The following is a 43,910-nucleotide window of genomic DNA, read 5'->3' as shown; positions in this document are numbered from 1 at the left end:
GCCCTGAACGCCGGCCAGGACCTGGCCGTCATCTCCAGCCGAATCACCGCAGGCGAAAACGCCAACCTCTCCGCAGGCGAAAACCTCAGCCTCCTGGCCGCACAGGACAGTGACTACTACCTCTACGACAAGAAGAGCAAAGGCAGCTGGGGCAAAAAGAAAACCAAACGGGATGAAGTGACCGACATCCGCAATGTCGGCAGCGAAATCACATCAGGTGGCGACCTGACTCTGGAGAGCGGTGGCGACCAGTTGTACCAGGTGGCCAAGCTTACCAGTGGCAATGACCTGACCATTGAAAGCGGTGGTGGTATCACCTTTGAGGGGGTGAAGGACTTTCATGATGAAAGCCATACCAAGAGCAAAAGCAGCCTTGCCTGGAACTCGATGAAAGGGAAGGGCCGAACCGATGAAACCTTGCGTCAGACCGAGATGGCGGCCAAGGGCGAATTGACAATCCAGGCCGTGGAAGGCCTGAGGATCGATATCAAGCAGGTGGATCAACAAACCGTCAGTCAGACCATTGACGCCATGGTCCAGGCCGATCCGCAACTGGCCTGGCTCAAAGAGGCCGAAAAGCGTGGTGATGTGGATTGGCGGCAGGTCAAGGAAATCCACGAAAGTTTCAAATACAGCCATTCCAGTCTGGGTGGAGCCGCACAGATGATCATTGCGATCATCGTGGCTTATTTCACGGCGGGTGCTGCAAGTGGTTTGATCGGAGCGGGCGCTGTGTCAGGCTCTGGCACTGCAATGGCAGCAGCGACGACTTCTCAGGCAATGGCTGCTGGTGCCTCCTACGTTAGTGCCGGTTGGGCTAACGTGGCCCTCACGGCAGTGGCTACCAGTGCTGCAAGTGGCGCAGCAGTCAGTACCATCAATAACCGTGGAAACCTTGGTGCGGTGCTCAAGGATGTGACCTCTGCTGACGCTCTGCGTGGCTATGTGGTTTCTGGTGTTACAGCCGGGCTGACAGCGGGTGTCTACGACAAACTGACGAGCACTCAGACAGGCACCTCGGGTGTCTTGCAGAACAGCGGAAAAGTTATCAGCAGTGGTGGGCTGTCCTCTTGGGGAGGGGTAGGAAGCTTTGCTGCTAATCAGCTTCTACAGAACACTACTTCGACATTGATTGATCGTGCATTGGGAGGTGATAGCCAGTTCGGTGATGCCCTGAGCAGCAGCTTGGTCAATACCTTTGCGGCAGCTGGCTTCAACTGGGTGGGTGGCTTCAGCAAAACTAATCAACTGGCCGACGGTAGTCTGGCCAAGATTGGCCTTCATGCGGTCATGGGAGGTCTGGCAGCAGAAGCGGCTGGTGGTGACTTCAAGACCGGTGCACTGGCTGCGGGTGTGAATGAGGCGTTGGTTGATACTCTGGCCAAGCAATACGCCGATATGCCCAAGGAGCAAAGGGACAAGCTTCTGGTCATGAACTCCCAGGTTATTGGTGTGCTTACTGCCTCAGTCCAGGAAGGTGATGCGAAGAGTTTGCAAACAGGGTCATGGGTGGCGGCAAATGCCACGTCCTATAACCGGTTGTTGCATTCCACAGAACGAAAGGCCTTGAACGAGGAAGCCAATGAGCTTGAAAAGCGTCTGGGTAAGCCTTCATCCAGTATATCTTGGGAAGATTTCCTGCTTTTGGCGTCCAGTGCCGAACTGGATGCTGCTGAAAGTGCACGATTGCAGGCCGTATTAGCCAGTTTCAAAGCAGGTAACCCTGAGCAGTCGCGTTTCAAGGAGGAACTCTCGACTGCCATGGAGAGCATTCAGCGCCTGGCATCTCAAAACACGGTGCTGATGTGGAGCGATGGAAACCCTATTGTCGCCAACGGTGCCCCGGTCTATGCATTCCAGGCGACAGATAGGCAGTTCAGGGATTCCGGGCTATTCAGTACGGATTCAGGGAAGCAGACCAATTCAGCGGACAGTATTGTTGATGTCGTTCCCGTTGCCTTGATACAACAGTTTGGCGAGAAAAATGCGACAGCATACTGGACAGAGCTTTCCAAGGTTTCAACCAGCCCCGGAGAGCTTGATGATCTGGTGGGCAGAGTCTCAAATGTTCTGATCGGTGGTATTGACCGGGTTACGTGGGATCTTGATCTTGCTCTTGCTTTGACTGGTGGGCCTGCCGTATTAAGGGCTTTGTTGGCTAAGCGTGTTGCAACGGTGGGAAGTTTTTCTAAAGGAGTATTTACTAATCCTAATGAGGCGTTTTTCTGGTCTGGTCGAACCGATGGTATTGGTGGCGCTGATGTAGCAGAGCAAATCGCTAAGCAACATGGAGGGACAACTCTAGAGGCATTGCTAGTTCAGCGCGGCATAGAAATGCCTCAATGGGATGCTGCAAATCCCATCGCTGTAAAAGCATGGCAAGATATATCTGCTCAGTATGCAAGTGGTGCTTCAGGGACTGTGCGCGCAGTGATTGGTCAGAACCTGCGTCCCGGAAACGTTTGGGAGACCGCCGAGTTACCTGCGTTGATAAAAAATCCTAATGTAGATAAGATTGTTACTATTGATCCTGTAACAATGGTTCAGAAAGTTATTTATGTGAGAGGTGAGTTGTGATTTCCGAGGTCTCTAGGGGGCATATTAGAGTTGTAGTGGGTGGGAAGTCTTTTATTGTTCAGGGTGAGATGTTTTTTCCTGGTGACGATAAAATGGGGTTTGTATTGTACCGGAAAACTATGAAGATTTTGGGGGCTGGTTTGGATAGTCTTTCTATGTCTGCTGAGGATGTTTGCATGGTTGTTGCGGATATTCAGGCTGACTTTGATAAGGGTGGTCATACTTTGGTGATTGAAGATTGATGTGCTAAATGTGTGGATTTTTCGACGGCTAGAAATATATATGGTGGGGGTGTTTGGTTGGGGGCGTGTAAGGGGGTATATGTTTGCGTGGTTTTGTAGTGAAGTGTATAGACTGCTTGTGAAATGTCGATAAGGCGTTTTATTGGGTTCGTTGGTGGAGATGGAGTGGGTAGATTTTTTATTATGTGTGATGCGCTGCTTTAGAAAATATCTATCCTTCTTCATGAAGAAGTTCATCATATGTCTAAAATTCAAACTTGTCTTTACTACAACCCCACCTTATAAACAACCTGCCCCCGCTCCAACGGATCCGGATGACACTCAAACCCCAACGCCCGCGCCAGCCCAAACATCCTTGCATTCCTAACCGAATCTATCGAAAACATCCGGTAAAACCCGTTCAGCCGCGCAGCATTCATAAGGTGCTGCATCAACAACCTGCCCAACCCAAGACCTTGCCATTTCTCGGCCACAACCACGGCACATTCGCAGCAGTAATCACCCTCTGTCGCGGCGTAGCGGCTGAGGCCTATTTCGGTCAGTTGGTTGTTGCCTTCCATGATCAGGGCGACGTAGGTCATGCGCTGTTGATAGTCGGCGTCCATGATCTGGTCGATGGCTAGTGGGTCTGGTTCGTTGTTGGGGGAGAGGAAGCGGAAGTGTTGTGTCTGTGGCGACAGGCGTGTGATGAATTCGAATGCTCGTTGCCGGTCGTCTTCCTGGATCGGTCTGATCAGCAGGTGGGTGCCGTCGCTCAGTTCTTCGATCCAGTGGATGAAGCGCAGCTCAGGGGCGTAGAGGTCGTCGCTGATCGAGTCGCTGGTGACGGTGTTCATGTCTATCCCCTGGGGGCCGTGCGTCGATTGAGCAGGCGGTTTACCTATCTTTTACGCTTCGGCACCTTCAGGCCATGATCCAGATCAATACTTCTGTTTGCCCTGTCTGCGTGTAGACTGCCTGCCGTTTGTTCATCGCAGTCTTTGCCTGATGGACGTTTCCACTTCATTGATTCAAGGCGTGCATATGGATCTGCGGCAACTCGAAGCTTTTGCGGCTGTCATGTCGGCGGGCAGTGTGACGGCGGCGGGGAAGATGCTGGGGCGCTCGCAGCCTTCGGTGACTCGTGCCATCCAGGAGTTGGAGCAGGAGCTGGGTTTTGCCTTGTTCGAGCGCAGTGGGCCGAAGGTCACGCCTTCGCAGAAAGCGTTCATGATGTATGCCGAGGTGGAGAGTGCGTTGCTCGGGATTCGCAATATTCGCCAGCGCGCGCAGCACATTGCGCTGGACGAGAACCGGCAGATCAAGCTGGTGGCGATACCGGCGCTGGCGGCGGGTTTGTTGCCGCTGGCCTTGTCCCGTTTACCGCAGGATCTGCGCCCGCAGCATATCCAGTTGCACAGCATGTCCCCGGAAAACGTCGTGCAGGCGGTGCTTTCCAAGACCATGGACCTGGGCGCGGTCAGTCTGCCGCTGGAGCATCGCGGGCTGGATATTCACTGGATCGGTGAATCCCCTTGCGTGGCTGTGCTGGCTGCGGATTCGCCGCTGGCCCGTTTTGATGTATTGCCGATGCAGGTTCTGGCCAGCCAGACGCTGATCACCATGTCGAACCCTTATCGGTTTCGGCGTCGTATCGACAAGGCTTTTCAGGATGCTGGCGGTGCTGTGCCGCACATGCTCGATACCAATACTTCGCTGATCGCCATGCAGATGGCCCGAGTCGGGCTGGGTGTGGCGCTGGTGGATCCTTTCACTGCGCTGGGCGTGCCGGTGGATGGGGTGGTGGTGCGGCCGGTCGAGTTCAATATTCCGTTCTTCTTCGGTCTGGTTTCGGCGTTCGCCAGCCCGTTGTCCGATGTGGCGCAAGCGCTAGTGACGGAGCTTGCTGCTTCGGCTCAGGCCTTGCTGCCTTCAGTGATCATGCATGCTCCCAGCGAGCATGATGCCCTGTTGCAGAGCATTTACGCCGGTTGAGGCTCTGCAGCAAAAGTCAGCCTTATCCTCTTTTCTGATTTCTTATCGTTTTAAGCTATATCAATATTCATTTTTTGCCGTTGTAGTAATAAATATCAGCTTTTAGTATTCGTTTTTTGAATTCATGGGCCTTTTGAATTCATAAAATGCGAGTTTGGAGCGTTTTTTGGATGCATTCGCTCTATCCATGATCGTTATCACGAGTACTGAAAATGTCCGATACAAACGCACCGATTGGGCTTGCCGCCTTGCAGGCCCGTCTCAAGCAGGATCTGGAGTGGCTGGATCTGCCAGCCTCACCCTGGGTCAAGCCGCGTTTGCATGAAGACGCTCCGGTACTGGATGTCGCGATCATCGGTGGCGGCATGGCAGGTCTGGCATTGGCGGCGGAGTTGCGTCATCTGGGTGTGGTGACGACGATTTTCGATCAGTCCCCGACCGGTTTCGAAGGCCCGTGGGCGACCACGGCGCGCATGGAAACTCTCCGTTCGCCCAAGCAACTGACCGGCCCGGCGCTGGGTTTGCCTGCCCTGACATTCCGTGCCTGGTTCGAGGCGCAATTCGGGCTGGAGGCCTGGAATGCGCTGGACAAGATCCCGCGTCTGCAATGGGCCGATTACCTGCGCTGGTATCGCAAGGTGCTGGATCTGGATGTGCGCAATGAGCATCGGGTTAGCCGGGTTCAGCCTCGTGCCGATGGTCTGGTCGAGCTGGATATCGTCAGCCCTGGCCACAATCAGCGCTATGTGGCCCGGCATGTGGTGCTGGCGACCGGGCGTGATGGCCTGGGCGGGCCTTGGGTGCCGGATTATGCCCATGAGCTGCCGCGTCATGTCTGGGCGCACTCGGCGGATGGTTTGCAGGATGACTGGTTTGTCGGCAAGCGGGTGGCGGTGATCGGTGGCGGTGCTTCGGCCATGGACAGTGCCGCTACGGCCCTGGAAGCGGGCGCGCAGAAGGTCGACTTGCTGATTCGTCGCGCAGAGTTGCCACGGGTCAACAAGGGCAAGGGCGCGGGCAATCCTGGGATGACCCATGGTTACTGGCGCCTGCCGGATAGCTGGAAATGGCGCATCCGTCGCTACCTCAATGCCCAGCAAGTACCGCCGCCCCGTGGCAGCACCCAGCGTGTTTCCCGTTCACCTGACTCCCGTTTCCTGCTCAACAGCCCGATTGTTTCGGTCCGGCAGAACGAGTCTGGTGCGCTGGTGGTGCGCACGCCCAATGCGAAGCTGGAATACGATTTTCTGGTGTTTGCCACAGGTTTTCGGACGGACTTCAACCTGCGTCCCGAGTTTGCTTCTTTCGCAAAGCATATTCAGGTCTGGAGCGATCGCTTCGAGGTGCCTGAAGATGAGTTCGATGCCGAGCTTTGCTCTCTGCCGGATCTGGGGACCTGCTTCGAGTTCCAGCAGAAAACCCCCGGCGCATGCCCGGGGATCGAGAAGATTCACTGTTTCAATTACCCGGCAGCCTTGAGCTACGGTGCGGTGTCCGGCGATATTCCGGCCATCAGCGAGGGCGCAAAGCGCCTGGCTCATGGGTTGGCAGGGCAGTTGTTCAACGAGGACATCGATTTGCATTTTGCCGCCATGCAGAGCTACGACGAGCCCGAATTGCTGGGTGACGAATGGGTGGCCGGTGCGCCCACAGCCCAAGAGATGCTCGGATGATCGGCTGGGCTGTACGGCGTCTGGTGCAGTCGCTGCTGGTCGTGCTGCTCATGACGCTGGTGGTGTTCATCGGTCTGAATGCCATCGGCAACCCGATGGATATTCTGGTGGGCGAAGACCTGAACCAGGCCGAGCGTCTGGCGGCCATCGCGCACCTTGGGCTGGACAAGCCGCTGTGGCAGCAATACCTGCTGTTCCTCAAGGGCGCTGCGAGCGGCAATCTCGGCCAGAGCTTCGTCTATCACGAAGACGCCATGCGCCTGATCCTGCAACGTCTGCCTGCCACCTTCGAGCTGGCGTTCTGCGCCTTGTTTCTGGCGGTGCTGCTGGGTGTGCCGCTGGGCATGTTCGCGGGCACCTATCCCGATCACCCGGTATCGCGGGTGATGATGGCCACCAGTATCGTAGGCTTCTCGCTGCCAGCGTTCTGGGTGGCGCTGATGATGATCATGCTGTTCTCGATCCATCTGGGCTGGCTGCCGGCCAGTGGTCGTGGTGAAACCCGCGAGTTTCTTGGCGTGCAGTGGTCGTTCCTGACGCTGGATGGCTTGCAGCACCTGATTCTTCCGGCCCTGAACCTGGCGTTGTTCAAGATTTCTCTGGTGTTGCGCCTGACCCGTGCCGGTGTGCGGGAAGTGCTGCCCCAGGAGTTCGTCAAGTTCGCCCGTGCCAAGGGTCTGTCGCCGGTGCGGGTGATGTGCATGCATGTGATGCGCAACACCATGATCCCGCTGGTGACGGTGCTGGCAATGGAGCTTGGGTCGACTATCGCCTATGCGGTGGTGACCGAAAGTATCTTTGCCTGGCCAGGTGCCGGGAAGCTGATTCTGGACAGTATCAATATGCTGGATCGCCCGGTTGTGGTGGCTTATCTGATGGTGGTGGTCGTGATCTTTGTGGTGCTGAATCTGATCGTCGATGCGCTGTATTACCTGCTTGATCCGCGTGTGCGCATCGAGGCTGGCCGATGAGTCAGGTACAGGTGGCACGCCTGCAAGTGCAATCGCCATGGCGTCTGGGTGCTGTGGAATTTTCCCGTTCATACACGGCCATGTTCGGTCTGCTGGTGCTGTTGGCGATCATGCTGGTGGCGGTATTGGCACCCTGGGTCGCGTTTCAGAATCCTTATGACCTGATGCAGCTCAATGTGCTGGATGCACGCCTGCCGCCGGGCAGTGAAAACCTCGACGGTGGTTACACCTATTGGCTGGGCACCGACGGCCAGGGCCGGGATCTGTTGTCGGCGATTATCTACGGGTTGCGGATCAGCCTGTGGGTCGGGATAGGCTCAGCACTGATTGCCGCTGCCGTTGGCACATTGCTGGGCTTGGTGTCGGCTTATGTCGGCGGATGGCTCGATGCCTTGCTGATGCGTCTGGTGGATCTGCTGCTGTCTTTCCCGGTGATTCTCATGGCGCTGATGATTCTGGCCTGGCTGGGCAAGGGCGTCGGCAATGTGATGCTGACACTGGTGCTGCTCGAATGGGCCTATTACGCCCGTACCGCACGGGGTCAGGCGCTGACCGAAAGCCGCCGCGAGTACGTCGATGCGGCGCGGGGGCAGGGGATCAGTTCGTGGCGGATCGTCGTGCGGCATATCTTGCCCAACTGCCTGCCGCCGTTGATCGTCATCGGTGCCTTGCAGATTGCCAGGGGCATCACGCTGGAAGCGACCTTGTCGTTCCTGGGCCTTGGCGTGCCGATTACCGAGCCGTCCCTTGGGCTGCTGATCGCCAATGGCTTCCAGTACATGCTCAGTAACGAATACTGGATCAGTTTCTTTCCGGGCCTGGCGCTGCTGATCACCATTGTGGCCATCAATCTGGTGGGTGATCGCTTGCGGGATGTCCTGAACCCGAGGTTGCAACGATGAGCGTGCCTGAAGTGTCTCTGGCGCAACCGACTCTGGATGTGCGCAACCTTTGTACGTCGTTCGATACCCGAGCGGGCATTCTGCCTGCCGTGCGCGATGTTTCCCTGCGTCTGCAACCGGGACGGATTCTCGGGCTGGTGGGCGAGTCGGGTTCCGGCAAGTCGGTGACCGGCTTTTCGATTCTCGGGCTGGTCGATGCGCCGGGGCGTATCAGCGGTGGCGAAGTGGTGTTTCAGGGCCGTGACCTGACCAAGCTCTCTGCCGCGCAGTTGCGCAGCCTGCAAGGCAATCGCATTGCGATGATCTTTCAGGACCCGATGATGACCCTCAACCCGGTCCTGCGCATCGATACGCAAATGATCGAGGCGGTGCAGGCTCATCGCTCGATGGGGCGTCGCGAGGCGCGTCAGCATGCCAGCAATACGCTGGCGCTGATGGGGATTCCCAGCCCGGACGAGCGCTTGAATGCCTATCCGCATCAGCTTTCCGGCGGCATGCGCCAGCGGGTGGCTATTGCCATTGCCTTGTTGCACGCGCCGGACCTGATTATCGCTGACGAGCCGACCACGGCGCTGGACGTGACCATTCAGGCGCAGATTCTCAGCGAGGTGCAAAAACTTGTGCGTCAACAAGGAGCCTCCCTGATCTGGATTACCCATGACCTGTCGGTGGTGGCCGGTCTGGCCGATGACATCGCGGTGATGTACGCCGGTCGTATTGTCGAACAAGGCCCGGTGTCCGCCGTGCTTGATCGTCCGCAGCATCCTTACACCCAAGGCCTGATCGACAGCCTTCCGAGCCGCAACAAGCGTGGCCAGCGTTTGCGTCAGATCCCTGGTATGGCGCCGGACCTGTTGTCGATGCCTGCCGGTTGCGCCTTTGCTGCACGTTGCTCCCGAGCGAGCAACCAGTGCGAGCAGGAGCCACAAAGTCGCGAGATAGAAGCGGGTCGTCTGGTCCGTTGTTTTCATCCGGGAGCTGCCGATGAGTATTAACCAGACGCCTATCGTCGAATTGAGCCAGGTCAGTAAAACCTTCGGTAAGCGCAATAACGACAGCACGCTGAACCAGTGGCTGCAACGCATGAAATGGTCCAGGCCTTCGTCTTTGACCCATGCGGTGGATCGGGTCGACTTGCGGATCAACCGTGGTGAAGTCGTGGGGCTGGTGGGTGAATCCGGCTGCGGCAAATCAACTCTGGGCCGCATGGTGGCCGGGTTGCTGCCAGTGTCTTCGGGGACGGCTTCCATCGACGGCAAGCGCCTTGAGGACCTGACGGCCGAAGAGCGTCTTGCGGCGCGCCTGAAGATCCAGATGATTTTCCAGGACCCGTCTTCCAGCCTCAATCCGCGCCTGCGGGTCGACCGTATCGTGGGCGAGGGTGCCTTGCTGCATGGCCTGACCGACAAGGCCGGGTTTGACGATTATGTCAGCGCGCAACTGCAGCGTGCCGGCCTGAGCCCGCAACTGCGCCAGCGTTATCCGCATCAGTTCAGCGGCGGTCAGCGCCAGCGTATCGGGATTGCCCGGGCGCTGGCGGTGCAGCCGCAGCTCTTGGTGTGCGATGAATCGGTGGCGGCGCTGGACGTTTCCATTCAGGCGCAGATCCTCAATCTGTTCATGGACCTGCGCGATGAGCTGGGCCTGACCTATCTGTTCATCAGCCACGATCTTGGTGTGGTCGAACACCTCTGTGACCGGGTGGTGGTGATGTATCTGGGCCGAGTGGTCGAGAGCGCCAGTGTCGATGACCTGTTCGCCAGGGCCAATCATCCTTACACCCAGGCATTGCTGGCGCAGATTCCGCGCTTCGATGTCCGCAGTGCCCGTTATGACGCGATAAAAGGGGAAATCCCCAGCCCGCTGAACCCGCCTGCCGGGTGTCATTTCCATCCTCGCTGTCCGCATGCCACGGCGCGCTGCCGCGAGGAAGTTCCAACGCTCAGGGAGGTTGCACCCGGCCACCTGAGCGCCTGTCACCTCAATGAATAGCACCGAACGAGCGCCGCAATGGCTGGCGCTCATTGCCATTACGCACAAGGAATAGCCCATGAAACCACTTGTCCGTTCACTGTTGGCCTCGGCCCTGATCCTGGCCGCCGGCAGCGCAGCGGCGCAGAGTCTGCGTATCGGTTATGCCGATCCGGTCTCCTCGCTCGACCCGCAATTGAACAACTATGCCGGTGACCGCTCGGTTGCCCTGCATGCCTTCGAGTCGCTGGTCAATCGTCGGGACGACAAGACCCTGCCGGGCCTGGCGCAAAGCTGGAAAGTCCTGGACGACAAGACCTGGGAGTTCAACCTGCGCAAGGACGTCAAATGGCAGGACGGCAAGCCTCTGACCGCCGATGACTTCGTGTTCTCCTTCGAACGCGCCCGCAAGGTGCCGGGCAGCGTGGCCTCCTATGCGGGTGCCATGCGCACGGTGGAGTCGGTGACGGCCAAGGATGATCACACCCTGATCATCAAGACCTCCACGCCCAACGCCAACTTGCTGCCGGACGTTGACTCGATCTATATCGTCAGCCGCCACGTGGGTGCCGACGCGCAAAGCGCCGACTACAACAGCGGCAAGGCGATGGTCGGTACCGGGCCTTATCGCTTTGTGTCCTTTGTGCCGGGTGATCGCACGATCTTCGAGCGCAATGCCGACTATTGGGGGCCGAAACCGCTGTGGGACAAAGTGGATTATCGCTTCATCTCCAACGCCGCGAGCCGTACGGCGGCCTTGCTGGCCGGTGATGTGGACGTGATCGACAAGGTGTCGCCGACCGATGTCGAGCGCCTGAAGAAAAGCCCGAATGTCAGTGTCTTCGCTTATCCGGGCCTGCGTGCCTTGCTGATTCAGCCAAGCTTCCGTGAAGGTCCGAACGAGTTCATTCGTGACAATGCTGGCAAGCCGCTGGCCGAAAACCCGCTGCGCGACGTACGTGTGCGCAAGGCCTTGAACCTGGCCATCAACCGTCAGGCGATTGTCGAGCGCATCATGCAGGGCACCGTGACCGAGGCCAATCAGTGGATGCCGGCCAAGACTTTCGGCTACAACCCTGAGCTGAAGAACATTCCTTATGACCCGAAACAGGCCAAGGAGCTGCTGGCTCAGGCGGGCTTCCCCGAAGGCTTCCAGTTGACCGTCCATGTGCCGGGCGACCGTTACCCCCAAGCGCCGGAAACCCTGCAAGCCGTGGCGCAGTTCTGGTCGAGGATTGGCGTCAAGGTGCAACTGGAAGTGCTGCCGTGGGCTGTTTATGCAGGCAAGGCCAACAAGAACGAATTTGCGATCAGTGTGGTTGCCTGGGGTAACGGCACCGGTGAAGCCGCCTATGCACTGACCAACATCCTGACTACGGTGGACAGCGTCAAGGGGCGCGGTGCTTCCAACTGGGGCCATTACAGCAACCCGCTGGTGGATCAGGCACTGGTCGAGGCCACTGCCGAGTTCGACGATGCCAAGCGCCGGGCGATCCTGGAGCAGTCTGCCAAGGTGGTGACTGACGATGTCGGGATCATCCCGCTGTTCCATTACCAGAACATCTGGGCTGCGCGCAAAGGCCTGAAAGTCGAGCCACTGGTCAGCGACCGCACTGCCGCGAGCATGGTTACCGAACAGCCTTGAGTCTGGAGGAGCAAGTGTTTGCGTAGGAGCGGATTCATCCGCGAGACGTCACTGAAGGCGCTAGATGACGGGCCTCTCGCGAATAAATTCGCTCCTACCGTTAATTCATGATTTTGATGAGAATGAATATGACCTCAACTGTAGAACCGGGCCTCGATGTCCTGGATACCTTGCTGGGCATCGGGCCTGAAACCGGTCTGTACAAGGTGCGCCATGCCCGTGACAAAGTCGTGGCTGCGACTCAGGGCAGCCATGAGCTGTTTTTCGATGCGGCGCTGCAAGACAATCTGTCCCTCGTCGAGCGTCTGCTGGTGGCTTATTACGCCAGCCACCTGACGCCAAACGCCTTGCTGGCAGGCTACTACCTTGAGCAGTTGCAGACGCTGAATGTCGATCCGGTGCTGGTGGCTGCCATTGATTCCGGCTCCATCGACGCGCTCAGCGATGCGCGCCTGTCGGCGATTCTGGTGTTCACCCGGACCTTGATCGAGTCGCCGGTCGAAGGCGATCGTGCCGCCTTGCAGGTCCTGCAGGCCGCAGGTCTTTCGTCCTCTGAAATCGTGGTGCTGGCGCAGTTGATTGCGTTCCTGTCATATCAGGTTCGGCTGGCGGCCGGCCTTGGGGCCTTGTCAGCCTTGGGAGAAGCACAATGAGCGAGCCCATTCGCAGCAACGGTTTTACCAATGAAGTGCTGGGCTGGAAGGCCTGGTTGCCCACGGTGCAACTGGGCAGCGCCACGCCGGAGCAACTGGCGGTGCTGGAAGAGAGTCACCCCCAGGCCAAGACGTCGGATTACTACCTGACACTGGTCCATCAGCCGCAGATCCTGCGTCAGCGCTCCGTAGCGTTCAACGCGATCATGTACGCGCCAGGCGGCTTGTCCCGTGCGGAGCGCGAACTGGCCAGCACTGTCGTGTCGCGTATCAATCAGTGTGTGTATTGCGCTTCGGTGCATGCCCAGCGTTTCGAGCAACTGGCCAAGCGCAATGATGTGATTGCGCAGATATTTACCGACCCACAGACGGCGGGAACCACGGAACGGGAAAAGGCCATTGTGCGCTTTGCCATTGATCTGACCCTGGACCCGGCTGCCCTGGGCGCCGAACATATCAGGCCGTTGCGTGAGCAGGGGCTCGACGATGGACAGGTACTGGATCTGATCCACGCCATTTCCATTTTTGCCTGGGCCAACCGGTTGATGCTCAACCTGGGTGAGCCGCTTTATCCAGTAGTGTGAAAAATTGTTTCATTTTTGATAAAAACTTTGTCCGAGTGTTGTACAAAATTACCGCTGTAGTATAGCTTTTACAGCAGAGCCAGTTGGTGTGGCGCTGACATTGCCGTTTACGGTATAGACCACGCCGCTGGCTCTTCCATCTTTCTACCTGAGGGTCATCCCGCAGGCACCCCAGAGGCTCCACATGATCGCGTCGCGCTGGTTGTGGCTGGTGCTTCTGCTCAGCGGCAGCGCATTTGCCGATTGGCGCGAAGCATTGCCTGATTCCCGGGTCGTCGGTTCCGGCGACTTCAGTGTGTTTGGATTCCGTATCTATTCGGCCCGTCTGTGGAGCCCTGCAAAGCCGTTTGTGGCGCATGCACCCCTGGCGCTGGAGCTCACTTATCATCGCGCCATCGACCGGGAAGACCTGGTGGATGCCAGCATCGATGAGATCCAGCGTATTTCCGGGTCGGCCGTCAGCGATCAGCAGTTGTCTGTGTGGCGTCAGCAGATGCAGCAGTCTTTCGTCGATGTTCAGCCGGGCATGAAAATCACCGGTGTCTACCTGCCGGGACGTGAAGCGCGCTTCTATGTAGGCCCCAGGCTGCAGCATGTGGTCCAGGATAGCGAGTTCGCAAAGGCGTTCTTCTCCATCTGGCTGGACCCCAAGACCCGCAACCCCGATTTACGTGAGCAATTGATGGGTAAATGACGGCTAATTCCTGCTGCTTACCCCTTGCCTGACCAGTGCCTTGGTTGTCTCGATATCGAAACAGCCTGTCGGGCGTGAAGGCTCAGCCACCTGTCATATTCATGAAACGCACGACTTGCACGCTGTCATCCAGCGTGAAGTTATGGCTCCATGGCTTGAGCTGCATGGCATCGACTATGGCCTTTTCCAGCTTGTGGGGCTGACCGGGGTTGGCTCGCAGCACGGCCTTGAGGTCAACCGAATGCTCGTTGCCCAGGCACAGCAGCAAACGGCCTTCAACCGTCAGGCGCACGCGGTTGCAGGTGCCGCAGAAGTTATGGCTGTGGGGGGAGATGAATCCGATGCGAATATCAGGGGCCTCGGCCAGGCGCCAGTAGCGCGAAGGACCCTGAGTCGAGTCGGTGGACGAAACCAGTGTGTAGCGCTCGGCGATGCGCTCGCGGACCTGATCGCTGGAATAGAACGACTCGGCGCGGCTGTGTTCGCTGATGATGCCCAGGGGCATTTCCTCGATAAAGGAAACGTCCAGCTTGCGGTCGATTGCAAAGGCCAGCAGATCATTGATCTCATGATCGTTGCGGCCTTGCATCACTACGCAATTGAGCTTGGTGTGGGTGAAACCGGCAGCATTGGCAGCGTCGATCCCGGCAATCACCTTGCTCAGATCGCCGGTGCGTGTCATTTCCCGGAAACGTTGCGGGTCCAGACTGTCAAGGCTGATGTTGAGGCGAGTGACCCCGGCGTCGAACAGCGGTCTGGCCAGTCTGTCCAGTTGCGAGCCATTGGTGGTCATGCACAGTTCCCGCAGGCCGGGCAGGGCGGCGATGCGCTTGCACAGGTCGACAATACCTGCACGCACCAGCGGCTCGCCACCGGTCAGGCGGATCTTGCGGGTACCCAGGGCAACGAAACGTTCGGCAATCTGGTGGATTTCTTCCAGGGACAGGATCTGCTGGCGAGGCAGAAATGTCATCTCTTCGGCCATGCAGTACACGCAGCGAAAATCGCACCGGTCGGTCACCGACATGCGCAGATAGTCGACTTTGCGTGCAAAACGGTCCATCAGGACGGGATCTGACATCTCACCTTCTCAATATGCTGTAGCCGTAAGCTTGCTGAGTCCAATTGCCGCAGTCCAATCGCTTGTGATGATGACATGATCGACTGGATCTATGGCTTCTTGCTACTGCCTGCCGAGCGGCGTTCATAATGCTCCAGCAAAGGCTGGATGCTAATGCCATGTAGCAGGATACTCAACGCAACCACCGACAGCGTCATGCCGATGGCGGTATGCACTGCATCTTGCGGCAAACCATGGGTCAAGGCAAAACACAAGTAATACAGACTGCCGATTCCGCGTATGCCGAACCAGCCCACTAGCGCCTTTTGCCGACGGTCCAGCAGGCGTCTGCCCATCAGCAGCCAGACGCTGGCCGGACGAATGATGCAGAACAGCGCCAGGCCAAGGCCGATGGCCCGCCAGTCCCAGTACAACGCCAGCGCCGCCCCCAGCAGGGTAATCAACAGTACCTCCATGGAGCGTTCGATCAGACTGCCGAATGCCAGCATATCCCCCATCATGATCCCGGCCGCCAGCTGTGATTCAGTCAGGTCCTCGGCTTCGGCCACTGTGGCCTTTTCCTGATTGGCAGTCATATGGCCAATGACCGGTTGGGCCACATGCTCGGAGGGTAAATGAGATTGAGTGATGCGCGCTTCGGCCTGTCTCAAGCCGAATCCTGCAGTGAATACCGAGAGAAAACCAAAGGCACCTGCGCCTTCTGCCACCACGTAAGACAAGGCAATCAAGGCCAGCGCCAGAAAGTCATTGGGTGAAGTGGTGCTGTCTGAATTCCTGATCCGCAGGAAGATCATCAGATGCCCGACGCCACGGCCCATGCCGTAGCCGATCAACATGCCGGCCGGCACGCCCCAGACCAGACTCTTGAGTGCCCAGTGCTGAATCCATCCGGCTTCCAGCCCGCCATTGTTCATATACAACAAGGCAAAGATCACGAACGGGAACGCCGTGCCATCGTTCATGCCCGCCTCACCGGAAAGCCCGAAGCGCAGGCGGTCCTGATCCTGGGCATTGGTCACCTGAACCAGTCCGGCCAGCACCGGATCGGTGGGCGAAAGCATGGCACCCAGCAACAACGAAATGCCCCATGACAGACCGAACAGGTAATGTGCAGCCAGACAAGTGCCCGCAATGGTGGCGAGCATCACCGGGCCTGCCAGCCAGTATGCCGAATGCCAGGCCTTGCTGCGCAGCGGCTGACGCAACTTGATCCCGGTATTGAACAGCGAAAACAGCACCGCAACCTCGGTCAGACGCTCCAGCCAGTGTCTGGCTTCCTGAACGTCCAGCTTCAGGATCTCCAGCCCCATCGGCCCGATCACGAAACCGAACGCCAGACACACCGCCGACGTCGTGACCGGCAGCCAGCGAAGGAAGGATGATGTGAGTGCCAGCAGCATCAGCAACGCGCCGAGCACGGTCATGCAGATAGTGAAGCTCATGGAGTCACGCCCATCGCCATATCGTCCTTAAAGTAGGGCGCATGAGGGTGTGACTGTGGGGTGGCGGGTTAGTTGAGGGAATCTGACAGCGGGAGGCGCGAATGAGTGGTGCGGGACGCCAGCGCACTCATTCGCGCTGAGTTTCAGCGCTCTATGCTGCGACTCCAGCGTGCATTCCACTCGGGTCGAATCTGGTTGACCTGATCCCAGTCGATGGTCACGGCGGTCTCCAGATATTTTTTCATGGCCTGGACCTGGTCGCGGGTCTTGTCGGTGGTCGGCGTATTGGGGTTGGACGGAATCTGGTCGCCAAGTTCCAGGGCCGGAGCCTGAGCTTCTGCGGTCAGCAGGTAGGCTGCCAGCTTCTGGGTCAGTTCCGGCTGGTTGTTTTTGGCAATGGCGCATTCCGCGACGTTCAATACCACGGCACCTTCCTTGGGTTGTGCATATTCCACGGGGACACCCTTGATCTTCAGGGCCGTGACCTGAGTCGGTGTCAGGGGAAAGAGGGCAGCCTCGTCGGTCTGCACCATCTCGGAGATTTTTGCCGAGCTGGCGATGTATTCCAGCACATTGGTGCCAATGGTTTTCGGCCAGGCCTTGAAGCCGGGCTCGACGTTGCTCTCGGTGCCGCCCTGGATACGGTTGAACATCAGAAAGCCATGCAGGCCAAAGGTCGAGGATGCCAGCGACTGGAACACGACCTTGTCCTTGAAACGCTTGTCGGCCAGATCCATCCAGGACGTTGGGGCACTCCAGCCTTTTTCCTTGAACATGCGGGTGTTGTAGGCCAGGCCTGTCACACCCAGGCTGACAGCGGCAGCCTGATCCTTGATTCTGGCCTGAGGGGGCAGTTCATTTAGTGGTGCGCTGGGTTGCAAGGTGTCGCACAAGCCCATGGAAATGGCGCGATACATGATGCCGTCATCCAGAAAGATCAGGTGCATCTGCGGATTGTCCTTGCTGGCCTGAACCTTGGCCAGGATGTCCGAAGAGGTGCCGGGCACGATCACGACCTTGACGTTGTTGGCCTTCTCGAAAGCCGGCAGCACATGATCGGCATACAGGCGCTCCATGGTTCCGCCGTTCATGCCCAGGTACAGCGTCTTTTCGGCCTGTACAGCCGGCGAAGCGAGCAGGGCGGCGAGTGGCAGGCACGACAAGCCTGAGAGTGCGATACGTTTGGCAATCTTCATTTGGGCGACCTTCCTCTGTGTATTGGAATGACGTTGCTGGCAAGTGCAGGGGCAATGGCTGGAGTTTCCGGAGTCTGGAAGCGGCCAATGGAAAAGGCTTCGATGGCAATCGTTGAGCGACCCTGGCAGACCCATTCGGCCAAGGCTTCTCCTGCTGCCGGACCAATCTGAAAGCCTGCTCCGGCAAAACCGAAACCGTGCAGCAGGCCGGGTTGGCGCAGGCTGGGGCCGAGCACCGGTTCACGGTCGGGCAGGTAACCCTCGGTGCCGCTCCAGGTGCGGATAGCGTGGGCGCCAGCCAGTGGCGGGTAGAGTTCGACGGCGTTGCGCAGGATGTCCAGAATCGCCGCCTGGCCCGGTCGCGCGCGTAGCGGGTCCTGGGCGAATCCCTGACCGCCGCCCAGGATGCAATTGCCTCTGGCCACCTGTCTTGCATAGATACCGCCGCCTTCGACTCCGGTGCTGACATCCATGAACATGGGCAGGGGTTCGGTCACCAGCATGGCGGGATATCCCGAATACATGGGCACGGGTTCACCGAATTGCGCAGCCAGCGTACCTGCCCATGCACCGGCGCAATTGAGCAGCCATGGGGCGCGCAATTGCAGGCCATTGGCAGTGCGGACGATGAACGCCTGGCCGTCATGTTCCACATCCATGACCTGAGCCTGCTCGAAGACCTGTGCGCCCGCCTTCTGTGCCGCGCGGGCGAAGGCTGGCGATACCAGGCGCGGGTTGGCATGCCCGTCGTCCGGGCACAGTGAGGCGCCTACGGCGACATCACCGGCCCAGGGGTAGCGAGCCAGTAACTGTGCGCGATCAAGCAGTTGCAGGCCCAGGCCATAGGCCCGGCTGGCTTGTTCGTAGGCGCGCAAGGCATTCATGTCCTGTTCGTTGCGGGCCAGTTTCAGGTGCCCGGAACGCACGTACTCACCGTCACTGCCGATCAGCTCATGCAGGTCACCCCATAGTTCGTGGGCCCGCTGTGACAGAGGCAGTTGGGACAATGGCCGTCCCTGGCGCCTGACGCCGCCGTAATTGACTCCGCTGGAATGCGAGCCGCAGAAATCACGCTCCAGCAGGGCAACCCGCTTGCCCTTGAGTGCCAGCATAAGGGCGGCAGATGCGCCGACGATACCGCCGCCAATAATCAATGCATCGGTTTCCATGAGGCGGCTCATGTTTCAGTCTCCAGGCCGAACGGCAACGGTTTGATCGGTGCCTGGCCACGCAGTCGACCAATGTCGTCCAGCCTGCGATGGCTTTCCCGGGCAATGAGTTCTGCCGCAGCCATGCCACACATGCGACCCTGGCAACGCCCCATGCCGACCCTGCACATGGCCTTGACCCGATTGATCTCCCAGTGGCCTTCTTGCACTGTGGCTCGGATCTCGCCTGCACTGACTTCTTCGCAACGGCAGACGATGGTTTCGTCAGGTACGTTGGCGGCCCATTCGGCGGGGAACGGGAAGGCCGTCTCCAGCCCCTGACGAAAGTGTTCGATCTTCTGCAGCTTTTTTTGCAGGGTTGAGATCCGACTGCGGTCTATGCGGTGGCCGCTGTCTTCAAGCAGGCTCAGCGCTGCCAGCTCCCCGGTCATTTCTGCCGCATCGGCGCCCATGATTGCGGCACCATCACCCGCCAGATAAACGCCTGCGACGCTGCTGCGTCCTGCATTGTCGCGGTTCGGCAGCCAGGCCCGGTTCTGCGGGCTCCAGCTGAATGTGCAGCCGAGCATATCCGCCAGTTGGGTTTCGCTGCGCAAGGCATGGGCAAAGGCTACTGCATCGCACGCCAGTTGCTTTTGCTGGCCCTTGTGTTGCCAGCGCACGCCACTGACGCGCTTGTCACCTTCGATACGCTCCAGCGTGGCGCCCTGGTGTACCGCGATGCCATGAGCCGTCAGCCATGCGCGGTAATAAAGGCCTTTGGCAAATGTTGCGGGTTGATGCAGCAGGGCAGGCAAGGCCCGGCATTGTGCAGCGAAGGGCGCGCTATCGAGCACGGCCACGACTCTGGCTCCGGCTTTTGCGTATTGATAAGCCACCAGATAAAGCAGAGGACCACTGCCACCCAGCACAACATTTTCGCCGATGGCGCAGCCCTGATACTTCAGGGCGATTTGCGCAGCGCCCAGGCTGTAGACACCCGGCAGTGTCCAGCCCGGAACGGGGAGAATGCGATCCGTCGCACCGGTGGCGACAATCACTCTAGAGAAGTCGATATGCCCGGCATGACCTTGACTCAGCGTATCGAGCCGACCGTTTTCGGCATTCCAGACCAGTGTCTGCGCACGATAGTCGATGCTGTCGGCCAGATCGTCCATGGCCTTGTGTATTGCAATCGCCTTGCCCGCTTCAAAGCCGTACAGGTCCTTGGGTGAGCGCTTGAAGTTCTCCGGCTGGCGGCGATAAATCTGCCCGCCGCCGCGCAGGCCCTCGTCGATCAGGCAGGGTTTTACGCCATGCTCGAGCAAGGTCTGCGCTGCCCGGATTCCGGCCGGGCCGGCACCGATGATGACGACCTTGCCGAGGTCGGTTGCGGTGTCCGGGTTCATGACTGGCGCCCCGGTTCGCGACTGACAATCTGGCCGGCTTGCAACAGGGTCGAACAGGCCCGGACTCGTTGCCCGTCTCCCAGGCGTACCCAGCACTCCTGGCAGGCGCCCATCATGCAGAACCCTGCACGGGGTTCTGCACTGAAATCGCTGCCGCGCAGATGCTCGCTCGCCGTCAGTACGGCAGTCAGCAATGTATCGCCTTGCAAGCCGCTGGCGGGCTGGCCATCGAGGGTGAAGGGCAGGACCGGGCGGTCGAGTTCGACCAGTCGTTTCAGCAATGCCATTGAATATGCGCTCCGGGCCTGAGGTTAGTGTTTGCCGACCAGTACGCGATCCAGGCCGTAGACCCGGTCGAGCAGAATCATGGCGGCGGCGGTCAGCGCAATGACCAGTGCCGAGACGGCGGCCATCATTGGGTCAATGGATTCGGTGGCGTAGACGTACATGCGAACCGGCAGTGTCTGTGTGGCAGGCGAAGTAACGAAGATCGACAGGGTCACCTCGTCGAAACTGTTGATGAATGCCAGCAACCAGCCGCCTGCGACGCCTGGCAGGATCATCGGCAGGGTGATCTGGCGGAACAGCGTGAAGCGGCTTGCACCCAGGGACTCGGCCGCCTGTTCGGCACTGCGGTCGATGCCGATGGCTGCGGCGATCACCAGTCGCAACACATAAGGGGTAATCACCACAACGTGGGCCAGGATCAGCCATGTAAAGCTGCCATTGACTCCCATCAGCGCAAACAGTCGCAGCATTGCCACACCCAGGACCAGATGCGGAATGATGATGGGCGACAGGAACAGCGCATTGAGGAAGTTGCGTCCCGGGAACTCATGGCGGGTGATGGCCAGCGCAGCAGGCACGGCAATCAGGGTGGCCAGCGTGGCAGAAACGAAGGCCAGCATCAGGCTGTTATAGAACGAGTCGATGAAGTCCGCCCGTTCGAAAACGGCCTTGAACCAACGCAGCGAGAAGTCGGTGGTGGGCAGGCTCAGGGTGTTTTCCGGGGTAAAGGCCACCAGGCATACAACCACCAGTGGCGCGAGCATGAACACCACGACCAGCGTATGAAATGACAGGGCCAGAGGACCGTTCTTGGACATGAATCATTCCCCCAGGGATTTTTTATAACGGCCTTCGATCATGCGGTTCCACGACAGCATGATCAGCAGGTTCACCAGCAGCAGAGCCACCGCGATGGTCGCGCCCATGGGCCAGTTCAGCTCCGAGAGGTACTGGTCGTAGATCACCGTAGCGACCATTTTCAGGCGTCGGCCACCCAGCAGGCCGGGGATTGCGAAGGAACTGGCGGCCAGCCCGAAGACAATCAGGGTTCCGGACAGCACGCCCGGCATGACTTGCGGCAGAACCACCAGGCGCATGACTTTGGCCTGGCTTGCACCCAGCGACAGGGCTGCCTGTTCTGCTGCCGGATCGAGCTTCTGCAGCGAGGTCCAGACCGGGATGATCATGAACGGCAGCATTACATGCACCAGGGCGATGATGACGGCGAACGGCGTGTAGAGCAGCTTGACCGGGCGTCCGCCCATGGCCTGGATCATCTGATTGATCAAACCGTCGGCACCCAGTAGCAGGCTCCAGCCAAAGGCGCGGACCACGACTGAAATCAGCAGGGGAGTGAGGATCAGAATCAGGAATATCGAACGCCAGGGCGTACCCATTCGACTGAGAATGTAGGCTTCCGGCACACCGATCAGCACGCAGAGCAGGGTGACCAGCGCACTGATCCAGAAGGTGCGCAGAAAGATTTCGTAGAAGTACGAATCAGTCAGGACGGCGATGTAGTTGGCCAGTGTGTAGCTATCGCTTTTGACCCCGACCTCATAGTCGAAGACGTTGAACGACAGCACCAGTGTCAAGCCAAGAGGCAGAATCAGCAGGCCGATGAACAGCGCCAGTGCGGGCGCTGACAGCCAGTAGCCACGCCCGCCCTGACGCATTTCCTTCAGCGGGTTCATGGGCGTACCTCATCGGTATCGAGTACGCGCAGCAGTTCGGTCTGCCAGTCCATGCCAACGGCTGAACCTTCCGGCAACGGCGGCTGGCCATCGTTGCGACGCACCACAGTCAGTTCGCCAATCCCGGTTTCAATGCGATACAGCCATTGGCTGCCGAGAAAGTAACGGGTGATGATCCGACCTTGCAGGCGGCCTGTGCCCGGTGCTGTCAGGTCGATCTTTTCCGGGCGCAGGCTCAGGGTCAGGGCACCATCACCGCCAGCCACCCGCACCTGAGGCAAGCCGCCTTCATCCAGATCCCCCGACAGCATGTTGGCCTTGCCGACGAAGCCGGAAATGAAGCACGTGCGTGGGTGTTCGTAGAGCTTGTAAGGCTCGTCGATCTGGGTAATACGCCCGGCCTGCATGACGACCACCCGGTCGCTGATGGACAGCGCTTCGGCCTGATCGTGGGTGACCATCAGCGTGGTGATCCCCACTTCATTCTGGATGCGCCGGATCTCGAACTGCATTTCTTCGCGCAGATTGGCGTCCAGGTTGGACAGCGGTTCATCGAGTAACAGCACGGGTGGCTCGATGACCAGCGCCCGGGCCAGTGCGACACGCTGACGTTGCCCGCCTGAAAGCTCGCGAGGATAGCGAGCGGCATGCTGACTCAGGCGCACCAGCTCCAGGACCCGGCTTACCCGGCGCTGGATATCTGACGTGGGCACTTTGCGCATGCGCAGGCCAAAGGCGACATTGTCGGCAACGCTCATGTGCGGGAACAGCGCGTAGCTCTGGAACACCACGCCCAGGCCTCGGCTGCTGGGCTTGGCATGAGTGATGTCGCGACCGTCCAGCACAATGCGTCCGGCGCTGACTTCGACAAAGCCCGCGATCATTTGCAGGGTGGTGGTCTTGCCGCAGCCTGAGGGGCCAAGCAGTGAAACGAACTCGCCTTTCTCTACCGCCAGGTGGGTAGCGATGACGGCATCAATGGAGCCGTAGCGTTTTGAGAGTCCTTCAAGCTGGAGAAATGCCATGTCTGCTTGCACCTTGTTCTACGTGCGCGCCGAAGCACGCGTTTATCGTGGGCAGATGCGAAGTGAGATCATGCAGTTGCGTGGACGTGGTGCTCGCTCTGTGTCGGCTACCGATGATTGTTCAAATCGCCCTTGTGGACTGAGAGTAGGACGAAGGCTAGGATTCACTCAATGGAGAATTTCACTGAATAACATCTTTTTTTGAATTTATTCATCCAATGAATTTAATGCTTGGAAAATGGACAATGAATTCCACTGATCGGAATGAAGAATCAAAAGAAGTCGGTACAGGCGCTGTTTCCCGGTTGTTTGCGGTACTGCGGTGTCTGGGCGAATGCCCTGAAGGTGGCGAACGGGTCACGCAGCTTGCTCAGCAAGTCGGTCTTTCCCAGCCCACGACTCATCGCTTATTGCGCAGTCTCATGGAGGAAGGGATGGTCGAGCAGGATGTGCTCAGCAAGCGCTATCGATTGAGCATCGAATTCTTCGCCCTGGCGGCCAAGGCCGGTAATGCCGGCAATCTGCGCGACCTGGTGAGGCCTGGCTTGTTGAGGCTGTCGGCGTCCCTTGGGGATTCACTGTTTCTGCTGGCGCGCAGCGGTTTTGATGCCATCTGTCTGGACCGCAGCGAAGGACCCTATCCCATTCGTACCTTCACCGGCGATATCGGCGGGCGTGTCGCATTGGGTGTGGGGCAGGGCAGTCTTGCGATCCTGGCCTTCCTGCCAGAAGAAGAGCGCGACACTGTCATTCGCTACAACCTGCCACGGCTCAAGGATTTCCATCTGTACGACGAAGTCTTCCTGCGCTCGGAAGTCGAAAATGTCAGGCGTCAGGGGTATGCCGCCCGTAATACCGGGGCCTTGCCCGGTATGGCAGGACTTGCCGTCCCCATCCTCGACCGAAATGGCCGTGCAGTAGCAGCGTTAAGCGTGGCGACCATCAGCGACCGGCTGGGGCCGGACCGGCTCATGACCGTTGTCGAACTGCTCAAGCGCGAAGCCAGCGCCATCACTGCAAAGATCAACCCGTTTGATCCTTCCCTGAGACGGCCAAGTCAGGTGTTCGGGCTGGGGTAGAGTATCCATGCAGTTTTTTGAAGCGTGTAAACTGCCGCGCGAAAAGGCGTGACACTACGCGCCAGTCTTACTACTGATCAAGAGATTCCCATGGCAAACCAGGACATCACCTTCACCCCCGATCCCGACGCCACATCCATTTCTTCCGACGTTGCCGGTTTCGGTGGCTTGCTGGTATCCACCCAGATCCCGACCCGCGCTGATGGCAGTCTGGAACTGGGCGGTATCGTCGAGCAGAGCGAGTGCACCTTGCAGGCCCTCAAGGTCGCGCTGGAGCGTGCGGGCAGTTCCATGGATCGGGTATTGCACCTGACCATCTACCTCACTGACATGGCTGACCGTGCTGCATTCAACGATGTCTACCAGCGTTTCTTCGCCAAGCCCTGGCCAGTGCGTGCTGCGGTTGGCGTGGCGGCATTGGCGGTAGAGGGCATGCGCGTTGAAGTAACGGCGATGGCCGCCAAGGGTTAATACCGATCAGTTACGACATACATATCACTTGTGGGAGGGGCCTTGGCCGCGACGACCCAAAATGAGGGCAACACATTTTCAGTGTCTTCAACATACTGTCGCGGCCAGGGCCCTTCCCACGGATTCTGAGCACAGTCTCTGAAGCGATCGAGAGGGCATTTATTTGCGGAAGGCTTCAATGCGCCACGCTTTCAGGCGAGCCCGCCCACAAATGGTCCAGATCCTTGAAACCCCAGGTTTTCGCGCATTCACGGCTCACGATTCTGTCCTCGCCCACCTGGGTGGCGAGATCTATCAGGGTATGGGCAATGGGCATCTTGCACAGGGCCGAGTAGAACACCTTGACCTTGGGTGTCAGCAGTGAAGCCTTGTTCTGCTCCATGACGATGCCCAGGTTGCCGCTTTCCAGGCGTACCAGTGAGCCCACCGGGTAGATGCCGACGCATTTGACGAAGGCCTGGAATATCTTCTCGTCGAAATGCCCGGTCCACTCGGCCATTCGGCTGATGGACTCTGCCGGGCTCCAGCAGGCTTTGTAGGGACGGTCGGAAGTAATGGCGTCGTAGACGTCGCAGATGGCGCCCATACGTGCAAACAGGCTGATCTGTGAACCGGCGAGCCGGTCGGGATAGCCGCTGCCATCGAAGCGTTCATGGTGGTGCAGGCAGACATCCAGCACCCGGGGGCTGAAGTGTTTGCTTTCGCCCAGTAACTGGCAGCCGATTTCCGGGTGCTTGCGCACGATTGCAAATTCTTCGTCGCTGAGTTTGCCGGGCTTGCCGAGAATGGCCGCAGGTATCGCCAGTTTGCCGACATCGTGCAGCAGGCCTGCCATGCCGGCTTCCTTGACCAGGCTTTCAGGCAGTGCCAGTTGACGTGCCAGAGCAATCATCAATCCGCCCACCGCAACCGAATGCATGTAGGTGTATTCATCCGCCGTTTTCAGGCGGGCCAGGCTGAGCAGGGCATCGGGATGACGGGCCAGGGAGTCGGAAATATCGTCGATCAGGTCACCCATGTCTTCAAGTTCCGCGATCCTGCCCATGCGCACATCGCTGAAGATTCTGACAACGGCGGCTTTGGAACGGGCGCAAAGCTCCCGGGCGTAGCCGATTTCTTCTTCCAGCGCGCAAGTCTGGTCCTGGCCATCGGTTAGTGAAGGGGCCTCTGAGAGGCTGACAGGTTGTATATCAAGCCCCCGGCTGCCATCGATCCACAGTCGGGTGATGCTGGAGTTGCGGATGCGTTGCAGATCGCTTTCATGCTTGAGCAGAAAGCTGCTGGTCCAAAAGGAGTGGTCGGCGCGCAAGCCGCACAGTTCGTGGACATACATGCCGAGGCGAAGCTCGGTGACGGGAATGTGTTTCAGCACGATAAATACCTGCTTTGGCTTGATCGTGAATCAGCAGAACATTCATCCCTGTAGTGTTCAGACGAGTTCGATAGTTAGACAGAGAACCGGGAAACCAGTCGGTTCAGATCGACAGCCAGTCTTGAAAGCTCCTGGCTTGCAGTTGAGGTCTGATCGGCAGCCGAAGAGCTTTGCACCGACAGGTCCCTGATGCTTACCAGGTTCTGATCGACGGACCGCGCTACATGGGCCTGTTCTTCGGAAGCCGTAGCGATCAGCAGGTTGCGTTCGTTGATCTGGGAAATGGCTGTGGTGATTTCCTTTATCGCGGTTCCGGATTCCTGGGCGATCAGCAAGGTGGCATCGGCCTCCTCACTGCTTTGCTTCATGGACTGCACAGCCAGAGTCGAGTCCTTCTGGATGCTCTGAATCATCTGCTCGATTTCCTGAGTCGAGGATTGAGTGCGATGAGCCAGTGCCCGGACCTCGTCGGCAACCACTGCGAAGCCACGACCCTGCTCACCGGCACGGGCTGCTTCGATGGCCGCATTGAGTGCCAGCAGGTTGGTCTGTTCGGCAATGGCGCGAATGACATCCAGCACCTTGGTGATGTTCTGGGCCTGATTGGCCAGCCCTTCGACTTCTGTGCTGGTGCGGTCGACTGTAGAGCTGAGTTTTTCGAGTGCATTTATGGTCTTGCTGACGCATTCCTGTCCGGTCTTGGCCGAGCGTTCCGAGGCCTGGGTGGATTCCGAGGCGGACACCGCATTGCGGGCGACCTCTTCGATAGCGGCTGTCATCTCATTGACGGCAGTGGCTGCCTGTTCGGTTTCCATGGACTGACGCTGGATGCCATTTGTCGATTCCTGAGTGATCGAGCTCATTTCTTCTGCCGCCGAAGCCAGGAGGCCGGAGGAGTCGGAGATATGCTGGATGGTACTTTTCAGGCTGGCGAGCATGGTTGCCGTTGCACTTTGCAATTCGGTCAGTTCATCGGCACCGGTAATTTCTACTTGGGTACGCAAATCACCTTCGGCAATGCGTTTGGTGGTTTCAAGCAGAGCCTTGACGGGGCGTGCAACGCTACGGGTAAACACGGTTGCGACCAGTACAGTCAGGATAACGGCGATAACAATAAAGGCGATGGTGACGGTCAGTCCGTTTTCATAAGCCTTGTTTGCCGTGTCACTCGATTTTTCAGCGCCTTTGACATTGACCTCTATCAAAGCCTCTATGGACGATTGCAGTGCCTTGGCCTGTGGACTGCTGGTGTCACGGATAAAGATGAATAGTTCGTTATTGGTCTTGGTCTTGCTGAGTTCCATCAATTCGTCGATCTTGGCGGTATAAGCCTGGACATTGGCTTTGACCTGACGATAAGCCTGTTCTTCGGTATCGCTGGATACCATGGGAGCATAGCTGTCGGTTATCTGAATCAATGCGTTTTTCAGAGCCTTCAACTTGTCGATGGAAGCGCTGCCCTGTCTTTCTTCGTCCATCACGAACCGCCGGGCATCCAGGCGGTAGAGCAGGCCAGCGCTTTCGATCTTGCCTGCCTGCCTTACGCTGGGCAGCAGGTCGGTCTGAAACTTGCTCACGGCGCCATGCAGGCTGTTCATCTTGTAAATGACAGTTGCCCCCAACCCTGCAAGAAGCAGGCAGATAATGCCGAAACTGAGAAAGGCGCGGGTGTTCAATCGGATATTTCTTGTTTTCATTTTTGGATCCTCTTTGCTCAGCATAGAGCAGCAGCCAACATCAATCGCATGGCAACGTGATATCACTGTAGGTGCTGTGATGTGAAAAAAATATAGTGAGTGCAGAAAACTTTTATTGCGTAAAAGCGGTATCAATTGAATCTATTAATTCAAGTTTTCTGGAAAGTAGACGTGAGGGGTCGATAGACAGTTTTGAGGTTAGCTGTCTATCGCTTTGGAGGGTTATAAAGTTTCACTTTGAAGTGAATGAGAATAATTAATTCGGCGTCATTAATTTGCCGTCAATAATTAATTTAGTTGTTCTGTAGCAGGGAAAATCATCGTGAAGCGAGTATAAGTAGCCGGTGTACTTTGTACGGTTACATGGCCTTCATGCAGGCTCATGATGGAGCGCACGATTGCCAGCCCCAGCCCGGTACCGCCCTGATGCCGCGAACGACTGGCATGCACTCTGTAAAAACGGTCGAACAGGCGTGGCAGGTGCTCGGCCTCGATGCCTTCTCCGGTGTTGCCGACACTGAGCGAGACCTGACCCTGATGCTGTTCAAGGCTGATGCTGATCGTACTGCCTTCAGGGCTGTGTCTTATGGCATTGGAGAGCAGGTTCGAGATGGCGCGCTGAATCATCAGGCGTTCGCCGTTAATCCGGGCGTGGCCGGTTACCTGCAGGACAATGTTCTTTTCCTCGGCTGACAAGGCAAAGAGTTCAACTACCTTGCTTACTTCTTCGTCCAGATCGATTCGGCTGAACGCGATGGGGGCTAGTGGCTGACTGACACTGGCCAGAAACAGCATCTGGGACACCATGCGTGACATGCGCTCCAGTTCTTCAGTGCATGACTCAAGCACCTGTTTGTACTCGTCGGGTGGTCTTTCCCGGGATAGCGTCACCTGGGCCTTGCCCATCAGGTTGTTCATGGGCGAGCGAAGCTCATGGGCCAGATCGTCCGAGAATTGCGTCAACTGTTGAACATCGCTGTCCAGGCGGTGCAGCATGAAATTGATCGCATGGGCCAGATTGCTCAGTTCATCAGGCAAGTCGCTGGTCTTGACCCGGTGTGTCAGGTCGCGAGCCGATATCATCTCTGCCACCTTGCGAAAGGCCCGCAGAGGCTTGAGCCCGCGATGCACCACCCACCAGGCGACAGCGCCGACCAATAGCAGAATCAGCGGCAAGGCGATCAGGGTCGAGGTCATATAAGACTTGAGCAAGGCAATATCGCTTTGCCGGTCGAGAGACAGCAGGACGGTAACCTTCTCCTTGTCGCGCAAGGGCACCAGCCTTGAGGCAATCAGTACCTTGCCGGTGTCCGGGCTGTCGGCGTTCATGGCCAGAATCTGTTCTGCCGTCGCAGGGCCCATACTGAACAGCACATGTGTCGGCTCGGCCGGATCGATGATTGCCAGACTGAAATCGTCATGGCCCATGATCTGGTCGCGCAGGTTATGCGGGTTGAGCATGATGTCTGCGCTGCTGGCCGTCTCGGTCAGACTGTGTTCGATCTGCTTGAACTTTTCGTCAAGGCTGTTGGCGGCGCGCAGGTCCAGTTGACGCGAGATGGCCAGTGAGGCCAGCGTGGCCATGACGATTACCAGAATCGCGCACATCAGGCTGACGGTCAGCCCCAGTTGCATGGACAGCCTTGTGGGCTTCATTCCCGGGACTCCAGCACATAACCCACGCCGCGCAGGGTATGAATCAGCTTGTTGTCGAACGGGTCATCGATCTTGGCCCGCAGGCGCCTGATGGACACCTCCACCACGTTGGTGTCGCAATCGAAGTTCATGTCCCACACCAGAGAAATGATCTGGGTACGTGACAGAACCTCGCCGCTGTGGCGCATCAATAAATGCAGGAGTGCGAACTCCTTGGTGGTCAGGTCAATGCGCTGCTTGCCCCGGAATGCCCGGTGTCTGCCCTGATCGAGCTCCAGGTCCGACACTTGCAGTACCTGAGGCACATTGGCCTGCTCGCTGCGGCGCATCAGGGTGCGAATCCGCGCCAGCAGTTCAGGGAACTCGAACGGCTTGACCAGATAGTCGTCGGCCCCCGATTCCAGGCCTTTTATCTTTTCATCGAGACGGCCGCGGGCGGTCACGATCATGACCCGTGTGTTACTGGTCTTGCGCAGTTGTGCCAGAACATCCCAGCCATCCATGCCCGGCAGGTTGATGTCCAGAATGACCACGTCATAGATCTGTTGCTGGGCCAGGCAAAGGCCATCGATTCCTGTCGTGGCAACATCGACGATATAACCGCTTTCGGTCAGACCCTGATGCATGTATTCGGCAGTTTTCGGCTCGTCCTCGACCACAAGGATTCGCATGGTTGAATATCCTGTTTGAATTGAGTGAGTGGATGCTGAAGCGAAGGGATTCTGAAGTCTGTAGCGACTACAGAGTCAATGCTGATGTGTTACTTACTTTAAGGCCAAAGCGCCGCACTTTTTTCAGATAACGAAATTGTAATTTTCCAGCAACCCCGCTGATAACTGCCATTCCCTAAAGTCCCTGCGTCAACCCCGGCAGCTCATGCTCGCCGGTGCAATCGCCGCTCAGGCGTGGATCATGCAAGTGGGGAAGTACAACGTGCGCGGCTATCGAATCTTGAACAGTTCACCGGGCAGCAAACCCGGCAGAATGAAAATGGGCTTTGCCTGTGTGCTGTTCCTGGCGGTTTTCAGCCAGAGCGCGACGGCAGCGCAATCGCAATCCATCACACTGTCCGACGCTCTGGACACGGCCTTTTCCATGAATCCGGATCTGGCTGCCGCTCGCCGGGAAATCGACATCGCGCTGGGGGAGCGGCAGCAGGCCGGGTTGATACCCAATCCCGAGCTGTCCTGGGAGATGGAAGACACCCGCAAGTCCACCAGCACCACAACCATCGCCATCAGTCAGGCGCTGGAACTGGGAGGCAAAAGAGGCGCTCGTGTCGATGTCGCCAGCCGCGGCCAGGATGTCGCCGCACTTGAGCTGGAGCAACGTGGCAATGCCTTGCGTGGCGAGGTGATCCAAGGCTTTTATGCAGCCTTGCGAGCCCAGGCCGGGCTGGATCTGGCGCTGGAATCCCAGACACTGGCCGAGCGAGGACTCAAGGTTGCCGAGGGTCGTATCCAGGCTGGCAAGTCGTCGCCTGTAGAAGCCACCCGGGCTCAGGTGCAACTGGCCGAAACCCGTCTGCAGGTGCGTCAGGCGCAGATCGCCAAATCGGCTGCCTGGCGTGAACTGTCTCAACTCATGGGCCAGTCGCAGAACTCTTTCGAGCGTCTGCAGTCCCCGAACCTGTCGCCGGGCAAGGCGCCTCACGGGCCAACCCTGTTGAATCAAATCAAACAGACCGCCGAGCTGCGTCTGGCCGAAACCCGCATCGCACTGGGCGAGGCGCAACTGGGTTCGCAGAAGGCGCAACGCATTCCAGACCTCACCGTCAGCGTGGGCAGCCAGTACAGTCGCGAGGACCGCGAGCGGGTCAATGTGGTCGGCTTTTCCGTGCCGATTCCATTGTTCGATCGCAATCAGGGCAATGTCCTGGCGGCCGCACGACGTGCCGATCAATCCCGTGACTTGCGCAACTCCGTGGAGTTGAAGCTGCGCACCCAGACGCAACTGGCGGTCGATCAGTGGGACACCGCAGCCCAGGAAGCCGAAGCGTTCACCAGGGTAATCCTGCCTGCCGCCCAACAGGCAGTCGACACCGCAACCCGCGGTTTCGAGATGGGCAAGTTCGGTTTCCTGGAAGTGCTCGATGCACAGCGCACCTTGATTTCTGCACGTAGCCAGTACCTGGAGTCGTTGGCCCGCGCGGCTGATGCACGGGTCGTCATCGAACGCATTTACGGCGACTCGGGCCGTTTCCTCACTCAACTTCAATAGCCAGCGGTGGCCAGCGGCAGGGGCGTAAAGCCCTGAGTGGCCAATCAGGAGTCTTCATGAATAACAAGCGCAACATTGCCGCTGCGACGGCAGTGGTGGTTCTCATTGGCCTGGGCAGTCTGACCCTGGGCGGTGGTCAGTCTTTCTCCAACGCTTCTTCCGAACATGCCCATGACGATGAAAAGGAATCGTCTCACGGCCAGGAGAAAGGCCATGAAGGGGAAGGTCATGACGATCACGGGGATGAGCCAAAAGGCAAACCGGCCAAAAAGGACGAGCATGGCGATGAGGGCCATGGGGAAGAAGGGCATGAAGAAGAGGGCGCGCTGGAGTTGAGCGAGGCCCAGATCAAGGCCGCGGGCATTGAGCTGGGTGTGGCCGCTTCTCGCCAGATGAGCACGTCCGTCTCGTTCCCCGGTGAAATCCGCTTCGATGAGGATCGCACCTCGCACGTGGTGCCACGAGTCAGCGGTGTCGTGGAAGAAGTGAAAGCCGACCTCGGGCAACAGGTCAGAAAAGGCCAGGTTCTGGCGGTGATTGCCAGCCAGCAGGTTTCAGAGCAGCGCAGTGAGTTGAGCGCGGCGCAGCGTCGGGTCGAACTGTCCCGCCTGACATTCCAGCGCGAGAAAAAACTCTGGGAAGACAAGATTTCGGCCGAGCAGGATTACCAGCAGGCGCGTCAGGCCTTGCAGGAGGCCGAAATCGCCCTGAGCAATGCCCGTCAGAAAGTCAGTGCCATGGGCGCTGCCGGCAAAGCCACCGGCAATCGCTACGAACTCGTTGCGCCTTTCGATTCCGTGGTTGTTGAAAAGCATCTGGGGCTCGGTGAAGTGGTCAGCGAGAGCAGCAACGTTTTCACGCTCTCGGATCTGTCGCGGGTCTGGGCCACCTTCGGTGTGACGCCCAAGGATCTGGACAAGGTGGTTGTAGGGCGCAAGGTCAAGGTCAGTTCCCCGGACATGAACGCCGAAGTCGAAGGTCAGGTGAGCTATGTCGGCAATCTGCTGGGCGAGCAGAGCAGGGCGGCAACGGTGCGGGTGAAACTCGCCAACCCTCAAGGGGCCTGGCGTCCCGGATTGTTTGTGTCCATTGCGGTGGCGGCTCAAGCCAACGAGGTTGCGATCAGCATTCCCGAGGAGGCGATTCAGACCATTGAAGACAAGCCTTCGGTTTTTGTTCGTACGCCACAGGGTTTCCAGGTCCAGCCTGTCACGCTCGGGCGCAGCGACAGCGGATACGTGGAGGTGCTCAAGGGGCTGGCAGTCAACACACAAGTCGCAACCGCAGGCAGTTTCGTCCTCAAGTCGGAGCTGGGCAAGGGCTCGGCCGAGCATGCCCATTGATCCGCCACGCACGAGAACTCTTCCATGTTTGAACGCCTGATTCAATTTGCCATAGAGCAACGCATTGTCGTCATGCTGGCGGTCTTGCTGATGGTAGGGCTGGGCATTGCCAGCTACCAGAAGCTGCCCATCGATGCGGTGCCTGATATCACCAACGTCCAGGTGCAGATCAATACTGCTGCACCGGGTTTTTCACCGCTGGAAACCGAGCAGCGCATCACCTTTGCCATCGAAACTGCCATGGCCGGATTGCCGGGCTTGAAGCAGACCCGCTCGCTGTCGCGCTCGGGCTTGTCTCAGGTCACGGTGATATTTGCCGATGGCACGGACCTGTTTTTTGCTCGCCAACTGGTCAGCGAGCGTTTGCAGACCGCCAAGGAGCAGTTGCCTGAAAACATCGATGCCATGATGGGGCCTGTCTCAACCGGTCTCGGAGAGATATTCCTCTGGACGGTCGAGGCCAAAGAGGGGGCGCTGAAAGAGGATGGCACGCCGTATACGCCTACTGACCTGCGGGTCATTCAGGACTGGATCATCAAGCCACAGTTGCGCAATGTGCCGGGTGTCGCCGAGATCAATACCATTGGCGGCTTTGCCAAGCAGTACCAGATAGCGCCCGATCCGAAAAAGCTGGCTGCCTACAAGTTGACACTCAACGACCTGATCGTGGCCCTTGAGCGCAACAACTCCAACGTCGGCGCTGGCTATATCGAGCGGGGTGGTGAGCAACTGGTGATCCGGGCGCCAGGGCAACTGGTCAATGAACTCGATATCGCCAATATCGTGATTGCCAATGTGCAGGGCACGCCGATCCGGGTGAGTCATGTGGCCGATGTGGTGATCGGCAAGGAACTGCGTTCCGGTGCAGCGACCGAAAACGGCCGTGAAGTCGTGCTGGGTACAGTCTTCATGCTGATCGGCGAAAACAGTCGCAGCGTCTCCCAGGCGGTGGCTGCAAAGCTGACCGAGATCAACCGCTCGCTGCCCAAGGGCGTCGTTGCGGTTACGGTGTATGACCGTACCAATCTGGTGGAAAAGGCCATTGCCACGGTCAAGAAGAACCTGATCGAAGGCGCGATTCTGGTCATCGCGGTCCTCTTCCTGTTCCTGGGTAACATTCGTGCGGCCCTGATCACCGCCATGGTGATTCCACTGGCCATGCTCTTCACCTTTACCGGCATGTTCGCCAACAAGGTCAGTGCCAACCTGATGAGCCTGGGGGCGCTGGACTTCGGCATTATTGTCGATGGTGCGGTGGTCATCGTCGAAAACTCGATTCGCAGACTGGCCCACGCCCAGCAGCGCCATGGCCGGATGCTGACTCGATCCGAACGTTTCCATGAGGTCTTTGCTGCTGCACGTGAGGCCCGACGCCCGTTGATCTTCGGTCAGTTGATCATCATGGTCGTGTACCTGCCGATCTTTGCCCTGACAGGTGTCGAAGGCAAGATGTTCCACCCGATGGCGTTTACTGTGGTTATTGCGCTGCTGGGTGCGATGATCCTGTCTGTGACCTTCGTACCTGCTGCCATTGCCATGTTCGTCACTGGCAAGGTGAAGGAAGAGGAAGGCGTGGTCATGCGTACGGCCCGCCAGCGGTATGCACCGATTCTGGATTGGGTGCTTGGCCACCGTACCCTGGCGTTCGGCATGGCGTTTGCGGTCATTGCCGTTTCTGGTGTTGCCGCCAGCCGAATGGGCAGTGAGTTCATTCCCAGTCTGAGTGAAGGCGACTTTGCCTTGCAGGCCTTGCGTGTTCCGGGTACCAGCCTGACCCAGTCGGTGGACATGCAACAGCGACTCGAGAAAGCCATTATCGAGCGTATGCCGGAAGTGGAGCGCGTTTTTGCCCGTACAGGGACTGCGGAAATCGCCGCCGATCCGATGCCGCCGAATATTTCCGATAGCTACGTGATGCTCAAGCCTGCCGATCAATGGCCTGATCCGAAGAAGTCCCGCGAGACACTGATTGCCGAGTTGCAGGCCGCCGCTGCCAGCGTGCCGGGCAGCAACTACGAGCTGTCCCAGCCGATTCAGTTGCGCTTCAACGAGCTGATTTCAGGTGTGCGCAGCGATGTTGCTGTGAAAGTGTTTGGCGATGACATGGATGTACTGAATCAGACAGCGAACAAGATCGCCGCAACGCTGCAGAAGGTCGGCGGCGCCTCGGAGGTCAAGGTCGAACAGACGACCGGCCTGCCGGTGCTGACGATCAATATCGATCGCGACAAGGCTGCCCGTTATGGCTTGAACATGGGCGATGTGCAGGATGCCATTGCGATTGCTGTCGGTGGGCGTCAGGCCGGCACGCTGTATGACGGGGACCGCCGATTCGACATGGTGGTGCGCTTGTCCGAGAAGCTGCGCACCGACGTGAACGGGCTCTCCAATCTGCTGATTCCCATTCCGGCCAGTCCGGGCAGCAGCAATGCGCAGATCGGCTTCATCCCATTGTCCCAAGTGGCGAGCCTGGATCTGGTCCTCGGGCCTAATCAGATCAGTCGCGAGAACGGCAAGCGTCTGGTCATCGTCAGCGCCAACGTACGGGGCCGTGACCTTGGCTCGTTTGTGGAGCAGGCAGGGCAGGATATCCAGAAGCAAGTGACGATTCCGCCAGGGTACTGGACCAGTTGGGGTGGCCAGTTCGAGCAGCTTCAATCGGCGGCCCAGCGCCTGCAAATCGTGGTGCCCGTAGCGTTGCTGATGGTGCTGGCGCTGCTGTTCATGATGTTCAACAACCTCAAGGATGGCTTGCTGGTGTTCACCGGGATTCCCTTTGCCTTGACGGGCGGTATCCTGGCGTTATGGCTGCGGGACATCCCGTTGTCGATTTCCGCCGGGGTCGGGTTCATTGCCCTGTCCGGTGTCGCGGTCTTGAATGGTCTGGTGATGATTGCCTTCATTCGTAACCTTCGTGAGGAAGGCTTCAGCCTGGAAAAAGCCATCCATGAAGGCGCTTTGACAAGGTTGCGTCCGGTACTGATGACGGCTTTGGTTGCTTCTCTGGGCTTCATCCCCATGGCTCTGGCGACTGGCACCGGTGCTGAAGTGCAGAGGCCTCTGGCTACCGTCGTGATCGGCGGGATCCTTTCTTCGACGATTCTGACTTTGCTGGTATTGCCAGCGCTGTATCAGTGGGCTCATCGTCGAGAAGAATAAGAGTTAAAGTTGTTGAAAGGCTCGTAGCGGGTGAACTGCCACGGGCTTTTTTATTTAGGTTTTATAAAGCGTTCAGAGCGATTACAAAATGGTAATTCTCGCGCAACGTTCTGGAAAGTTTCTGATTGCTACAGTGAGTCATCACTTGATAGGAGTCGCAAGATGAATGTTCTAAAACTGTCTGTTCTTGCCTTTGCGCTTGTTTCACCACTGACCTCGTACGCTTTCAGTTCTGTGGATCTTCAAGGCGAGGAGCGGAGCAGGGTGCATCAACTAAAAGTTGAGGAGTATGCAGCCAGGGCGCAGAAGGCTGTTCCTGAAATACAGAACTACGCCTACGGTATGAACCTGGATATTGCCAAGGTGATCGTTAGAACTCCGGCGCCGAAGAGTTGCGTGGTCAACTCCAAATTGATGACGTATGAAAATTCCCAGGGCGAACTCAATACGCTGCGCTACAAGGTGCTGAGTGACTGCGCTGGCAAGAACTGATGACGCTCCGGCTGCCTCGCTTTGTCGTCGTGGCCGGCGGCAGGTCACGGTAAGCCAGCGAGCAGGTTTCTTTAAATATCACGATCTTTTTACAAATAAAAAACATACAGAAACAATTGGCGCTTCAGGATATGCCGGGTGGCATATTTTTACCGAGGGATTGTATTGCTACATTGAGTTACCACTAAACAGGAGAAAATAGATGAATGTTTTAAAGCTGTCCGTTCTTGCCTTTGCACTGGCTTCGCCATTGACTTCGTACGCTTTCAGTACGACAGACTTGCGGGGCAGTGATGAGCGCAGCAAAGCGCATCAGATCAAGGTCGAGGAATATGCGGCCAAGGTCCAGAAGCCGGTTCCCGTTATACAGAACTATGCCTACGGAATGAAGCTGGATGTTGCCAAGGTGGTCATCAAGACCCCGGCCCCTGGCGATTGCGGGATCAACTATAAGTTCATGACTTATGAAGACTCGCAAGGCGATCTCAATACACTGAGTTACAAGGCAATAACTGAGTGTGCTGGTAGAAACTGATGCCTGTAACCCATAAGCGGCTGGTGCGTATGCGCCAGCCGCTTATTGCATTTGAGGAATGCACTCCTCGCCGCTATGCCCATCCTGCCCGTGGTTCACCATCAGCCTTGAACACCAGAGCTTTCAAACCACCCTCGATACGGGCATCGGGAAATTCGGGCGGATTCTCCAGGCGTTGCTCGAAGCGCAGTCCCGGAGCTTCAACCGCTGTGTGCCGGATCAGAAAGTCCGTGCCGACTGCCGGATCGTTCATACAGGCCAGTACCGTTCCATCCTCGGTCAGCAGTTCCGGCAAGCGGCGCAAAACCCGCTGATAATCCTTGTCTAGCATGAAACTGCCTTTCTGGAATGACGGCGGGTCGATGATCACCAGATCGTAAGGACCCGAGCGGGTGACTTTGGCCCAGGACTTGAACAGATCGTGTCCCAGAAAGCTGACCCGGCTCAGATCATGGCCATTGAGCCGATGATTCTCACGTCCACGATTCAGCGCGGCCTTGGCCATGTCCAGATTGACCACATGATCGGCACCGCCGGCAATGGCGGCGACCGAAAAGCCGCAGGTATAGGCGAACAGATTGAGTATCCGCTTGCCCTTGGCCTGGGAGCGAACCCATTCGCGGCCATAACGCATGTCCAGAAACAGACCGCTGTTCTGTTTCTTGCCGAAATCGACCTTGTAGCGCAGGTTGTTCTCGGTAATGACCCACTCGTCCATCAGTTCGCCCACGAGGCATTGCACTGTGCTTTGTGGCAGATAGCGATGTTGCAGCAACAGCGTATGGGCCTGGCTCTGTTGCCATTGAGGGGAGTGCGTCAGCTCCAGCAGCAGTCGGGTCAATGACGCCAGCTCTGACTCCAATGATTCCCTGAACAGCGAGACCAGCACCACGCCCTGCATCCAGTCGACGGTGATGTGTTCAAGCCCCGGCCATACTCTGCCGCGTCCATGAAACAGGCGACGGGTTTCATCGGGCACGGTGCTCAAGGCATCGAGTACGTGCTGTTGCAGAGTGGCGAGCGCATCAGGGGTCATGACAAGGGTCGGCAATGAAAGGGCGCGTATGTTAAACGCATTTCAAGCGACGCTGAAATGGAAGAGCAATGCACTCGTGTCAGCGTGGCATATAGCGGCGTTGCCAGCGATGGGGGATTTTCAGTGACACAAGCCCCAGCAAGGCTGAGAGCGTGCCGCTGACCAGCAGTGCATTGAGTCCCATGTGCCGTTCAAGCACGGCGCCAATGACGGCACCGACAAACATGCCTGCCCACGGGACAAGTTGAATCCGCCAGCCATCGCGGCGCTCACCGAGCATCCGGCGCCCCAGGCCACGCCCGAAGCGTGACAGCGCGCCGGTCACGTAGGTCAGGCCCACGGGAAGACCGTTGACCTGTTCGACAGCGGCATTGAGCATGCCCATGGCCAGAATGGCCCAGACAAGTGCCAGAATATTCGAATCCATCGGCCAGGCCGCTGCAGCGCAAAGCAGTGTGGCGACGCTGAGCAACAAGGGCAGGGCGCGTCTGCCACCCAGGCGGGCAATGATGACGCCCAGGGCATTGCCTGCAATAAAAACAATAATGGCCAGTATCAGGCGGTTGGTTGTCCCCGAGTCACCGTCACTGATGGCGACGGCCAGGCGAGTGGTGTTGCCGCTCATGAATGAAACGAAATCCCCGGTGGCCATGAAGCCTATTGCGTCGGTCATGCCCGCCAGCACTGACAGGCTGGCCGCCAGTGCCATACCAATCCTGCCACGCCATTTCTGCATGTTCAGGTGTCTTGGGCTGGCGCTGATCTTTGTGGCGGATGGCAACATGGATGGCTCTCTGGCAGTAGGCTGCGCGGGGGCTGGGGGTCTGTCCGTGTTTCACTGCGGCTTGGTGCGCACAATCCTTTTCGCCTTGACCTCATCCACATAGGCCTTGAGCTGGTCGGCATCGCCGTAGAGTCGATTGACCAACTGCAAAATGGCGGTCACATCGACATCTTTCATGTCAGAGGCGAGCTTGAGAATTTCATCGGCTGTTTTTTCAAGATTGGAGGCAGTGCCCTTCAGGTGCCGTTTCAGCTCCTGGGTCGGCTTATTGAGAGCCATATAAATTCCTGTCAGATAAATGTCTGAACTCCATGCCCAGAGCATGGCTTTTTCCACGGTAACAAGCAATCCGGGGGCTGTATCAGACATTCACGAAGGAAATGGTGGCGGGCGGGCCGTACCTTGACCGTGATCAATCGTCGCGGGTCAGGACTTCCAGCAGCTCTATTTCAAACGTCAGATTGGAGCCGGGCTTGATATGGGCGCCCATCTTTCTGTCGCCATAGCCCAGGTGGGCCGGGACGAAGAGCTTGCGTTTGCCACCAACCTTCATGCCCATCAGGCCAATGTCCCAGCCCTTGATGACCCGGCCGGTGCCAATTACGCACTGAAATGGCTTGCCGCGCTCATGGGAGGAGTCGAAGACGGTGCCGTCGTCCAGAACGCCAGTGTAATGAGTGGTGATCAAGGCGCCTTTTACCGCTTCCTTGCCGTCCCCGATATGCAGGTCGGTAATCTGTAGTTCGTTGCTCATGGCCTGATTGTCCTGTGATGGTCGGGGCTGCTTTCTCGCAGAAAAGCCTTTGGGTGGCAAGTTGCGCAAACGAAAACGGGGAAGTTTTCACTTCCCCGTCCGGTGGTCACTGCGCCTTGTGTCACAGGTTCTGTGTGCTGATCACCATGGCCTGGGCGATATTGGCCTTCTGCTCTTCGGTGAAGTGGTCCCAGACATTGACCTTGGCGTAGTAGCCAAGCCCTGCCAGGCAATACAGGCTCAGGGTGAGCACGATAAAGATTGAAATGAAGGTCCAGCGGCCCTGATCGTCTTCGCGATTGAAATCACGGGAGTAGGGGGTGTCTGCAGAGCGGCGGGATGCAAGCACCGAGGAAAGACGTTTGAACCATTGGAACAGGTGAATCACAACAAGCCGCAGCATTGGAAATAGCCTCAATATCAGAAAACGGAGCTGGCTTTACGGCTTTGTGAGCCAGAAAGCAAAAGCTGAAAACGCAGAAAGCCCGTCAGGGACGGGCTTTCTTTTTATAAGTCGGTTCAAGTCAGGTGGGAGGTCGCGACAGGACAGGCTGGCTGTCCATGTTCGATTCCGCACTCGCTTGACGGTATTGCAACATTTTAAGACAAATGAAGGCTTGCAGCTACCGCCTGGCCGCCGTCGTCAGATAACTGGTCGCCTTTGGGCGTGCGACATAGTGTCGCTGGAGGGTGACTTGCCCATGATCTCAGTCAATCTTTGTAATACTTATTCGACGGGTGAAATATCTTTTTCTATTGTAGGATCTCATCCCGCATTAATTTTCAGGACTATATGAATACCCCTCAGGAGCCTCCTGGTCGCTCTGCTTCATCAACACCCCCCATCTGCTCGCGTGCCCACGCCTCGTTATCGAGTGGATCACTTCATTCAAGCATTGGTTTCTTCACTCTCTTGCAGGGTGTTCGCCCCGTCAGCCTTTTGCCCTCCGGATTTACCGAGCCAAGCCCGGTAACGCCTCGCAGTGCATGCTTGATTCTGCCGATGACATCCTCCCGTTACTTTTTGCACGAGACTGAATGATTCCTATGGAATGGATAACTGACCCCACGGCATGGCTTGGCCTGCTTACCCTGATCGTGCTTGAACTGGTACTGGGTATCGACAACCTGGTGTTCATTGCCATCCTGGCCGACAAACTGCCTCCCGAGCAGCGTGACAAGGCTCGGGTGATTGGTCTGTCCCTGGCGCTGATCATGCGACTTGGCCTGCTGGCGAGCATTTCCTGGATGGTGACGCTGACCGAGCCGCTGTTCGAGATATTCGATCACAGCTTCTCCGGGCGTGACCTGATCATGTTGTTCGGTGGTGTGTTCCTGCTGTTCAAGGCCACGATGGAGTTGCATGAGCGACTCGAAGGCCATGTCAGCCAGCGTGCCGGTAATGCCACCTATGCCATGTTCTGGCCTATCGTGGCGCAGATCGTGGTGCTGGACGCCGTGTTCTCGCTGGATGCCGTGATTACAGCCGTCGGCATGGTCGAACACCTGTCGATCATGATGATTGCCGTGATCTTCTCCATCGGCCTGATGCTGGTTGCCAGCAAGCCGCTGACCAAGTTCGTCAATAGCCACCCGACCGTCATCATGCTGTGTCTGGGCTTCCTGATGATGATCGGCTTCAGCCTGACTGCGGAAGGTCTGGGTTTCCACATACCTAAAGGCTACCTGTATGCCGCGATTGGCTTCTCGATCCTGATCGAGGTGTTCAACCAGATCGCTCGCAAGCGCAGCAAGAAGTCTGCCCATGGTCATCTGCCGCGCCGTGAGCGTGCAGCCCATGCGGTGATGCGTCTGCTGGGCGGCCGCAAGCTGGAAGCGGGTGAGGTCGAGGAGGAAATCATCGAAATGATCGAGGGCGAAGGCACCGAGCCGGTCTTTGACCGTCGCGAGCGCGTCATGATCAGCGGCGTCCTGCAACTGGCCGAGCGTCAGGTGCGCACCGCCATGACACCGCGTACCGAAGTCGACTACATCGACATTGGTGATGATGCGGAGAAGATCCGCCTCAAGCTGATGCACTCCTCATATTCCAGACTGCCGCTGATCGGCGAGGCTGGCATTGATGAGCCATTGGGCTTTGTACACAAGAAGGAGTTGTTGAAGGAAATCCTGGCGGGTAACGAACCTGACCTGCGTCTGATGAGCCGCAAGGCGATCAACCTGCTGGATAACTTCACCATCCTCAATGCCCTGGAGCAGATGCGCAAAGAGTCGACTCACATTGCATTCGTGGTCAATGAGTTCGGCGACTTCATCGGTGTCTTGAGCATGACCGATATTCTGGAGTCCATCGCTGGCCAGTTGCCTGATGCCAGTGAAGTGGAAGGGCCGGATATCGTGCCACAGGGTGAGGACTTCCTGGTGTCGGGCGCCTTGAACCTGAGCCTGATCCGCGAGCGGACCGGCTTTCAGGCCAAGGCAACCGATGATTATCAGACCCTGGCCGGCCTGGTCATGAGCCTGCTGGATCGCTTGCCGGTGATCGGTGACAACCTGGACTGGCAAGGCTGGCAACTCAAGGTCGTCGGTGTCGAGGAACGGCGTGTGACGCGGGTTCTGCTGCAAAAGCAACCTGATGCGCAAACCTCTTAAACCTTGAACGTCGGGCGGGACGGGCACTTTTAGCCCGTTCCGCCCGCGTTTTGCTGTCGGCGGTCAGGCGAACCTGCACTGCCAGTGATGCTTGGTCTATCCTGCCTCATTCCCTGTGGTTTCAACATGCAGTCAACCACGTCCACAAACGGAGACTGCCATGGCCACTGCCTTCCTGTTCAATCCCAATCTGACCTACGACGTCGTTTCAACCCGCAAGTCCTACCCGATCTGGCGTATTCGCGAGCGCAAGGTCTATGCCTATCTGGAGCATGATCCTCGCCGCGACTGGAGCGGCGAGATAGGCACCCTGAGCCTGGGAACCCCGCAGCGTCTGGTTGACCATGACGGGCAGACCATTGCTTATATCGTGGGTGCCGAAGTGCGGGACACCAAGGGACGAAGGTTTTCCCTGAACGAAGTCAAGGACTGAGCAGGCTAGCGGCGCCTGGGGCGGGAAACCACTGATTCGATATTCTTGCGTCCGATCAGCTTTGGCTGTTCGGGTTCCCGGGCTTGCGGTTCATCGACCAGCCATTTGAACATCACCAGACAATCCACCAGCCCCAACTGCAGATGGCGATAGGAACGTGGCAGACGTCCTACGGTTGCGAAACCTAGTTTGCTCCACAAAGCCACTGCCGCTTCATTGGTGGATACCACCGAATTGAACTGCATGGCCAGAAAGCCGCTTTCACGAGCCAGTTGCTGGGAGTGCTCGCACATCAGGCGGGCCACGCCACGTCCGCGTGCAGCCTCGGTCACCATGTAGCCACAGTTGCTGACATGATTCCCGGGGCCGACGGCGTTGGCCTTTAGGTAATAACTGCCCAGCAACTGACCGTCCTCTTCAGCGACCAGGGTATGCAAGGGCAATCCCATCCACAGGTCCCGTGCCTGTTCCCGAGTCAGTGCCGGGTCATAAGCATAGGTTTCCTGTGCCACCACGACAGCCTGAAACGTGGGCCAGAAAATCTCGAAATCGTCGTGGGTCATGGGGCGAATCTGGATCATGGGGTTCCTTGCAGAAGGGCATGCAGCACAGTGGCTCGTTATCAGCCGGATAGATTTTGCCTGAGCGCCAGGCTGTTTTGCACCCTATGATTCCTGGCATACCTCGCAACGCGCAGCCCGCTTGCGGTTCAACGCCAGAAATTGCGGTTGTGCCAGCAGTTGTCCCGGCGTGTTCATATCCACCGGTTGCAGGGGACCCGGTAACAAAGGCAGTGCAGGTGTCCCCATGCCGGGGAAAGCAATTTCATTGATTCTCACCAGCGGCCCGTTGATGCTGACGCCGCTGTGATCGATCTTGATAAAGCTGCCGCCGACCCTGAGGGTCAGTTCCATGCCGGCATCGATCACTGTCTTGTCGCCGGACTTGAGATGGATTTCCTGACCAGCCTCGATCAGTTGCGCGATCCCCACCTTGATGTTCTGAACCTGAGCAATGCTCAAGTGATCGTTTGCCCTGATTTCCACCTTGCGGTCGGCGTTGACGGTGCAGTGTTCCTCGGCCCTGAATTCGCTGTA

The 43,910-nt window shown here is 57.9% G+C and carries 41 protein-coding genes and 1 pseudogene; 21 read left to right on the top strand and 21 right to left on the bottom strand.

Going from position 1 to position 43,910, the window contains the following annotated elements:
* The coding region (locus K5D32_RS26155; protein ID WP_221601990.1) for a DUF637 domain-containing protein at nucleotides 1-2,577 on the top strand (2,577 nt) is incomplete at its 5' end.
* Entirely contained in the window at nucleotides 2,574-2,819 is a 246-nt protein-coding gene (locus tag K5D32_RS23450; RefSeq protein WP_221537038.1) for an Imm74 family immunity protein, read from the top strand. The genes K5D32_RS26155 and K5D32_RS23450, both read left to right, overlap by 4 nt.
* Before the next feature lie 266 nt (nucleotides 2,820-3,085).
* Here K5D32_RS23450 and K5D32_RS23445 read toward each other — a convergent pair whose 3' ends face one another.
* Entirely contained in the window at nucleotides 3,086-3,655 is a 570-nt protein-coding gene (locus K5D32_RS23445) for a GNAT family N-acetyltransferase (RefSeq protein ID WP_221601988.1), read from the bottom strand.
* Between the two features lie 187 nt (nucleotides 3,656-3,842).
* Between K5D32_RS23445 and K5D32_RS23440 the strand changes: the two genes are divergently transcribed.
* From K5D32_RS23440 to K5D32_RS23395, 10 genes are all read left to right on the top strand, one after another.
* Nucleotides 3,843-4,793, top strand: coding sequence for a LysR family transcriptional regulator (locus K5D32_RS23440; protein ID WP_221594686.1), 951 nt, complete (start codon nucleotides 3,843-3,845; stop codon nucleotides 4,791-4,793).
* 212 nt (nucleotides 4,794-5,005) lie between these two features.
* Nucleotides 5,006-6,466: an FAD-dependent oxidoreductase gene (locus tag K5D32_RS23435; protein WP_221601986.1), complete on the top strand. Its 1,461-nt coding sequence runs from the start codon at nucleotides 5,006-5,008 to the stop codon at nucleotides 6,464-6,466.
* Nucleotides 6,463-7,437 (top strand): ABC transporter permease, encoded by a 975-nt coding sequence (locus tag K5D32_RS23430; RefSeq protein WP_221601985.1) that lies wholly within the window; start codon nucleotides 6,463-6,465, stop codon nucleotides 7,435-7,437. Before K5D32_RS23435 ends, K5D32_RS23430 begins: the two co-directional genes overlap by 4 nt.
* Entirely contained in the window at nucleotides 7,434-8,339 is a 906-nt protein-coding gene (locus tag K5D32_RS23425; RefSeq protein WP_221601984.1) for an ABC transporter permease, read from the top strand. The genes K5D32_RS23430 and K5D32_RS23425 overlap by 4 nt, the downstream gene beginning before the upstream one ends.
* Complete coding sequence (locus tag K5D32_RS23420; RefSeq protein WP_221601983.1) at nucleotides 8,336-9,334, top strand: ABC transporter ATP-binding protein; 999 nt, start codon at nucleotides 8,336-8,338, stop codon at nucleotides 9,332-9,334. Before K5D32_RS23425 ends, K5D32_RS23420 begins: the two co-directional genes overlap by 4 nt.
* Nucleotides 9,324-10,331 (top strand): ABC transporter ATP-binding protein, encoded by a 1,008-nt coding sequence (locus K5D32_RS23415; RefSeq protein WP_221601982.1) that lies wholly within the window; start codon nucleotides 9,324-9,326, stop codon nucleotides 10,329-10,331. The genes K5D32_RS23420 and K5D32_RS23415 overlap by 11 nt, the downstream gene beginning before the upstream one ends.
* A 58-nt stretch (nucleotides 10,332-10,389) precedes the next feature.
* Nucleotides 10,390-11,955: an ABC transporter substrate-binding protein gene (locus K5D32_RS23410; RefSeq protein WP_221601981.1), complete on the top strand. Its 1,566-nt coding sequence runs from the start codon at nucleotides 10,390-10,392 to the stop codon at nucleotides 11,953-11,955.
* A gap of 128 nt (nucleotides 11,956-12,083) precedes the next feature.
* On the top strand, nucleotides 12,084-12,608 hold the full coding sequence (locus K5D32_RS23405; protein WP_221601980.1) for a CMD domain-containing protein: 525 nt from the start codon (nucleotides 12,084-12,086) through the stop codon (nucleotides 12,606-12,608).
* Complete coding sequence (locus K5D32_RS23400; protein ID WP_221601979.1) at nucleotides 12,605-13,192, top strand: peroxidase-related enzyme; 588 nt, start codon at nucleotides 12,605-12,607, stop codon at nucleotides 13,190-13,192. Before K5D32_RS23405 ends, K5D32_RS23400 begins: the two co-directional genes overlap by 4 nt.
* 184 nt (nucleotides 13,193-13,376) lie before the next feature.
* Nucleotides 13,377-13,886 carry a chalcone isomerase family protein gene (locus K5D32_RS23395; RefSeq protein ID WP_221601978.1) on the top strand — a complete coding sequence of 170 codons (510 nt, stop codon included), beginning with the start codon at nucleotides 13,377-13,379 and terminating at the stop codon, nucleotides 13,884-13,886.
* An 82-nt stretch (nucleotides 13,887-13,968) separates the two neighbouring features.
* Here K5D32_RS23395 and moaA read toward each other — a convergent pair whose 3' ends face one another.
* The 9 genes from moaA to K5D32_RS23350 form a co-directional block, all read right to left on the bottom strand.
* Nucleotides 13,969-14,967: a GTP 3',8-cyclase MoaA gene (moaA, locus tag K5D32_RS23390; RefSeq protein ID WP_221578568.1), complete on the bottom strand. Its 999-nt coding sequence runs from the start codon at nucleotides 14,965-14,967 to the stop codon at nucleotides 13,969-13,971.
* 89 nt (nucleotides 14,968-15,056) lie between these two features.
* A complete protein-coding gene (locus K5D32_RS23385; protein ID WP_221601976.1) occupies nucleotides 15,057-16,409 on the bottom strand; it encodes a sodium:proton antiporter in 1,353 nt (450 codons plus the stop codon).
* Between the two features lie 143 nt (nucleotides 16,410-16,552).
* Complete coding sequence (locus tag K5D32_RS23380; protein WP_221601974.1) at nucleotides 16,553-17,605, bottom strand: ABC transporter substrate-binding protein; 1,053 nt, start codon at nucleotides 17,603-17,605, stop codon at nucleotides 16,553-16,555.
* Nucleotides 17,602-18,786 (bottom strand): FAD-binding oxidoreductase, encoded by a 1,185-nt coding sequence (locus K5D32_RS23375; RefSeq protein ID WP_221601972.1) that lies wholly within the window; start codon nucleotides 18,784-18,786, stop codon nucleotides 17,602-17,604. The genes K5D32_RS23380 and K5D32_RS23375 overlap by 4 nt, the downstream gene beginning before the upstream one ends.
* Complete coding sequence (locus K5D32_RS23370; protein WP_221601970.1) at nucleotides 18,783-20,162, bottom strand: NAD(P)/FAD-dependent oxidoreductase; 1,380 nt, start codon at nucleotides 20,160-20,162, stop codon at nucleotides 18,783-18,785. Before K5D32_RS23370 ends, K5D32_RS23375 begins: the two co-directional genes overlap by 4 nt.
* Complete coding sequence (locus tag K5D32_RS23365; protein ID WP_221601969.1) at nucleotides 20,159-20,449, bottom strand: (2Fe-2S)-binding protein; 291 nt, start codon at nucleotides 20,447-20,449, stop codon at nucleotides 20,159-20,161. The genes K5D32_RS23370 and K5D32_RS23365 overlap by 4 nt, the downstream gene beginning before the upstream one ends.
* Before the next feature lie 24 nt (nucleotides 20,450-20,473).
* Entirely contained in the window at nucleotides 20,474-21,268 is a 795-nt protein-coding gene (locus K5D32_RS23360) for an ABC transporter permease (protein WP_221578574.1), read from the bottom strand.
* Between the two features lie 3 nt (nucleotides 21,269-21,271).
* The gene (locus tag K5D32_RS23355; RefSeq protein WP_221601967.1) at nucleotides 21,272-22,144 is read right to left on the bottom strand and encodes an ABC transporter permease; all 873 of its coding nucleotides are present in this window, start codon (nucleotides 22,142-22,144) and stop codon (nucleotides 21,272-21,274) included.
* Nucleotides 22,141-23,169, bottom strand: a complete 1,029-nt coding sequence (locus K5D32_RS23350) for an ABC transporter ATP-binding protein (protein WP_221601965.1) — start codon at nucleotides 23,167-23,169, stop codon at nucleotides 22,141-22,143. Before K5D32_RS23350 ends, K5D32_RS23355 begins: the two co-directional genes overlap by 4 nt.
* Before the next feature lie 245 nt (nucleotides 23,170-23,414).
* Between K5D32_RS23350 and K5D32_RS23345 the strand changes: the two genes are divergently transcribed.
* Together K5D32_RS23345 and K5D32_RS23340 are read left to right on the top strand one after the other, a co-directional pair.
* Nucleotides 23,415-24,248 carry an IclR family transcriptional regulator gene (locus K5D32_RS23345; protein ID WP_221578577.1) on the top strand — a complete coding sequence of 278 codons (834 nt, stop codon included), beginning with the start codon at nucleotides 23,415-23,417 and terminating at the stop codon, nucleotides 24,246-24,248.
* Between the two features lie 90 nt (nucleotides 24,249-24,338).
* A complete protein-coding gene (locus K5D32_RS23340; RefSeq protein WP_221578578.1) occupies nucleotides 24,339-24,719 on the top strand; it encodes a RidA family protein in 381 nt (126 codons plus the stop codon).
* Nucleotides 24,720-24,894: 175 nt separating this feature from the next.
* Here the strand turns inward: K5D32_RS23340 and K5D32_RS23335 are convergent, their stop codons facing one another.
* The 4 genes from K5D32_RS23335 to K5D32_RS23320 all read right to left on the bottom strand — a co-directional run bounded on the left by K5D32_RS23335 (nucleotide 24,895) and on the right by K5D32_RS23320 (nucleotide 30,115).
* Nucleotides 24,895-26,091, bottom strand: a complete 1,197-nt coding sequence (locus K5D32_RS23335) for an HD-GYP domain-containing protein (RefSeq protein WP_221601964.1) — start codon at nucleotides 26,089-26,091, stop codon at nucleotides 24,895-24,897.
* 74 nt (nucleotides 26,092-26,165) lie between these two features.
* Nucleotides 26,166-27,788, bottom strand: coding sequence for a methyl-accepting chemotaxis protein (locus tag K5D32_RS23330; RefSeq protein ID WP_221601962.1), 1,623 nt, complete (start codon nucleotides 27,786-27,788; stop codon nucleotides 26,166-26,168).
* Between the two features lie 288 nt (nucleotides 27,789-28,076).
* Nucleotides 28,077-29,444: a heavy metal sensor histidine kinase gene (locus tag K5D32_RS23325; protein WP_221601961.1), complete on the bottom strand. Its 1,368-nt coding sequence runs from the start codon at nucleotides 29,442-29,444 to the stop codon at nucleotides 28,077-28,079.
* Entirely contained in the window at nucleotides 29,441-30,115 is a 675-nt protein-coding gene (locus K5D32_RS23320) for a heavy metal response regulator transcription factor (RefSeq protein WP_221601960.1), read from the bottom strand. Before K5D32_RS23320 ends, K5D32_RS23325 begins: the two co-directional genes overlap by 4 nt.
* A gap of 313 nt (nucleotides 30,116-30,428) precedes the next feature.
* On the opposite strand from K5D32_RS23320, the gene K5D32_RS23315 reads away from it, so the two are divergent.
* The 5 genes from K5D32_RS23315 to K5D32_RS23295 all read left to right on the top strand — a co-directional run bounded on the left by K5D32_RS23315 (nucleotide 30,429) and on the right by K5D32_RS23295 (nucleotide 37,193).
* Nucleotides 30,429-31,664, top strand: coding sequence for a TolC family protein (locus K5D32_RS23315; RefSeq protein ID WP_221601992.1), 1,236 nt, complete (start codon nucleotides 30,429-30,431; stop codon nucleotides 31,662-31,664).
* Between the two features lie 56 nt (nucleotides 31,665-31,720).
* Nucleotides 31,721-33,007, top strand: a complete 1,287-nt coding sequence (locus K5D32_RS23310; protein ID WP_221601959.1) for an efflux RND transporter periplasmic adaptor subunit — start codon at nucleotides 31,721-31,723, stop codon at nucleotides 33,005-33,007.
* Nucleotides 33,008-33,031: 24 nt separating this feature from the next.
* A complete protein-coding gene (locus K5D32_RS23305; RefSeq protein WP_221601958.1) occupies nucleotides 33,032-36,166 on the top strand; it encodes a CusA/CzcA family heavy metal efflux RND transporter in 3,135 nt (1,044 codons plus the stop codon).
* Nucleotides 36,167-36,328: 162 nt separating this feature from the next.
* Nucleotides 36,329-36,658 carry a DUF2790 domain-containing protein gene (locus tag K5D32_RS23300; RefSeq protein ID WP_221601957.1) on the top strand — a complete coding sequence of 110 codons (330 nt, stop codon included), beginning with the start codon at nucleotides 36,329-36,331 and terminating at the stop codon, nucleotides 36,656-36,658.
* Nucleotides 36,659-36,860: 202 nt separating this feature from the next.
* Nucleotides 36,861-37,193, top strand: coding sequence for a DUF2790 domain-containing protein (locus K5D32_RS23295; RefSeq protein ID WP_025260005.1), 333 nt, complete (start codon nucleotides 36,861-36,863; stop codon nucleotides 37,191-37,193).
* Nucleotides 37,194-37,266: 73 nt separating this feature from the next.
* Here K5D32_RS23295 and K5D32_RS23290 read toward each other — a convergent pair whose 3' ends face one another.
* The 5 genes from K5D32_RS23290 to K5D32_RS23270 all read right to left on the bottom strand — a co-directional run bounded on the left by K5D32_RS23290 (nucleotide 37,267) and on the right by K5D32_RS23270 (nucleotide 40,170).
* The gene (locus K5D32_RS23290) at nucleotides 37,267-38,229 is read right to left on the bottom strand and encodes a class I SAM-dependent methyltransferase (RefSeq protein ID WP_221594705.1); all 963 of its coding nucleotides are present in this window, start codon (nucleotides 38,227-38,229) and stop codon (nucleotides 37,267-37,269) included.
* A gap of 79 nt (nucleotides 38,230-38,308) precedes the next feature.
* Nucleotides 38,309-39,013 carry a YoaK family protein gene (locus K5D32_RS23285; protein ID WP_221601956.1) on the bottom strand — a complete coding sequence of 235 codons (705 nt, stop codon included), beginning with the start codon at nucleotides 39,011-39,013 and terminating at the stop codon, nucleotides 38,309-38,311.
* Between the two features lie 51 nt (nucleotides 39,014-39,064).
* Nucleotides 39,065-39,292 carry a hypothetical protein gene (locus K5D32_RS23280; RefSeq protein ID WP_221578590.1) on the bottom strand — a complete coding sequence of 76 codons (228 nt, stop codon included), beginning with the start codon at nucleotides 39,290-39,292 and terminating at the stop codon, nucleotides 39,065-39,067.
* A 133-nt stretch (nucleotides 39,293-39,425) separates the two neighbouring features.
* On the bottom strand, nucleotides 39,426-39,767 hold the full coding sequence (locus tag K5D32_RS23275; RefSeq protein WP_221594708.1) for an FKBP-type peptidyl-prolyl cis-trans isomerase: 342 nt from the start codon (nucleotides 39,765-39,767) through the stop codon (nucleotides 39,426-39,428).
* A gap of 121 nt (nucleotides 39,768-39,888) precedes the next feature.
* On the bottom strand, nucleotides 39,889-40,170 hold the full coding sequence (locus tag K5D32_RS23270; protein ID WP_025260010.1) for a hypothetical protein: 282 nt from the start codon (nucleotides 40,168-40,170) through the stop codon (nucleotides 39,889-39,891).
* A 644-nt stretch (nucleotides 40,171-40,814) separates the two neighbouring features.
* Between K5D32_RS23270 and K5D32_RS23265 the strand changes: the two genes are divergently transcribed.
* On the top strand, nucleotides 40,815-42,380 hold the full coding sequence (locus K5D32_RS23265; RefSeq protein ID WP_198726009.1) for a TerC family protein: 1,566 nt from the start codon (nucleotides 40,815-40,817) through the stop codon (nucleotides 42,378-42,380).
* 160 nt (nucleotides 42,381-42,540) lie between these two features.
* Complete coding sequence (locus K5D32_RS23260; protein ID WP_216705738.1) at nucleotides 42,541-42,813, top strand: hypothetical protein; 273 nt, start codon at nucleotides 42,541-42,543, stop codon at nucleotides 42,811-42,813.
* Nucleotides 42,814-42,818: 5 nt separating this feature from the next.
* On the opposite strand, the gene K5D32_RS23255 is transcribed toward K5D32_RS23260, so the two are convergent.
* On the bottom strand, nucleotides 42,819-43,394 hold the full coding sequence (locus K5D32_RS23255; RefSeq protein WP_221601955.1) for a GNAT family N-acetyltransferase: 576 nt from the start codon (nucleotides 43,392-43,394) through the stop codon (nucleotides 42,819-42,821).
* A gap of 84 nt (nucleotides 43,395-43,478) precedes the next feature.
* Nucleotides 43,479-43,910 (bottom strand): annotated as a pseudogene (locus tag K5D32_RS23250) (type VI secretion system tip protein VgrG); the annotation flags it as partial.

Origin of the sequence: Pseudomonas cichorii (genome assembly GCF_019719005.1) — a bacterium.
GTDB classification, from domain to species: Bacteria; Pseudomonadota; Gammaproteobacteria; order Pseudomonadales; family Pseudomonadaceae; genus Aquipseudomonas; species Aquipseudomonas cichorii_E.
This window is presented reverse-complemented; position numbering and strand designations above follow the sequence as displayed.

Excerpts from the sequence above, each read along its gene's own strand:
- K5D32_RS23445 (WP_221601988.1), bottom strand. The coding sequence starts at position 3,655 with ATGAACACCGTCACCAGCGACTCGATCAGCGACGACCTCTACGCCCCT.
- K5D32_RS23440 (WP_221594686.1), top strand. The coding sequence starts at position 3,843 with ATGGATCTGCGGCAACTCGAAGCTTTTGCGGCTGTCATGTCGGCGGGC.
- K5D32_RS23435 (WP_221601986.1), top strand. The coding sequence starts at position 5,006 with ATGTCCGATACAAACGCACCGATTGGGCTTGCCGCCTTGCAGGCCCGT.
- K5D32_RS23430 (WP_221601985.1), top strand. The coding sequence starts at position 6,463 with ATGATCGGCTGGGCTGTACGGCGTCTGGTGCAGTCGCTGCTGGTCGTG.
- K5D32_RS23425 (WP_221601984.1), top strand. The coding sequence starts at position 7,434 with ATGAGTCAGGTACAGGTGGCACGCCTGCAAGTGCAATCGCCATGGCGT.
- K5D32_RS23420 (WP_221601983.1), top strand. The coding sequence starts at position 8,336 with ATGAGCGTGCCTGAAGTGTCTCTGGCGCAACCGACTCTGGATGTGCGC.
- K5D32_RS23415 (WP_221601982.1), top strand. The coding sequence starts at position 9,324 with ATGAGTATTAACCAGACGCCTATCGTCGAATTGAGCCAGGTCAGTAAA.
- K5D32_RS23410 (WP_221601981.1), top strand. The coding sequence starts at position 10,390 with ATGAAACCACTTGTCCGTTCACTGTTGGCCTCGGCCCTGATCCTGGCC.
- K5D32_RS23405 (WP_221601980.1), top strand. The coding sequence starts at position 12,084 with ATGACCTCAACTGTAGAACCGGGCCTCGATGTCCTGGATACCTTGCTG.
- K5D32_RS23400 (WP_221601979.1), top strand. The coding sequence starts at position 12,605 with ATGAGCGAGCCCATTCGCAGCAACGGTTTTACCAATGAAGTGCTGGGC.
- K5D32_RS23395 (WP_221601978.1), top strand. The coding sequence starts at position 13,377 with ATGATCGCGTCGCGCTGGTTGTGGCTGGTGCTTCTGCTCAGCGGCAGC.
- moaA (WP_221578568.1), bottom strand. The coding sequence starts at position 14,967 with ATGTCAGATCCCGTCCTGATGGACCGTTTTGCACGCAAAGTCGACTAT.
- K5D32_RS23385 (WP_221601976.1), bottom strand. The coding sequence starts at position 16,409 with ATGAGCTTCACTATCTGCATGACCGTGCTCGGCGCGTTGCTGATGCTG.
- K5D32_RS23380 (WP_221601974.1), bottom strand. The coding sequence starts at position 17,605 with ATGAAGATTGCCAAACGTATCGCACTCTCAGGCTTGTCGTGCCTGCCA.
- K5D32_RS23375 (WP_221601972.1), bottom strand. The coding sequence starts at position 18,786 with ATGAGCCGCCTCATGGAAACCGATGCATTGATTATTGGCGGCGGTATC.
- K5D32_RS23370 (WP_221601970.1), bottom strand. The coding sequence starts at position 20,162 with ATGAACCCGGACACCGCAACCGACCTCGGCAAGGTCGTCATCATCGGT.
- K5D32_RS23365 (WP_221601969.1), bottom strand. The coding sequence starts at position 20,449 with ATGGCATTGCTGAAACGACTGGTCGAACTCGACCGCCCGGTCCTGCCC.
- K5D32_RS23360 (WP_221578574.1), bottom strand. The coding sequence starts at position 21,268 with ATGTCCAAGAACGGTCCTCTGGCCCTGTCATTTCATACGCTGGTCGTG.
- K5D32_RS23355 (WP_221601967.1), bottom strand. The coding sequence starts at position 22,144 with ATGAACCCGCTGAAGGAAATGCGTCAGGGCGGGCGTGGCTACTGGCTG.
- K5D32_RS23350 (WP_221601965.1), bottom strand. The coding sequence starts at position 23,169 with ATGGCATTTCTCCAGCTTGAAGGACTCTCAAAACGCTACGGCTCCATT.
- K5D32_RS23345 (WP_221578577.1), top strand. The coding sequence starts at position 23,415 with ATGAATTCCACTGATCGGAATGAAGAATCAAAAGAAGTCGGTACAGGC.
- K5D32_RS23340 (WP_221578578.1), top strand. The coding sequence starts at position 24,339 with ATGGCAAACCAGGACATCACCTTCACCCCCGATCCCGACGCCACATCC.
- K5D32_RS23330 (WP_221601962.1), bottom strand. The coding sequence starts at position 27,788 with ATGAAAACAAGAAATATCCGATTGAACACCCGCGCCTTTCTCAGTTTC.
- K5D32_RS23325 (WP_221601961.1), bottom strand. The coding sequence starts at position 29,444 with ATGAAGCCCACAAGGCTGTCCATGCAACTGGGGCTGACCGTCAGCCTG.
- K5D32_RS23320 (WP_221601960.1), bottom strand. The coding sequence starts at position 30,115 with ATGCGAATCCTTGTGGTCGAGGACGAGCCGAAAACTGCCGAATACATG.
- K5D32_RS23315 (WP_221601992.1), top strand. The coding sequence starts at position 30,429 with ATGAAAATGGGCTTTGCCTGTGTGCTGTTCCTGGCGGTTTTCAGCCAG.
- K5D32_RS23310 (WP_221601959.1), top strand. The coding sequence starts at position 31,721 with ATGAATAACAAGCGCAACATTGCCGCTGCGACGGCAGTGGTGGTTCTC.
- K5D32_RS23305 (WP_221601958.1), top strand. The coding sequence starts at position 33,032 with ATGTTTGAACGCCTGATTCAATTTGCCATAGAGCAACGCATTGTCGTC.
- K5D32_RS23300 (WP_221601957.1), top strand. The coding sequence starts at position 36,329 with ATGAATGTTCTAAAACTGTCTGTTCTTGCCTTTGCGCTTGTTTCACCA.
- K5D32_RS23295 (WP_025260005.1), top strand. The coding sequence starts at position 36,861 with ATGAATGTTTTAAAGCTGTCCGTTCTTGCCTTTGCACTGGCTTCGCCA.
- K5D32_RS23290 (WP_221594705.1), bottom strand. The coding sequence starts at position 38,229 with ATGACCCCTGATGCGCTCGCCACTCTGCAACAGCACGTACTCGATGCC.
- K5D32_RS23285 (WP_221601956.1), bottom strand. The coding sequence starts at position 39,013 with ATGTTGCCATCCGCCACAAAGATCAGCGCCAGCCCAAGACACCTGAAC.
- K5D32_RS23280 (WP_221578590.1), bottom strand. The coding sequence starts at position 39,292 with ATGGCTCTCAATAAGCCGACCCAGGAGCTGAAACGGCACCTGAAGGGC.
- K5D32_RS23275 (WP_221594708.1), bottom strand. The coding sequence starts at position 39,767 with ATGAGCAACGAACTACAGATTACCGACCTGCATATCGGGGACGGCAAG.
- K5D32_RS23270 (WP_025260010.1), bottom strand. The coding sequence starts at position 40,170 with ATGCTGCGGCTTGTTGTGATTCACCTGTTCCAATGGTTCAAACGTCTT.
- K5D32_RS23265 (WP_198726009.1), top strand. The coding sequence starts at position 40,815 with ATGGAATGGATAACTGACCCCACGGCATGGCTTGGCCTGCTTACCCTG.
- K5D32_RS23260 (WP_216705738.1), top strand. The coding sequence starts at position 42,541 with ATGGCCACTGCCTTCCTGTTCAATCCCAATCTGACCTACGACGTCGTT.
- K5D32_RS23255 (WP_221601955.1), bottom strand. The coding sequence starts at position 43,394 with ATGATCCAGATTCGCCCCATGACCCACGACGATTTCGAGATTTTCTGG.